This window comes from Amycolatopsis sp. NPDC104775 (assembly GCF_055583325.1).
In genome coordinates this window covers 205,385-261,620 of record NZ_JBVJOE010000008.1, presented here as the reverse complement: position 1 = coordinate 261,620, position 56,236 = coordinate 205,385, and the positions used below count along the sequence as shown (strand labels likewise).

The 56,236-nt window shown below is 68.5% G+C and carries 52 protein-coding genes, 1 pseudogene and 1 riboswitch (1 of these 54 only partly in view); of the genes and pseudogenes, 25 read left to right on the top strand and 28 right to left on the bottom strand.

All coding sequences use genetic code 11. The annotated features are described in order from the left end of the window. The 5 genes in view from ACZ63D_RS31770 to ACZ63D_RS31750 are tightly spaced (at most 53 nt apart) and all read right to left on the bottom strand, a layout consistent with a single transcriptional unit that may run on beyond the window. A protein-coding gene (locus ACZ63D_RS31770) for an FGGY family carbohydrate kinase (RefSeq protein WP_465358039.1) crosses the window boundary here: on the bottom strand, positions 1–1,001 show its 5' portion. 448 nt of this gene lie to the left of the window's left edge; the window shows 1,001 of its 1,449 coding nt (coding positions 1–1,001); it begins with the start codon at positions 999–1,001; its stop codon lies beyond the left edge, outside the window. Next, the gene (locus tag ACZ63D_RS31765) at positions 998–2,038 is read right to left on the bottom strand and encodes a 2-hydroxyacid dehydrogenase (protein ID WP_465358038.1); all 1,041 of its coding nucleotides are present in this window, start codon (positions 2,036–2,038) and stop codon (positions 998–1,000) included. Before ACZ63D_RS31765 ends, ACZ63D_RS31770 begins: the two co-directional genes overlap by 4 nt. Before the next feature lie 53 nt (positions 2,039–2,091). After that, positions 2,092–2,547: a ribose-5-phosphate isomerase gene (locus ACZ63D_RS31760; RefSeq protein ID WP_465358037.1), complete on the bottom strand. Its 456-nt coding sequence runs from the start codon at positions 2,545–2,547 to the stop codon at positions 2,092–2,094. After that, positions 2,547–4,232, bottom strand: a complete 1,686-nt coding sequence (locus ACZ63D_RS31755) for a dihydroxyacetone kinase family protein (RefSeq protein ID WP_465358036.1) — start codon at positions 4,230–4,232, stop codon at positions 2,547–2,549. Before ACZ63D_RS31755 ends, ACZ63D_RS31760 begins: the two co-directional genes overlap by 1 nt. Positions 4,233–4,235: 3 nt before the next feature. Then, on the bottom strand, positions 4,236–4,919 hold the full coding sequence (locus ACZ63D_RS31750) for an HAD family hydrolase (RefSeq protein WP_465358035.1): 684 nt from the start codon (positions 4,917–4,919) through the stop codon (positions 4,236–4,238). A 102-nt stretch (positions 4,920–5,021) separates the two neighbouring features. Between ACZ63D_RS31750 and ACZ63D_RS31745 the strand changes: the two genes are divergently transcribed. From ACZ63D_RS31745 to ACZ63D_RS31730, 4 genes are all read left to right on the top strand, one after another. Further along, positions 5,022–5,633, top strand: coding sequence for a histidine phosphatase family protein (locus ACZ63D_RS31745; RefSeq protein WP_465358034.1), 612 nt, complete (start codon positions 5,022–5,024; stop codon positions 5,631–5,633). A gap of 7 nt (positions 5,634–5,640) precedes the next feature. Continuing rightward, positions 5,641–6,435, top strand: coding sequence for a DeoR/GlpR family DNA-binding transcription regulator (locus tag ACZ63D_RS31740; protein WP_465358033.1), 795 nt, complete (start codon positions 5,641–5,643; stop codon positions 6,433–6,435). A gap of 76 nt (positions 6,436–6,511) precedes the next feature. After that, positions 6,512–7,843 carry an MFS transporter gene (locus tag ACZ63D_RS31735; protein ID WP_465358032.1) on the top strand — a complete coding sequence of 444 codons (1,332 nt, stop codon included), beginning with the start codon at positions 6,512–6,514 and terminating at the stop codon, positions 7,841–7,843. After that, positions 7,840–9,279, top strand: coding sequence for an FGGY-family carbohydrate kinase (locus ACZ63D_RS31730; protein WP_465358031.1), 1,440 nt, complete (start codon positions 7,840–7,842; stop codon positions 9,277–9,279). Before ACZ63D_RS31735 ends, ACZ63D_RS31730 begins: the two co-directional genes overlap by 4 nt. Before the next feature lie 82 nt (positions 9,280–9,361). On the opposite strand, the gene ACZ63D_RS31725 is transcribed toward ACZ63D_RS31730, so the two are convergent. Together ACZ63D_RS31725 and ACZ63D_RS31720 are read right to left on the bottom strand one after the other, a co-directional pair. Next, on the bottom strand, positions 9,362–9,577 hold the full coding sequence (locus ACZ63D_RS31725; RefSeq protein WP_465358030.1) for a hypothetical protein: 216 nt from the start codon (positions 9,575–9,577) through the stop codon (positions 9,362–9,364). Positions 9,578–9,783: 206 nt separating this feature from the next. Then, entirely contained in the window at positions 9,784–11,520 is a 1,737-nt protein-coding gene (locus tag ACZ63D_RS31720; protein WP_465358029.1) for a coiled-coil domain-containing protein, read from the bottom strand. Positions 11,521–11,650: 130 nt separating this feature from the next. Between ACZ63D_RS31720 and ACZ63D_RS31715 the strand changes: the two genes are divergently transcribed. The 4 genes from ACZ63D_RS31715 (at position 11,651) to ACZ63D_RS31700 (ending at position 16,828) form a co-directional block, all read left to right on the top strand. Next, positions 11,651–12,880 carry a DUF445 family protein gene (locus tag ACZ63D_RS31715; protein ID WP_465358028.1) on the top strand — a complete coding sequence of 410 codons (1,230 nt, stop codon included), beginning with the start codon at positions 11,651–11,653 and terminating at the stop codon, positions 12,878–12,880. A gap of 82 nt (positions 12,881–12,962) precedes the next feature. Next, positions 12,963–14,138, top strand: coding sequence for a DUF445 family protein (locus ACZ63D_RS31710; RefSeq protein ID WP_465358182.1), 1,176 nt, complete (start codon positions 12,963–12,965; stop codon positions 14,136–14,138). Between the two features lie 96 nt (positions 14,139–14,234). Beyond that, complete coding sequence (locus ACZ63D_RS31705; protein ID WP_465358027.1) at positions 14,235–15,458, top strand: DUF445 domain-containing protein; 1,224 nt, start codon at positions 14,235–14,237, stop codon at positions 15,456–15,458. A 53-nt stretch (positions 15,459–15,511) separates the two neighbouring features. Continuing rightward, entirely contained in the window at positions 15,512–16,828 is a 1,317-nt protein-coding gene (locus tag ACZ63D_RS31700; protein ID WP_465358026.1) for an alginate O-acetyltransferase AlgX-related protein, read from the top strand. Here the strand turns inward: ACZ63D_RS31700 and ACZ63D_RS31695 are convergent. Next, complete coding sequence (locus ACZ63D_RS31695; RefSeq protein ID WP_465358025.1) at positions 16,782–17,180, bottom strand: winged helix-turn-helix transcriptional regulator; 399 nt, start codon at positions 17,178–17,180, stop codon at positions 16,782–16,784. The two genes, ACZ63D_RS31700 and ACZ63D_RS31695, sit on opposite strands and share 47 nt — an antisense overlap. A 58-nt stretch (positions 17,181–17,238) precedes the next feature. Here ACZ63D_RS31695 and ACZ63D_RS31690 point away from each other — a divergent pair, with 58 nt between their 5' ends. Then, a complete protein-coding gene (locus ACZ63D_RS31690; protein WP_465358024.1) occupies positions 17,239–17,913 on the top strand; it encodes an NAD(P)-dependent oxidoreductase in 675 nt (224 codons plus the stop codon). Here ACZ63D_RS31690 and ACZ63D_RS31685 read toward each other — a convergent pair. The 3 genes from ACZ63D_RS31685 to ACZ63D_RS31675 are packed head-to-tail and all read right to left on the bottom strand — an operon-like array spanning position 17,910 to position 20,548. Beyond that, positions 17,910–18,794, bottom strand: a complete 885-nt coding sequence (locus ACZ63D_RS31685; RefSeq protein WP_465358023.1) for a metal ABC transporter permease — start codon at positions 18,792–18,794, stop codon at positions 17,910–17,912. The genes ACZ63D_RS31690 and ACZ63D_RS31685 overlap by 4 nt on opposite strands. Positions 18,795–18,797: 3 nt before the next feature. Beyond that, a complete protein-coding gene (locus ACZ63D_RS31680) occupies positions 18,798–19,634 on the bottom strand; it encodes a metal ABC transporter ATP-binding protein (protein ID WP_465358022.1) in 837 nt (278 codons plus the stop codon). Beyond that, the gene (locus tag ACZ63D_RS31675; protein ID WP_465358021.1) at positions 19,634–20,548 is read right to left on the bottom strand and encodes a metal ABC transporter solute-binding protein, Zn/Mn family; all 915 of its coding nucleotides are present in this window, start codon (positions 20,546–20,548) and stop codon (positions 19,634–19,636) included. Before ACZ63D_RS31675 ends, ACZ63D_RS31680 begins: the two co-directional genes overlap by 1 nt. Positions 20,549–20,726: 178 nt before the next feature. Between ACZ63D_RS31675 and ACZ63D_RS31670 the strand changes: the two genes are divergently transcribed. From ACZ63D_RS31670 to ACZ63D_RS31655, 4 genes are all read left to right on the top strand, one after another. Continuing rightward, on the top strand, positions 20,727–21,827 hold the full coding sequence (locus ACZ63D_RS31670) for a LacI family DNA-binding transcriptional regulator (RefSeq protein ID WP_037809317.1): 1,101 nt from the start codon (positions 20,727–20,729) through the stop codon (positions 21,825–21,827). 152 nt (positions 21,828–21,979) lie between these two features. Beyond that, positions 21,980–22,471 carry a beta-class carbonic anhydrase gene (locus tag ACZ63D_RS31665; protein ID WP_465358020.1) on the top strand — a complete coding sequence of 164 codons (492 nt, stop codon included), beginning with the start codon at positions 21,980–21,982 and terminating at the stop codon, positions 22,469–22,471. 23 nt (positions 22,472–22,494) lie between these two features. Continuing rightward, a complete protein-coding gene (locus ACZ63D_RS31660) occupies positions 22,495–23,370 on the top strand; it encodes an HhH-GPD family protein (protein ID WP_465358019.1) in 876 nt (291 codons plus the stop codon). A gap of 89 nt (positions 23,371–23,459) precedes the next feature. Further along, on the top strand, positions 23,460–24,413 hold the full coding sequence (locus ACZ63D_RS31655) for a peptidoglycan recognition protein family protein (RefSeq protein ID WP_465358018.1): 954 nt from the start codon (positions 23,460–23,462) through the stop codon (positions 24,411–24,413). A 46-nt stretch (positions 24,414–24,459) separates the two neighbouring features. Here the strand turns inward: ACZ63D_RS31655 and ACZ63D_RS31650 are convergent, their stop codons facing one another. Further along, positions 24,460–25,212 carry an alpha/beta fold hydrolase gene (locus ACZ63D_RS31650; RefSeq protein ID WP_465358017.1) on the bottom strand — a complete coding sequence of 251 codons (753 nt, stop codon included), beginning with the start codon at positions 25,210–25,212 and terminating at the stop codon, positions 24,460–24,462. A 57-nt stretch (positions 25,213–25,269) separates the two neighbouring features. Between ACZ63D_RS31650 and ACZ63D_RS31645 the strand changes: the two genes are divergently transcribed. After that, on the top strand, positions 25,270–26,694 hold the full coding sequence (locus ACZ63D_RS31645) for a M1 family metallopeptidase (protein ID WP_465358016.1): 1,425 nt from the start codon (positions 25,270–25,272) through the stop codon (positions 26,692–26,694). Here the strand turns inward: ACZ63D_RS31645 and ACZ63D_RS31640 are convergent. Then, positions 26,670–28,076 (bottom strand): AAA family ATPase, encoded by a 1,407-nt coding sequence (locus ACZ63D_RS31640; protein WP_465358015.1) that lies wholly within the window; start codon positions 28,074–28,076, stop codon positions 26,670–26,672. The two genes, ACZ63D_RS31645 and ACZ63D_RS31640, sit on opposite strands and share 25 nt — an antisense overlap. A 55-nt stretch (positions 28,077–28,131) precedes the next feature. On the opposite strand from ACZ63D_RS31640, the gene ACZ63D_RS31635 reads away from it, so the two are divergent. Continuing rightward, a complete protein-coding gene (locus ACZ63D_RS31635) occupies positions 28,132–28,440 on the top strand; it encodes an antibiotic biosynthesis monooxygenase family protein (RefSeq protein ID WP_465358014.1) in 309 nt (102 codons plus the stop codon). After that, positions 28,433–29,236, top strand: coding sequence for an SIR2 family NAD-dependent protein deacylase (locus ACZ63D_RS31630; protein WP_465358013.1), 804 nt, complete (start codon positions 28,433–28,435; stop codon positions 29,234–29,236). Before ACZ63D_RS31635 ends, ACZ63D_RS31630 begins: the two co-directional genes overlap by 8 nt. On the opposite strand, the gene ACZ63D_RS31625 is transcribed toward ACZ63D_RS31630, so the two are convergent. Both ACZ63D_RS31625 and ACZ63D_RS31620 read right to left on the bottom strand, forming a co-directional pair. Further along, on the bottom strand, positions 29,223–29,657 hold the full coding sequence (locus ACZ63D_RS31625; RefSeq protein WP_465358012.1) for an acetyltransferase: 435 nt from the start codon (positions 29,655–29,657) through the stop codon (positions 29,223–29,225). The genes ACZ63D_RS31630 and ACZ63D_RS31625 overlap by 14 nt on opposite strands. Continuing rightward, positions 29,654–30,607 (bottom strand): endonuclease/exonuclease/phosphatase family protein, encoded by a 954-nt coding sequence (locus ACZ63D_RS31620; RefSeq protein ID WP_465358011.1) that lies wholly within the window; start codon positions 30,605–30,607, stop codon positions 29,654–29,656. Before ACZ63D_RS31620 ends, ACZ63D_RS31625 begins: the two co-directional genes overlap by 4 nt. Before the next feature lie 110 nt (positions 30,608–30,717). Here ACZ63D_RS31620 and ACZ63D_RS31615 point away from each other — a divergent pair, with 110 nt between their 5' ends. Both ACZ63D_RS31615 and ACZ63D_RS31610 read left to right on the top strand, forming a co-directional pair. Continuing rightward, positions 30,718–31,695, top strand: coding sequence for an ATP-binding cassette domain-containing protein (locus tag ACZ63D_RS31615; RefSeq protein ID WP_465358010.1), 978 nt, complete (start codon positions 30,718–30,720; stop codon positions 31,693–31,695). Beyond that, entirely contained in the window at positions 31,692–32,492 is an 801-nt protein-coding gene (locus ACZ63D_RS31610; RefSeq protein WP_465358009.1) for an ABC transporter permease, read from the top strand. The genes ACZ63D_RS31615 and ACZ63D_RS31610 overlap by 4 nt, the downstream gene beginning before the upstream one ends. Positions 32,493–32,599: 107 nt before the next feature. Here the strand turns inward: ACZ63D_RS31610 and ACZ63D_RS31605 are convergent, their stop codons facing one another. Beyond that, positions 32,600–35,770 carry an AfsR/SARP family transcriptional regulator gene (locus tag ACZ63D_RS31605; protein ID WP_465358008.1) on the bottom strand — a complete coding sequence of 1,057 codons (3,171 nt, stop codon included), beginning with the start codon at positions 35,768–35,770 and terminating at the stop codon, positions 32,600–32,602. A gap of 145 nt (positions 35,771–35,915) precedes the next feature. Between ACZ63D_RS31605 and ACZ63D_RS31600 the strand changes: the two genes are divergently transcribed. Both ACZ63D_RS31600 and pcp read left to right on the top strand, forming a co-directional pair. After that, positions 35,916–37,361, top strand: coding sequence for a M1 family metallopeptidase (locus ACZ63D_RS31600; protein WP_465358007.1), 1,446 nt, complete (start codon positions 35,916–35,918; stop codon positions 37,359–37,361). Next, the gene (pcp, locus tag ACZ63D_RS31595; RefSeq protein WP_465358006.1) at positions 37,358–37,963 is read left to right on the top strand and encodes a pyroglutamyl-peptidase I; all 606 of its coding nucleotides are present in this window, start codon (positions 37,358–37,360) and stop codon (positions 37,961–37,963) included. The genes ACZ63D_RS31600 and pcp overlap by 4 nt, the downstream gene beginning before the upstream one ends. A gap of 3 nt (positions 37,964–37,966) precedes the next feature. On the opposite strand, the gene ACZ63D_RS31590 is transcribed toward pcp, so the two are convergent. From ACZ63D_RS31590 to ACZ63D_RS31580, 3 genes are all read right to left on the bottom strand, one after another. After that, positions 37,967–39,751 (bottom strand): Hsp70 family protein, encoded by a 1,785-nt coding sequence (locus ACZ63D_RS31590; protein ID WP_465358005.1) that lies wholly within the window; start codon positions 39,749–39,751, stop codon positions 37,967–37,969. Positions 39,752–39,924: 173 nt separating this feature from the next. Next, a complete protein-coding gene (locus tag ACZ63D_RS31585) occupies positions 39,925–40,914 on the bottom strand; it encodes a hypothetical protein (RefSeq protein ID WP_465358004.1) in 990 nt (329 codons plus the stop codon). A 64-nt stretch (positions 40,915–40,978) separates the two neighbouring features. Then, the gene (locus ACZ63D_RS31580; RefSeq protein WP_465358003.1) at positions 40,979–43,528 is read right to left on the bottom strand and encodes an ATP-dependent Clp protease ATP-binding subunit; all 2,550 of its coding nucleotides are present in this window, start codon (positions 43,526–43,528) and stop codon (positions 40,979–40,981) included. Between the two features lie 362 nt (positions 43,529–43,890). Between ACZ63D_RS31580 and ACZ63D_RS31575 the strand changes: the two genes are divergently transcribed. Next, on the top strand, positions 43,891–44,703 hold the full coding sequence (locus ACZ63D_RS31575; RefSeq protein WP_465358002.1) for a (2Fe-2S)-binding protein: 813 nt from the start codon (positions 43,891–43,893) through the stop codon (positions 44,701–44,703). Between the two features lie 18 nt (positions 44,704–44,721). On the opposite strand, the gene ACZ63D_RS31570 is transcribed toward ACZ63D_RS31575, so the two are convergent. Then, on the bottom strand, positions 44,722–45,291 hold the full coding sequence (locus ACZ63D_RS31570) for a TIGR03086 family metal-binding protein (RefSeq protein ID WP_465358001.1): 570 nt from the start codon (positions 45,289–45,291) through the stop codon (positions 44,722–44,724). 67 nt (positions 45,292–45,358) lie between these two features. Between ACZ63D_RS31570 and ACZ63D_RS31565 the strand changes: the two genes are divergently transcribed. Next, positions 45,359–46,186: an AraC family transcriptional regulator gene (locus ACZ63D_RS31565; protein ID WP_465358000.1), complete on the top strand. Its 828-nt coding sequence runs from the start codon at positions 45,359–45,361 to the stop codon at positions 46,184–46,186. Positions 46,187–46,306: 120 nt separating this feature from the next. On the opposite strand, the gene ACZ63D_RS31560 is transcribed toward ACZ63D_RS31565, so the two are convergent. Both ACZ63D_RS31560 and lysS read right to left on the bottom strand, forming a co-directional pair. Next, a complete protein-coding gene (locus tag ACZ63D_RS31560; RefSeq protein WP_009084272.1) occupies positions 46,307–46,660 on the bottom strand; it encodes a histone-like nucleoid-structuring protein Lsr2 in 354 nt (117 codons plus the stop codon). Between the two features lie 162 nt (positions 46,661–46,822). Next, entirely contained in the window at positions 46,823–48,331 is a 1,509-nt protein-coding gene (gene lysS, locus ACZ63D_RS31555) for a lysine--tRNA ligase (protein WP_465357999.1), read from the bottom strand. Between the two features lie 83 nt (positions 48,332–48,414). On the opposite strand from lysS, the gene ACZ63D_RS31550 reads away from it, so the two are divergent. Together ACZ63D_RS31550 and ACZ63D_RS31545 are read left to right on the top strand one after the other, a co-directional pair. Beyond that, a complete protein-coding gene (locus ACZ63D_RS31550) occupies positions 48,415–49,194 on the top strand; it encodes a class I SAM-dependent methyltransferase (RefSeq protein ID WP_465357998.1) in 780 nt (259 codons plus the stop codon). A 50-nt stretch (positions 49,195–49,244) separates the two neighbouring features. Beyond that, positions 49,245–49,307: riboswitch (guanidine-III (ykkC-III) riboswitch) on the top strand. 32 nt (positions 49,308–49,339) lie between these two features. Next, positions 49,340–49,654 (top strand): DMT family transporter, encoded by a 315-nt coding sequence (locus ACZ63D_RS31545; protein ID WP_037808251.1) that lies wholly within the window; start codon positions 49,340–49,342, stop codon positions 49,652–49,654. Positions 49,655–49,657: 3 nt separating this feature from the next. Here the strand turns inward: ACZ63D_RS31545 and ACZ63D_RS31540 are convergent, their stop codons facing one another. Beyond that, positions 49,658–50,512: a sigma-70 family RNA polymerase sigma factor gene (locus tag ACZ63D_RS31540; protein WP_465357997.1), complete on the bottom strand. Its 855-nt coding sequence runs from the start codon at positions 50,510–50,512 to the stop codon at positions 49,658–49,660. 88 nt (positions 50,513–50,600) lie between these two features. Here ACZ63D_RS31540 and ACZ63D_RS31535 point away from each other — a divergent pair, with 88 nt between their 5' ends. Beyond that, on the top strand, positions 50,601–51,335 hold the full coding sequence (locus ACZ63D_RS31535; protein ID WP_465357996.1) for an SDR family oxidoreductase: 735 nt from the start codon (positions 50,601–50,603) through the stop codon (positions 51,333–51,335). Here ACZ63D_RS31535 and ACZ63D_RS31530 read toward each other — a convergent pair. The 5 genes and pseudogenes from ACZ63D_RS31530 to ACZ63D_RS31510 form a co-directional block, all read right to left on the bottom strand. Continuing rightward, positions 51,332–52,105: a type III pantothenate kinase gene (locus ACZ63D_RS31530; RefSeq protein ID WP_465357995.1), complete on the bottom strand. Its 774-nt coding sequence runs from the start codon at positions 52,103–52,105 to the stop codon at positions 51,332–51,334. The two genes, ACZ63D_RS31535 and ACZ63D_RS31530, sit on opposite strands and share 4 nt — an antisense overlap. 43 nt (positions 52,106–52,148) lie before the next feature. Further along, complete coding sequence (panD, locus tag ACZ63D_RS31525) at positions 52,149–52,643, bottom strand: aspartate 1-decarboxylase (protein ID WP_465357994.1); 495 nt, start codon at positions 52,641–52,643, stop codon at positions 52,149–52,151. Between the two features lie 12 nt (positions 52,644–52,655). Next, the gene (panC, locus tag ACZ63D_RS31520) at positions 52,656–53,564 is read right to left on the bottom strand and encodes a pantoate--beta-alanine ligase (RefSeq protein ID WP_465357993.1); all 909 of its coding nucleotides are present in this window, start codon (positions 53,562–53,564) and stop codon (positions 52,656–52,658) included. Beyond that, positions 53,561–54,475, bottom strand: a pseudogene (locus ACZ63D_RS31515) (Rossmann-like and DUF2520 domain-containing protein); the annotation flags it as partial. The pseudogene ACZ63D_RS31515 and the gene panC, both read right to left, overlap by 4 nt. 247 nt (positions 54,476–54,722) lie before the next feature. After that, positions 54,723–55,829 (bottom strand): PrsW family intramembrane metalloprotease, encoded by a 1,107-nt coding sequence (locus ACZ63D_RS31510; RefSeq protein ID WP_465358181.1) that lies wholly within the window; start codon positions 55,827–55,829, stop codon positions 54,723–54,725. Positions 55,830–56,236: the final 407 nt, after the last annotated feature.

The following is a 56,236-nucleotide window of genomic DNA, read 5'->3' as shown; positions in this document are numbered from 1 at the left end:
GGCAGCGCGCGGACTCCGCGAGCGCCTGGTTTGCTGCTCGCCAGCAACGGGTCGATTTCCTCGACGCGGATGCCCAGCAACTGGCAGGCCCAATCGATGCCAGCCGTGCCAACCATCGCGGGCATGGCGTGCAGGTACTCGTGTTCGTCGGGCGTGCACAGGAACATGCCCGCCGGTTCCGCTTCGGGATCGAACGTCGGGTCGGAGGTGAGCACCTGACAGGCGAGCGTGGTTCCGGCGGTGAGAATGCCGTCGCCCGGTTTCCGTACGCCAGCACCGATCGCGCTGGCTGGCAGGTCGAAAGGTCCGGCGGTTACTGGCAAACCCTTTGGCAAGCCCAGCAGGTCGGCACCGCGCTGGTTCAGCTGGAAGACCGACTTCGGCGGCGCTGGTGTCGCGAATAAGGACCGGCGATGTCCCAGCCCGCAGGCCTCGATCGCGCCGTCATCGTAGCTGCGGGTGGCCGGGTTCAGGAACGGCAGCGACGCGTCCGAAACGTCGACGGTGATCTCGCCGGTGAGCCGTTGCAACACCGCGTCCACGCAGTATCCGGCCACCGCGGCACGATCGAGCACCTCGGGTTCATGACTGTCCAAATAGGACATTATGGCAGCGGTGCAGCCGGGGAACATGCCGGAACCAGTACGGCGGAAGACTTCCGCGGTCACCCCGTCGGCCTGCCACTTCGCGAGCACCGTGTTCGCCCGGCCGTCGAGCCACGAGATGGCCGGGTGCACCGCAGTGCCCGCCTCGTCCCTCAGCCAAAGCCCGTCGCCCTGCCCGGTCAGCGCCAACGCGGACACCGGCTCGGGCAGCGCGGCCGCGACCTCGCGCACCACCGTCGCGACCGTCCCGACGACCTGATCGAGGTCCTGCTCGACCCGGCCGCCCGGAAGGTGGTGCACCTCGGACGGCGTGCACGCGCTCGCGATGGAACTGCCGTTGTCGTCGAACACCACGGCCTTGGTGAGCGACGTCCCGATATCGACCCCGACAATCACGGCCGTCGCTCCAGCACCTCAGGATTCGCGAGGTTGGCGAGCTGCTCACCGCGGGCGTACCGGCCGACTTCCGCGGCGACGATCGCGGCCGCCCGTTCAGCCGTCTGCTTGCTGGCACCGGCGAGATGCGGGGTCGCGACCACGTTGGGAGCATCGCGCAGCGCCCAGTCCGCCGGGGGCGGCTCGACGTCGTAGACGTCGAGAGCGAGCGCGCCGAGCCGGCCGGAGCGCAGCGCGTCGGGCAGCGGCGCGTAGTCGAGCAGGCCGCCGCGAGCGGTGTTCACGAGGACCGCGCCCTCGGGCAGGAGGGCGAGTTTGCTCGCGTCGATGAGGTGCCGGGTTTCTTCGGTGAGCCGCGCGTGCAGGCTCACGACCCGGCTCTGCCGGAGCAGTTCGTCGAGCTCGACGAGCTGTGCGCCATCGGCCGCTACCGCGTCGCGGTCGGCATACGGGTCAGCCACCAGGACATTCGCCCCGAACGCGACAAGCACCTTGGTGACCCGGGACCCGATCGCGCCGTATCCGACGAGCCCGACCGTGGTGCCGCCCAGCTCCAAGCCGGCCTGGTCGTAGGCGTAGTAGTCGCCGCGCCAGGTGCCGGCGAGAAGCTCGGCCGAAGAGGTCGAGATCCGCCGCATCGCGGCGAGGATCATGCCGACCGCGAACTCGGCCGCCGCGCCCGCGTTGCGCCCCGGCGCGTAGGTGACGGCGACCCCGGCCTCGGTGGCGGCGGCGAGGTCGACGTTCACCGGCCCGCCCCGGCACACCGACACAAGCTTGAGCTCGGGCGCGGCGGCGAAGACCTTCTTGGTGAACGGAGCCATCTGCGTGACGACGGCTTCGGCACCGGCGAGTGCCTCGATCACCTGGTCCTCGGTACCGCTGGCCTCCAGCACGTTGCCGACCGGCCCGAACGGCTCGACCGGCCACGGCAGCGTCAGCTCGGCGACCTCGTGGTCGCCGCCGAGTTCCGCGCGGACGGCTCCGGCCAGCAGGCCGGGGCTGACGAAGTGGTCTCCCGCAGCGAGAATGTGCAACTCTGCTCCCTCACTCGCTCTGTGCCGATTGTGCGCCACGACGGACGCCTAGGTCAGTGGGCGTTCTCGTATTCGGTGATGTGCGCGACCTTGGTCGCGCTGGCCGACTCCGGGTCGAACCGGTATCCGACCCATTCGGCCACGATCTTCTTCGCCACCTCAGGGCCGATCGCGCGTGCGCCGAAGGTGATCACCTGGCAGTCGTTCGATTTGATCGACCGCTCGGCGGAGTACGAATCGTGCGCGACCGTCGCCCGCACGCCGGGCACCTTGTTCGCCGAGATCGCCATGCCGATGCCGGTGCCGCACACCAGGACGCCGCGGTCCGCTTCACCGCGGGCGATCGCTTCCGCCGCGGCCAGCCCCAGCAACGGGTACGCCCGGTCGTCCGCCGCGTCGGGCACGCCGAGGTCGGTCACCTCGGTGACTCGTTCGTCGGCCCGCAGCAGGTCGCGCAGCTGATTCTTCAGTTCCACCCCGGCGTTGTCCGCCGCCACCACGATGCGCATCAGTCCGCGCTCCTTTCCAGCTCCTCGCCGACAGCCGTGACCAGCAGCGAGAACGACACCGCACCGGGGTCCGAATGACCCTCGCTCCGTCGCGCGAGCCGCGCCGCGCGTCCCTTCGCCGGACGCAGCTGCGCGGTCTCCCGCGCGGCCACGACCGCGGCTCCAGCGGCTTTCCGCCAGGCCTGCACTACCGTCGAGCCGGTCTGCTCCCGCAGCGTGGCCCGAAACGGCTCGATCGCGTCGAGCATGGTCTTATCGCCCAGTTCGGCCTTGCCCAGCTCGCAGAACGCACGAACCGCACCGTCGACCGCGTCGGCGAGCATCGCCGTCGTGATGTCCTCAGCTGCGACACCGCGCAGACCCGCACCGGTTTCCGCCAGCAGCACGCCATACAGCGCGCCCGAGGCACCGCCTGCCGCATCGGCGAACGCGGTACCGGCAGCCAGCAGCGCGCCGGAAACCGTGTCCGGCGCGCGCCGCGCGGCGGCGACAGCGGCGCGCATCCCGCGGGTCATGCCGAGCCCGTGGTCGCCGTCCGCGGCCACCGCGTCGAGCCTGCCCAGTTCGGCCTCGTTCTCCTCGATGCTGCGCAAAGCCGCGGTGAGAACCCGATCGACCACACTGGTTCCCGGAGCCTCCGCGGTCAGCAATTCGTCCACTGTGGACTCAAGTTCGACCGCGGTCAGCACGGCACCGCTAGTGCGGTAGCCCGGGGTGTCGCACGGCGCGGCGTACAGTTCTGCCAATTCGTCGTCCAGCACCAGGATCGACAGCGAAACCCCGGCCATGTCGAGTGAAGTGACGAACTCTCCGACCTCGGAATGCACTGGGCTCAGCCCGGCCTGGGCCAGCCGTTCGTGCACGCGGGTGTAGGTGACGAACATTTCCTCGTACTTGGTGCGGCCAAGCCCGTTCACCAGCACGACCACCCGGCCGTCCCCGGCCGGCAGCTCCGGCAGGAGACCGTCGACCAGTTCGTCCGCCAGCTCCGCCGCGGACAGCCGGCCCACTGTGCGCACGCCCGGTTCGCCGTGAATTCCGAGGCCCAGCTCCATTTCCTGGTCCGCGACGGTGAACAGGGGCGCGTCCGCGCCGGGCAGTGTGCAGCCGCCGAACGCGACGCCGAACGTCCGCGTGCGAGCGTTCGCCTTCGCCGCGACCTCGTGCACAGCGTCGAGGCTGTATCCGCGTTCCGCCGCCGCGCCCGCGATCTTGAAGACCAGGAAGTCGCCCGCCACCCCACGGCGTCGCTCCGGCTCTGTCGCCGGGCCGCTCGCGATGTCGTCGGTGACCAGGATGGTGCGGCTCTCGATGCCTTCCGCGGCCAGCCTGCGCGCGGCGAGTCCGAAGTGGAGCACGTCGCCTTGGTAATTGCCGAAACCGAAGAGGACACCAGCGCCGTTGTCCGCCGCCCGCGCCGTGCGGTAGACCTGCTCGGCACTCGGGCTCGTGAACACGTCGCCGACGACCGCACCGTCCGCCAGGCCAGGCCCGACGAGCCCGGCGAACGCCGGGTAATGCCCGCAACCGCCGCCGATCACCACCGCGACCTTCGGGCTCGCCGGAGCCTCGCGGCGAACGACGCCGTAGGCGTCCGGCACCTTCTGCACCGTGCGGCCGTACGCGGTGACGAACCCGTCCAGCCATTGCCGTTTGAACGTGTCCGGGGAACCCAGGGTGGTCATGGTTCAGTCCTTCGCAGCCACCGGCTCGCCGGCCAGGTAGGCCAGGAGCTTCAGTCGGACGTCGTCATTGCTCTCGGCCACCGCGCTGGCCAGCTCCAGCGCGTCCGGCTTCGGCGGGTACGTCGGGTTCGGCAGCGCGATCACGGTGAGCCCGGCCGCGGCCGCCGCCCGGATGCCGTTGCTGGAGTCCTCGACTCCGAGGCATTCGCTGCCGGATTTGCCGAGCCGGGCAGCCGCCTCCAGGTACACGTCCGGGCTCGGCTTGCCCCGCGCGACCTCGGCGCTGGACACCGTCGCGGTGAATTCGCCGGTGAGCTGGTGCTTTTCGAGCACCGCATCGATCACCCGGCGAGCCGCGGACGACGCGAGCGCGACCGGCACCCGCTCGCTGACCTCCCGCACCATCGCACCCGCACCGGGAAGCAACGGCGCTTCGCCCGCGTCGATCGAGGCGATCATGCCGTCGACCACCGCGCGTTCCACCTCGGCCGCCTGATCCGGCACCCCGCACCGGCGGGCGAGATAGCCAGCCCATTCTGGGGCGCTCATGCCTTGCACCGAGGCCGTGTCCTCCGCCGTCCACTCGACCTGGTGACGAGCGGCGAAAGCGACCCAGTTCTCCTCCCAGAGGTGTTCACTTTCCACCAGGACACCGTCGAGGTCGAACACCACCGCGTCGAGCGTCATCCACCAGATCCCTTCAGAGAGCGAGCCCGTTTCACACGAGCAATGTTAAGTTAACAGTGAGATTGAGAAGTTTGCAAGGGTGTTCACACAAGGAGGGCACGAGTGGGCGCACGGCTGCTGCTGGCCAGGCACGGGCAGACCGAATGGCACGCGGAGAACCGGTACGCGGGCACCAGCGAGGTCGCCCTGACCGAGGAAGGGCTCCGGCAGGCGGACGCGCTGGCCGCGTACGCCCGCCGGGTGAAACCGGACGCATTGTTCTGTTCGCCGCAACGACGCGCCCAGCGCACGATCGAACCCGCGGCCGAGACCCTCGGCCTGGTCCCGGAAATCGTCACTGACCTGCGGGAAACCTATTTCGGGATCGCCGAGGGCCGTACCCGCGACGAGGTGCACCAGACCGACCCCGCCGCGGTCGAACGCTTCCTCGCCGATCCGATCGCCGGCGCGTTCCCCGGCGCCGACGATCCGGCCGAAGCGGCCGAGCGCGGAGCTCGCGCGATCCGGGCGATCGCCGCCGCGACCAGCGGAACCGCCCTGGTCGTCGCGCACAACACGCTGCTGCGGCTCACGCTCTGCCAGCTGCTCGGCATCCCGCTTTCCCGCTACCGCAGCGTGTTTCCCCGCCTGGACAACGCGGCCGTCACCGAACTGGAGGTGAGCGGTGACCGAACTGCCCTGGTGCGATTCAACCTCCCAGTGGAACCGCGATAATCACGGCATGTCGAGCGAAAAGCCTGCCGCCCACCCCCGCGAGAACCGTCAGCAGAGGCTGACCGAGCACGTGTTCCGGCAGGGTTCGGCGACCATCGGCGAGCTCGTCGACCTGCTCGGCGTCAGCATGATGACGGTGCACCGGGACATCGACGAACTGTCCCGGCGCGGACTGGTCCGGAAGTACCGCGGCGGGGTGTCGGCGATGCCCTCGACAGTGTTCGAGAGCAACGCTGAATACCGGATGAACGCGCATGTCGACGCCAAACGGGTGATCGCGATGCACGCCGTGGAGCAGGTCGAACCCGGCATGTCGGTGCTGCTCGACGATTCCACGAGCGCTCTCGCGCTGGCCAAGCTCCTGGTGGAGGTGACGCCGCTGACCGTCGCCACGAACTACCTCGCCGCGATCGACGCGCTCAAGAACGTGCACGAACTACGGCTGATCTGCATCGGCGGCGACTACTCGCCCACTCATGATTCGTTCCTCGGCATGCAGAGCATCGAGTCGATCGAGCGGCTCTCGGTGGACATCGCGTTCGTGTCCACCTCGGCGATGAGCACGTCGATGACGTTCCACCAGGAGCCCGAGATCGTGATGATCAAGCGGGCGATGCTGGCCAGCGCGCGGCACAAGGTGCTGCTGATGGACCACAGCAAGATGAAGCGCACGGCATTGCACCGGCTCGCGCCGCTGGACGACTACGACCTGCTGATCGTGGACGAGGACACCGATCCGCACTACGTCGACGAGCTGCGCAGCCGGGTCGAGGTGCAGGTCGCCGAAGATCCCGACCACTGATCGACTTAATAACACTCTTGCGTGCGAAGTTCACACGGTCCATGATACGTTCGATCTCGACGTCATGGAGGCGTGTATGAACGAGTCGGCAACAGCGGAGTTGCCCAAGTCGGGCTTCGGGCGCTTGCTCACGAAATGGGGGCTGCCCGCGCCCCTGTTCCTCGGGTATGTCGGACTGCTCCTGTTCATGATCGGCGACGGAGTGGAGTCCGGCTTCATCGCGCCGTACATGGCGGACAACGGCGCGGGCACGGAAATCAAAGCGTCGTACGTGATCACCGTGTACGGCGTGGCCGTGATGCTGGCGTCGTGGCTCTCCGGCGCGCTGTCCGAACTGTGGGGACCGCGCCGGGTGATGATCATCGGCCTGGTCATCTGGCTGGTGTTCGACGCGTTGTTCCTGACGCTCGGCCTCGCCGGCGGGAACTACGCGGCGATGCTGGTCTGCTACGGCATTCGCGGGTTCGGCTATCCGATGTTCGCGTTCGGATTCCTGGTGTGGATCACCGCGGTCGCCCCAGTCGCCCGGCTCGGCGCGGCGGTCGGCTGGTTCTACTTCGCCTTCACCGGCGGCCTTCCCACGCTGGGCGCGCTCGTCGCAAGCTTCACCAACCCGCTCTTCGGCCACTACGGCACGTTGTGGGTGGCGGTCGTGCTGCTCGGCGTCGGCGGCCTCGTGGCGGTGCTCGGCGTCCGGCAGCGCACGGGATATCGCCGGCTCGCACCGCCGGACGTGAAACCGGTGCAGAGCTTGGTTTCCAGCGTCTCGATCGCGTGGAAGAAACCTCGGGTCGGCGTCGGCATGATCGTGCGGATCATCAACACCGCGCCCGAATTCGGCATGCTGGTGTTCTTCCCGACGATCTTCATCTCCCAGATCGGGTTCGGGGAAAGCCGCTGGCTGCTGCTGGTGTCGGTGATTTACGGGACGAACATCTTCTTCAACCTCATCTTCGGCGTGCTGAGCGACCGGATCGGCTGGCGCACCACGATTTTCTGGTTCGGCGCGATCGGCTGCGCGATCTCGATCCTGCTGCTGTACTTCGTGCCGGTGGCGATGGGCTCGCAGTATTACTGGCTCGCGCTGATCGTCGGCGCGCTCTACGGCGCGACGCTCGCCGGGTTCGTGCCGATCTCCGCGCTGCTGCCGTCGCTGGCCCCAGAGCACAAGGGCGGCGCGATGGCGTTGCTGAACCTCGGCGCGGGTGCCGCGGCATTCGTCGGACCGGCGATCGTGTCGCTGTTCCTCGGGCCGGCCGGTGCCGCCGGGGTGGTCATCATCTTCGCCGCGCTGTACCTGGTAGCCGCGGTTCTGGTGCGGTTCTTGAAGCTGCCGGCGGAAACCGAGAAAGCACTCGCGAACGACGGCAGTTTGCAAGATGTCGAAGAGAGGGTCAGCACGGCGTGAACGAGCAGGTCTCGGTCGGCATCGACGTCGCCACCGCGGGGGTTCGCGCCTTCGCGGTGCGCGGCGGCTCGGTCCTCGCCACCGCGTCGGCGTCGCTGCCGTCGCCGGTGCGCGCGGACGGTGGCCGCAGCGAACAGGATCCGTCGACGTGGTGGCCCGCGGTCGGTTCGGTGCTGAGCGAGGTCACTGCCGCGCTGCCCGGACGCGGTGCGGAAGTCGCGGCGGTGGCGATCGCGGCGACGTCCGGAACGATCGTCGGAGTCGATGCCACCGGCGAACCGGTGACCCCCGCGCTGATGTACGACGACCGGCGCGGCGCGGATTACAACGCGAAAGCCGCGGAACTCGGCGCTGGACGGTGGCGGAGACTGGGTTCGGGCGTCTCCCCGACCGCCGCGCTCGGCCGGATCGCCTGGCTGGCCGAGCACACCGAGGCGGTCGCCATCCGGCACACGCCGGAAGTGATCGCGGCGAAACTGACCGGACATCCAGTCGCGGCGGACTGGTCGCACGCACTGAAAAGCGGCTACGACCCGTTGACTGAGGAATGGCCGTCCGAGGTATTCGCCGGATTGGGCGTGCCAGACGGGATGCTGCCGCATGTGGTCGCCCCGACGAGCGTGCTCGGCGAGATTTCGGTGCCTACGGTCGGATTGCCCGCTGGATGTCTCGTGGTGGCGGGCATGACGGACGGATGCGCCGGACAGCTGGCCGCCGGTGCGATCACACCGGGGCGTTTTGTAGGGATTCTCGGGACCACGTATGTCCTGAAAGGCGTCACGGAATCCTTGGTGCCGGATCCCACCGGAGTCATGTACAGCCACCGCCATCCAGATGGCTGGTGGTTGCCCGGCGGCGCTTCGAATACCGGTGGCGAGTCCGTTTCGGACAGTCCAAGGCTGGCCGAGCTGGATGCCGCCGCCGCTGCCCGCGGACCGGCCGACGTAGTGGCATTCCCGTTGCGGCGCAAGGGAGAACGATTCCCCTTTGCACACGGCGACGCGGAAGGTTTCGTCCTCGGCACTCCGGCCGACGAGGCCGAGTTGCATCGGGCTCGACTGGAGGGAGTCGCCTTCCTAGAGCGGCTCGCGCTCGACCACCTGCGACGCCTGGGCGTCCCGGTCCGCGACCCGCTCCTCGCCGCGGGCGGCGGAAGCAAGAGTCCTTTATGGACACAGATCCGGGCCACGGTGAGCGGGCTCGGACTGCAGGTGGCACCGCAGGCAGAAACAGGATACGGCGCAGCACTCCTCGCGGCGGCGGGGTGCACGCCAGGCGGACTGAGTGCGGTGTGCGAGAGGATGCCGACGGGGTCGCTAGTCGAGCCGGACCCCGGGGAAGCGGCGGCGATGTTGGCTTCGTATCAACGGTTCTGTCGCGAGTTGCGGGACCGCGGCTGGATTGACGACGAGCTTTTCGCGGTGGCGGCGGGGTGATGCGGTTGAGGACGTAAGCGGACCGGAAATCACTGTGGGTCTTGAGCGACTGACAGGGCCTTGCGGGACGACGGAGATTCCGTCAGTCATGCGCGATCTCGACAGACAGCCAGACCACCGGCGAGACCGCGAAATGGCGGCTTTGCCGGACGAAGCCGAGCCAGCGAGGTACGTAGCGAACTGGGGCGAGTCGAGGCTTCTCCGCCGAAGCCCGGGCCAGCCAGATCCGGCCGAACTGCGGCAAATCGAGATTCCCCGCCAAAGCCGGACCGGCTGGGCGCGTAGCGAGCTGCGGCAAGCTGAGACTTCCTCCGAGGGTCGAGTCAACTCGGCCCGCGTGAACTGCGGCAAGTTGAGACTCCCCGCGAAAGCCGGGCCAGCCCGATCCTTAGCTGGCCGCGGCTAGCCGAGATGTCCCTGCGGAAGTCGGGCCAGCCAAGTCCGTAGCAGGCTGCGGCACGCTGAGGCTTGCGACAACAAGGCTGGTCCGGTGGGGCCAAACGACTACGAACGACCTGCGCGGGGACGACCGGGGCGGCGGCCGTTTCCGTTGCCGTTGCGAGAGGACTGCGGTCCCGACTGCTTGGCGCTTTGCGATGAGCCTGCGGGTGGCTGGGCGTCCGGAGTCGCAGTGGGGCGTGGGGTCGGCTGGGGCAGGGCTGGTGCGGATGTGCCAGTTGACGAAGGGGCGTCGGTCGGCGAGGCAGTTGAGGACTGCGCAGACGCGTCAGTCGACGAAATCGGTGAAGGAGCAGCAGTCGGCGCAGGGGCGAGAGTCTGGGAGCGGGTGTCGTTCGGTGCAGGAGCGGGACCGGGGGCGGCAGTTGCGCCAGCGGTTTCCTCTTCCTGCGAGCCGAGGAAGCGCAGTGCCTCCTGGACGGCCTCGTTGGTGGCGGCGATCCGGTCGGCGACCTTGGTGCGCAGGTCCAAGGCCAGGGCGCGCGATTCGGTGGCTTCGGTTTGCTTGTGGAGAGCGTCCGCGAGGGCGGTTTCTGCCTGCGCCTTCTTGATGGCGATCTCTTCCGACGCTCGACGGTCGGCCTCGGCCCGGGCTTGGACAGCGGCTGCTTCCGCGGCGGCGTCAGTCTCGGCGCGGAGTCGGGCGGATTCCTCATCGGCGGCTCGGCGGGCGGCTTCGGCCGCGGCGTCTGCTTCTGCGCGGGCCTGGGCGGCGGCTTCGTCGGCTTCGGTGCGGACGCGGAGGGCTTCGGCGTCCTTCTCGTCGCGGATGCGGCGGGCTTCGGCGTCGGCGGCTAGGCGGGCGTGCTGTGCTTCGGCATCTGCCTTGGCTCGGGCTTCGGCTGCGGCTTCGTCGGCCTGGGTGCGAGCGGCGAGGGCGGCCTGATCGGCCTCGGCGCGGACTGCTGCGGAAGCCTGATCCGCCTCCGCACGAGCGCGGTCGGCGGCTTCGGTGCGGGACGCGATTTCGGCGTCGGCTGCGGCGGTACGGGAGGTGATGTCCTCATTAGCCGCGGCGGTGCGAGCGGCGATGTCCGCGTCGGCGGCGGCCGTGCGCGTCGCGATGTCCGCGTCGGCCGCAGCGGTACGGGTGGCAATGTCCTCGTTAGCAGCGGCCGTGCGGGTAGCGATTTCCTCATCAGCCGCAGCGGTACGCGTGGCAATGTCCTCGTTAGCAGCGGCCGTGCGGGTAGCGATGTCCTCATCAGCCGCAGCGGTACGGGTAGCGATGTCCGCTTCCGCCGCAGCCATCCGCACTTCCAGATCCGCCTGTCGCTCGGCCAGATCCTTCTCCGCGGCCGCGACTCGGGCGTCCAGGGCCTCCGAGCGTGCGGCCAAGTCGGCGTGGGTTTCCGCGAGCAGGCGCTGTCGTTCCGCTTCTGATTCTTTGGCCGCTTTGTCCGCTGCCCGTTGGGTTTCGTGGGCGTAGCGGTCGGCTTCGGCGCGGGTTGAGGTCGCGTCCGCTTCCGCGGAGCGGCGCAGGTCGGCGATTTCCTCCTCGGCCAGTTGCACCATCATCCGCACGCGTTCGGAGATCGCGCCGGCGCCGGCGGGGCTTGAGGTGACGCGGACCAGCGCCGCCTTTGCTTCCGACAGTTCTGCCTGGGCCGTGGTCAGTGCTTTCGTGAGTTCGCCTGCCGTGGCCACCGCCTCGTCACGGCCGTGGGAGGTCGTGGTGAGTTCGCTGGTCAGCTGGGCGATGCGGGCGTCGACCTGATGAGGGTCGTATCCCTTCCGGGTAACAGCGAAGGCGGGGTGCTGCGGCTTCTCGAGCGCGACCATCGGGCCACCTTAGTGAGCGGAGCACGTGCGGCACGTACCGCCAAACGGCTGTATTACGAAGCGCGAAACCCGACGTCACGCATGGCATCCTGTCCCCTCGACCTATCGCGCGGGCGAACGGGGCAGACGCATGGACCTTTCAGCCATCGCCGCCGATCTTGCCGCGCACTGGCACGTCTACGCGACCATGCCGTTCATCGCGGCGCTCATCGGTTACCTGACCAAACGCGTCGCGATCGAGATGATGTTCCGGCCGCTCGAATTCCGCGGCATCCGGCCCATCTTCGGCTGGCAGGGCGTCATTCCGGCCAACTCCCGGCGGATGGCCACCACCGCGGTCGATCTGCTCACCAAGAATCTGCTCGACCCGCGCGAGGTCTTCGCCCGGCTCGATCCGGAGGAAATGGTCGCACAGCTGGAAGAACCGCTGTTGAAGGCAGTCGACGAGGTCACCCGCGAGGTGTTCGAGACGTATCAGCCGCGATTGTGGGAATTGCTGCCCGCGCGCGCTCAACAACTGCTGGTGGACCGCGTTCGCGCGCAGGCACCCGAGGTCGTGAAGCGGCTGATGCGGGAAGTGGCGTCGAATGTGGACGAAGTGCTCGACGTCAACGACATGCTGATCAACGCCATGGTCCGGGACAAATCGCTCACCTGCCGGCTGATCCGCGAGGTCGCCGCGCCCGAGTTCCGGTTCATCGCGCGCAGCGGGATCGGCTTCGGGTTCGTCATCGGGCTCGTCCAGCTCATCGCGTGGGCGTTGACGAAACAGCCGGTGATCATGCCGGTCTTCGGTTTCGTCACGGGCTTCGTCACAGACTGGCTCGCGCTCAAAATGATCTTCTACCCGCGCCAGCCGCGCCGGTTCTTGTTCTTCACCTGGCAGGGCATGTTCCAGAAACGCCGCGCGCAGGTCGCTGCGGACTACGGGGCGTTGATCGCGGAGGAAGTCCTCACCGCGGGGAACGTGCTGGAAGCCGTGCTCACCGGACCGCGGGCGGACAAGCTGTTCGCACTGGTCACGCGGGAGGTTCAGCGGACCGTCGACGCGCAGGCCGGGTTGGCGAAACCGCTGGTCGCGCTGGCTGTCGGTGGACGCGAGTACCAGCAGATGAAGCAGGCCGCCGCGGAGAAGGCCATCGCGTATCTGCCGGAAACCGTGAAGCACGTCGAGAGTTACGCGACCGACGCGCTCGACGTCCGCAACACCATCGTCGACAAGATGCGGCAGCTGACGCCGCTGGAGTTCGAGGGCATTCTGCGGCCGGCGTTCAAGCAGGACGAGTGGAAGCTGATCGCCGTGGGCGCGGTCATCGGCGGGCTTGTCGGCGAACTGCAGGTCCTGCTCTTGCTCCACTGAGGCGCGGGTTACCGTTCCGGTGAGCGACACGGAAGGGACGCGCGTGCACACTTTCGCCGAGCACTGGCCGGTGTACGTCTCCATGCCGTTCATCGCGGCGCTGATCGGCTACGTCACCAAACGCGTCGCCATCGAGATGATGTTCCGCCCGCTCGAATTCCGCGGCATCCGGCCGTTCCTCGGCTGGCAGGGCGTGCTGCCCGCGAACGCCGAGCGGATGGCCACCACCGCGACCGAAATGCTCACCACCAACCTCGTCGATCCGCAGGAGATCTTCGCCCGGCTCGACCCGGAGCAGGTCGCGAAGGAGATCGAAGAGCCGCTGCTGCGCGTGGTCGAGGACGTCACCCGCGAGGTGATGGAGACCTATCAGCCGCGGCTGTGGGAAATGCTGCCGTCCGGCGCGCAGCAACTACTGCTGAAACGAGTGCAGGCCGAGGCGCCGCGGGCGATCACGAAGATCATGCGCGAGATTTCCCGGAACATCGAGGACGTGCTCGACCTCAAGCACATGGTCGTCACGAACCTGGTGCGCGACAAGGCTTTGCTGAACCGGCTGATCCGCGACATCTCGCGGCCGGAAATGCGGTTCATCGCGCGGTCGGGCATCTGGTTCGGGTTCATTCTCGGCTGCGTGCAACTGCTGGTCTGGTCGCTGACGAAGTCGCCGATCGTGCTGCCGCTGTTCGGGCTCGGGATCGGCTGGCTGACCGACTGGCTCGCGCTCAAAATGATCTTCCTGCCGCGCGAGCCGAAACGGTTCTTCGGCTTCTACGCCTGGCAGGGCGTGTTCCAGAAGCGCCGCGACGAGGTGGCCGCCGACTACGGCGACATGATCGCGCGCGAGATCATCACGGTGCCGAATCTGCTGGAAGCCGTGCTGCGCGGGCCGAAAGCCGACCGGCTGTTCTCGCTGATCAGCCGCGAGGTGCAGAAGACGATCGACGCGCAGGCGAGCGTCGTGAAGCCATTCGTCGCGATCGCGGTGGGCACGAAACGGTTCCAGGAAATGAAGCAGGTCGCCGCCGCGAAAGCCGCCGAGCGGGTGCCGGACACCATCCGGCACGCGGAGACGTACGCGATCAACGCGCTCGACGTCCGCAACACGATCGTGGAGCGGATGCGCCGGCTCAGCCCGCTCGAATTCGAGCAACTCCTGCGGCCCGCGTTCCGGCAGGACGAATGGAAGCTGATCGCGGTCGGCGCGGTGATCGGCGGGCTCGTCGGCGAACTGCAGGCGTTGCTGCTTCTCGGATGATCACACGGTCTCGCCCCTCAGCCGGGGGTGTGGCGGGGCGGACGCGGAGTGCTCGCGCGATACGGTTTCCTTCCGGAACGGGGGGAGGGAGACCCGGTGGACGCGGTGCTGGACGATCTCGCGCGGCACTGGCCGGTGTACGTCTCCATGCCGTTCGTCGCGGCGCTGATCGGCTACGTCACCAAACGCGTCGCCATCGAGATGATGTTCCGCCCGCTCGAGTTCATCGGGATCCGGCCGTTCCTCGGCTGGCAGGGCGTGGTGCCGAAGCACGGCGGCCGGATGGCGGCGATCGCGACCGAACTGCTCACCGCGAACCTGCTCGACATCAAAGAGGTCTTCGCGCGCGTCGACCCGGTGATCATCACCCGCGAGCTCGAGCAACCGCTGCTGCGCACGGTCGACGGGATCGCCCGCGACGTGCTCGAACAGCATCATCCCCGGCTGTGGGAGGTCATGCCCACGCTCGCCCAGGAACTGCTGATCAAACAGGTGCAGGCCAGTGCGCCGCAGCTGGTGCGGGAGTTCCTGGACGAGGTTCGCGACAACCTGGACGAGGTCCTCGACGTCCGGCACATGACGGTCGAACGGCTCACCCGCGACCGCGCGCTGCTGGTGCGGCTGATCCGCGAAACGTCCCGGCCGGAGATGACGTTCATCGCGCGCGCCGGGATCGTCTTCGGCTTCGTGCTCGGCCTGATCCAGGCCCTGGTGTGGGCGTTCACCCGGCAACCGCTGGTGCTGCCGATCTTCGGCGGCGCGATCGGGCTGTTCACCGACTGGCTGGCGATCAAGATGATCTTCCTGCCACGCGAGCCGGTACGGCTGGGCCGGGTCATCCTGCAGGGCAAGTTCCAGCGTCGGCGGGCCGAGGTGGCGCGGCAGTACGGCGAACTGATCGCCAATGAGGTGCTGACCGTCCCGAACCTGCTCGACGCCCTGCTGCGCGGTCCGAAGTCGGACCGGCTCGTGGCGATGGTCGAACGCGCCGTCGGGCACGCGGTGGACGCGCAGGTCAGCGCCGCGAAACCGGTGGTCGCGCTCGCCGTCGGGTCCCAGCGGTTGCAGGAGATGAAGCACGCCGCGGCACAGCGGGCGCTGGCCGAGCTGCCATTGACCGCGCGCTACGCCGAGGGCTACCTGACCGAGGCGATGGACGTGGCGAAGATCGTGGAGCAGCGGATGCTCGCGCTGACGCCGCTGGAGTTCGAAGGGTTGCTGCGGCCGGCGTTCCGGCAGGACGAATGGAAGCTGATCGCGGTCGGCGGTGTGATCGGATTCCTCGTCGGCGAACTGCAAGTCCTGCTCATGCTCGGCTGATTTTTCGGTGGTTGTTCGCGCCGGGCTCACTCGAACTGACTAATCTCAGTGGCGTGTCCGAGCCACCGCAGCTGCCCGCCGTCCACGAGGCCTACCTGCCCCGCGAGCACGCGCTGCATCGCCCGCGGCACGGCAAGCGGCAGCTGACCGCGCTGGTCAGCGCGTTGCTGTTCTTCGTGACGCCCACCCTGCTGTGGGTCGTCGGGGTGCGGCCGAGCGAGATCGAAAACCACAAGCTCGCGGGGTTCCCCAGCCTCGGCGAGGGGTTCGGGTTCTTCACCAATCTCCCCAAATGGGCGACGGACCAGCTGTCGTTCCGAGCGGGCGCCATCAACGCGGCGAACGGGATCAGCGAGGGCGTCTTCGGCGAGGCCGCGCCGCTCGACCAGGGTTCGGCGTCGAACAACGGCCCGATCCCCGCCCCGCCGCTGCAGCAGCCGGGCGCGCCGAACACGGGTCCGTCGCTGCCGAGCGGACCGGGTTCGAGCCAGGCCGGATACCGCAAGGTGGTCCAGGGCACCGACGGCTGGCTGTACTACGGCTACGACTCCGAAGCGAAGTGCACGCCGGCCCAGGACATCGACACCACGATGAAGCGGATCGACGAACTGCGCGCGGCGGTCGAGTCGTCCGGCCGGAAGTTCGTCTTCGTGGTGACGCCGGACAAAACGACGATGGTGCCGCAATTCCTGCCCGCGAGTTACCCGGGCAAGGAGTGTTCGCAGGCCGCCTCGCCGAACGACTGGTACAAGATCACCACCGAAGGCCACTCGCTCGACCTGCGCCCGCAGCTCGCCGCCGAAGCGGCCCGAGTCGGGCACCCGATCTACGCCCCGAACGACACGCACTGGCGCGACGAAGGCGGCCTCGTCCTGACCCGCGCCCTCGCCGAAAAGATCAAGCCAGGCACCACGAACAGCTGGCTGAGCGCCCCGGACGGCCAGTACGACGCGGTCGCGGACCTGCCGCTGCTGCTCGGCCAGACCGGCGTCAAGTCGAACACCCGGTACAACCTGCGCCCGGACGGCGTCACCGACCGCGCGGGGGAATTCGTCGCGAGCATCGACCAGCCGGTGCACCGCTCGGCCCCGCCGATCGTCGGCACGATCGACCAGCCGACCCTGGTCTACGGCGACTCGTTCAGCCTCGCGTCGTCGCGATATCTGGAGGCGGCGTTCACGAACCTCACGTACCTGGCGTATTCGACGGACAAGACGCCGCAGTCGCAGGCGGTGGACCAGTTCGTGAACTCGCACGTGGTGGTGTTGCAGGCGGTGGAGCGGAACGTCTCGGGCGGGCTGGTGCCGTTCACCGACGAGGGCTTCATCGCGGCGGTGAAGGCGGCGTTGGCGCAGCATCCGATCCGCTAAGGGGCGCGTGGGCTCGGCGGTGCGCCAGGAGGTCTGCCAGGTGTTGGTCGCTCCACTCACGCATGGCGTCGATGACCGGCAGGAGGCTGCGGCCGAGGCCGGTCAGCTCATAGGTGACGTGGGGCGGGTTGGCCTGGTGGTCGGTGCGGGTGACGAGACCGTCGCGGATCATGTCGCGCAGGGTTTCGGTCAGGACCTTGGCGCTGCTGGCTCCTACGGTTTGCCGGAGTTCGCCGAAGCGCCGCGGTCCGTCGAGCAACGCGACGACGACCATTCCGGTCCACTTCCCGCCGACGTGGAAGGGGAAAGCGGCCATCGGGCACGCCGGGTCCATCCGGGCTTCGGCAGTCATCCCCGCTGGCCTCCGGTTTCGTTGAAGTAACCAGTTTTCCGTCGATACCGTCCAGCTCATGGTGCCCGAACAGCGAAACAGTCCGCTCGTCGTTTTCGGTGCTGGCGGCCGCGCCGGGCGCGCCGTAGTCGCCGAGGCACTGCGTCGCCGACGTCCGGTGCTCGGAGTGGTTCGCGACCCGGCGCGGCATCCCGAACTCGGTGACGACGTCCCAGTCGTCGCGGGCGATCTGACTGATTCGGACAGCCTCGCGACCGTGCTGCCCGGCGAGGTCGCGGCGCTGGTGAACGCGGTGACACCGTTTACGGCCCCGCCGGAATCGTTCGAAGACTTCGATCCCGACTACTTCGTGCGGCTGGTCAAGAACCTCGCTCGGTCCGCACGAGGATCCAGAGTGATCGAAATCGGTCTCGCCGCGACACTGCGCACCGCCAATGGCCGACTGTTCGAAGACCCCGCGACCTTCCCGGCTTTCCTGCGCCCCTTCGCCGAAGCGCGGATGAAGGGCCTGAGCGCTTGGCGAGAACAAGCCACAGTGGACTGGCTGGTCATCACACCGCCACCCGGGTTATCGCTCGAAGCACCGGTGACCGGCGAATACCGGCTCGCGGACGACGTGCTCGACGCCCAGGCAGCGAACATCCCGTTGTCCTACGCGGATTTGGCGAAAGCCGTCCTCGACCAAATCGACCGGCCGACCTTGTCTCGTCGGCAGGTGGCCGTCTACCGCTAGCCGACCGGAACCGGGGCCGCTTCCACCGGGCTGGTCCGCACGCCGCGCCGCCGGTCGCGGACCCACGCGATCACCCGGCAGACCAGGTAGATCAAGAACGAAATCGAAGTCACGAACGCGCTCACCGGCAGTCCCGGGGCCAGCGACAGCACGATCCCGCCCAGCGCGGCCACCTCCGCGAACACCACCGACAGCACCGTGGCGCGCAGCGGGCTGGCCGTCACCCGGGCAGCGGCCGCGGCGGGGGTCACCATCAACGCGACCACCAGCAGCGAGCCGACCACCTGCACGCTCAACGCCGTCGCGACCCCGACCAGCAGGGAAAACAGCACCGTCAGCGTCTTGACCGGGACGCCGCGCGCCTCGGCGACCGCGCGGTCGACGCTGGCGAACAGCAGCGGGCGGTAGATCAGCGCGAGCACTGCCAGCACCGCGGCGGCGGAGATCGCCAAGGCGGTCAGGTTCGTGCTGTCCACCGTGATGATCTGACCGGTCAGGATGCCGAACTTGTTCGCGGACCGTCCTTTGTAGAACGACAGCAGCAGTACGCCCATGCCCAAGCCGAAGGACAGGATCACGCCGATCACCGAATCGCGGTCGGCGTCGCGGATGCCCAGGATTCCCAGCAGCAGGGCGGCGGCAACGGCACCGGCCAGCGCGCCGTACTCCACGCCGACGCCCAGCAACAGCGCGCCGGCCGCACCGGTGAAGGCCAGTTCCGACGTGCCGTGCACCGCGAAGGACATGCGGCGCATCACGATCAGCGGGCCGAGCACCCCGGCCAGCAAGCCGAGCACCGCGGCCGCGATCAGCGCGATCCGGACGCTGTCCAGTTCCGCGATCAGCTCCCACGTCTTGGCGAAGTCGAACATGCCGTCCAAGGCTCAGCCCACTGCTTCCTGCTCGTGGTGATGCGGTTGGTCCTCGCACAGCGCGCTTTGCGCACCGGCGATGTGGATCTGACCGCCGACGCGCAGCACCTCGATCTTCGTCCCGTACAGATCCGACAGCGTCTCCGAGGTCATCACCTCGTCCGGCTTGCCGATCCGGAACTGGCCGTTCACCAGGTACAGCACGCGGTCGACGAACTGCAGCACCGGGTTGATCTCGTGCGTCACGAACAGCACCGCGGACCCGGCCTCGCGCCGGCGGGCGTCGATCAATTCGCTCACCGCGCGTTGGTGTGCCAGGTCCAGCGACAGCAGCGGTTCGTCGCACAGCAGCACCGTCGGATCGCCGACCAAGGCCTGCGCCACCCGCAGCCGTTGCTGCTCGCCGCCGGAAAGCCGGCCGACCGGCTGCTTCGCATACCGCGTGCCGCCAACCGATTCGATCACCGACGCCACGCGGCGTTTCCGCGCGCGCATTCCGGCCAGCCCCGGGCCCCAGCGGTGGCCGTCGAGTCCGAGGCCGACCAGGTCGACCCCGCGCAGCGTGAGCGAATCGTCGATCGCGCGCTGCTGCGGGATGTAGCCGACCTTGCGGTTCGCCCCTCCCGGACGGCCGCCGGCGATTTCCACCGTGCCCGCCGAAAGCGACTGCATGCCCAGCAACGCCTTGAGGAAGCTGCTCTTGCCGGAACCGTTCGGGCCGAGGACAGCCAGGAATTCGCCCGGCTCGACGTCCAGGTCCAAACCGGACCAGAGGGTGCGGTCGCCGAAGGCGAGCCCGGCCCCGCGCACGCGGACCGCGGGGCCGGCATCGGGAAGCTGGACGGACATCAGCTGTTCAGAGCCCCCGACAGCGCGTCCACATCCTTGGTCATCCAGTCAATGTAGCCCGTGACGTTCGCCGGGAGCGTCTCGGATACGTCGACCACCGCGACTCCGGAGGCCTTCGCGTCGGCGACCGCCTGCTTGGTCAGCGGGGTGACCGTCTGCACGTTGTTGACCAGCGCCTTCACCTGCTTCTCCTTGATCAGCTTGGTGAACTCGGAAACCGCCGCGGCGGGCACGTCGGTCTCGTTCTCGATCGCGTCGGAGAACGCCTTCGGGGTGGCGTCGCCGATGTTCGCGGTCTTCAGCAGGTAGTGCGCGACCGGTTCGGTGACGACCACCTTCGTGTTCGGGTGCGCGGTGCCCAGCGCGGACGCCTTCTTGATCAGGCCGTCGAGCTGGCCCTTGAAGGCCTTGGCGTTTTCGTCGAACTTCTGCTTCGACGCGGGCTGGATCTCGCCGAGCGCGGCCGCGACCTGGTCGGCGACCTTCTCGACGCCCGGCAGGTCGTACCAGACGTGCTCGTTCTCCTCACCCGGCTTGGCGATGTCATAGGCGACCAGCTTCTTCGCCGAAGCCGCCTCGCCGGACAGCTTGGTGAAGAACTGGTCGTATCCACCGCCGTTGGCCAAGGTCAGCTGCGCCTTCTTCGCGGCGAGCGCGTCGTCGGCGGTGGACTCGTACGAGTGCGGGTCGGCCGACGGATCGTGGATGATCGACGTGACCTGCACTTTGTCGCCTCCGACGGCGGACACGACGCTGCCCCAGACATCGGTGGAGGCGACGACCTTCACCTGATCGCCCGTTCCCCCTCCCGCCCCGGAACCGGTCGAGGACGACGTGCTGGAGCACGCGCCGAGCGCGAACACAGCCAAAGCCGACGCGGCGGCGAGAACGCTCGTGGTGCGGCGGGAAGTCATCGGGCACTCCTGGGTCGTACTGCTAATGGAAACCGTTGTCAGATTCACTTTACCCCATCCGAACGGCGAGTCTCACTCCACCGGGTGGCCGTACCCCTTCTTGATCACCCAACGGATCGAGACACTCACCACAGGGGTGTCGCTTCTGGAAAACGATCTGAACCGTTACGGTTTGCGGATGGGCCGTCCTATTCGCACCCGGAGGCAGGCGACATTGGCGTCGCTCGCGGCGGAACTCGGGGTGTCCAGGACCACCGTGTCCAACGCCTACAACCGCCCGGATCAGCTGTCCCCCGAACTGCGCCGCAGGGTGCTCGAGACCGCGCGGCGGCTCGGCTACCCCGGACCCGACCCGGTCGCGCGCTCGCTGCGCACCCGGAAAGCGGGCGCGGTCGGACTGCTGCTCACCGAGAACCTGTCCTACGCCTTCCGCGACCCGGCCGCCGTCGGCGTGCTCGAAGGGCTCGCGCTGGCCTGCGAGGACGCGGGTGTAGGCCTGCATCTCGTGCCGGCCAGCCCTGGTCGCGAGGACCTCGCCGCGGTACACCGCGCGGGCGTCGACGGGTTCGTCGTGTACTCCGTGCCGGACGACGATCCGCATCTCGCGGCCGTCCTGGAGCGGCCGGTGCCGACGGTGATCATCGACCAGCCCCGGATCGAGGGCGTGGACCGCGTCGGCCCGGATGACGCGGCCGCTGTGACGCAGCTCGCCGACCATCTGGTGGCGCTCGGCCACCGTCAGATCGGCGTCCTGTGCATGCGGCTCGGCCGCGAGCGCAACGACGACTTCGTGACCTCCGAACGCCAGAGCGGCGCGCATTTCCACGTGCAGCGCACCCGGCTGGAAGCGCTGGCGACGGCGTTTTCCTCGGCGGGCGTCGACTGGGCGACCGTGCCGGTGGTCGAACGCTTCGACCACACGGTGGACGACGGCGCCTCCGCCGCGCGTCAGCTGCTCGACGCGTATCCGCAGGTCACCGCATTGGTGTGCACGTCGGACATCCTCGCGCTCGGTGCGCTGGCCGAGGCCGCGCGCCGCGGGCTGCGGGTGCCGCTCGACCTGACGGTGACCGGGTTTGACGGTATCGCCGAGGCGGAGCGCTCCGGGCTCACGACGGTGCATCAGCCGGTACTGGAGAAGGGCAAGGTGGCCGGGCGGCTGCTGCTCAGTTCCGCCGAGCGGGTCGGGCCGAAGGTGATCACCTTGCCGACTGAGCTGCGGGTCGGAAGGACGTCGGCACCGCCGCGGACGGTCGAGGAGCCTTGGTTCGGCGGCTGAGGTCGTGAGTGGCGATCGCGGTGAGAACCGTGATCAGCACCCCAGCCTTTGCCGTGATTTCCCGCCCACCGCATTGTGCGGGTGGCCGCTGCCCGGTTCCATGAGCGGAACCGCCCGTGTCCCGCGGGGAAGCGCAGGCCGAAAGGTGCCCCATGACCTCCATCGACGTGCTGCTCAAGCGTAATCAGGAAATCGGGAACATCGTTCCCGGCGACCGGTCCTCTCCGAAGCCGTCGCTGCAGATTTCGATCCTGACCTGCATGGACGCCCGGATCCGGGTGTTCGAGATCTTCGGCCTGCTGCAGGGCGAGGCGCACGTGCTGCGCAACGCGGGCGGAGTGGTCACCGACGACATGATCCGGTCGCTCGCGCTCAGCCAGCGCAAGCTCGGCACCCGCGAGGTGCTGATCGTCCAGCACACCGACTGCGGCCTGTCCACGGTCACCGAGGACGAGTTCAAGGACGAGCTGGAGTCCGCCACCGGACTGCGGCCGACCTGGGCGGTCGAGGCGTTCCGCAAGGTCGAGGACAGCGTGCGCACCTCGATGGAGCGCGCCCGGCGCAGCGACTTCCTCCTGCACAACGACAACGTGCGCGGATTCGTCTACGACGTGAAGGCCGGGAGCCTGACCGAGGTCAAGTAAGCGCCCTCGTATTCAATGGTGGGGTGGCGCTAGACACCGATGTTCTGATCGATTGGTTCGCCGAGGTCGGCCGGGACCTGCCGTGGCGGGAGCCGGACTGCTCGGCCTGGGGCGTGCTGGTCAGCGAAATCATGCTGCAGCAGACGCCGGTTTCGCGCGTTCAGCCGATCTGGCTGGAGTGGATGGCTCGCTGGCCGGTGCCCTCGGCGCTGGCGGCGGAGACCACCGGCGAGGTCGTGCGAGCGTGGGGCAAGCTCGGCTACCCGCGTCGGGCGCTTCGGCTGCACGCCGCGGCCACCGTCATCGCTCAGGAGCACGGCGACGTCGTGCCGTCCGATGTGGACACGCTGCTCGCGTTGCCCGGCATTGGCGCGTACACGGCGCGCGCGGTAGCGGCGTTCGCGTACGGCAAGCGCGCGCCGGTGGTGGACACGAACGTCCGACGGGTGGTCGCGCGCGCTGTTCATGGTGCGGGAGACGCTGGTCCGGCGTCGAACACCCGCGACATGGCGGACGTCGAAGCGTTGTTGCCCGCAGAGGACGCTCCGGCGGCGAAGCTGTCCGCGGCGTTGATGGAGCTGGGTGCGCTGGTCTGCACCGCCCGGTCGCCGAAGTGCGCGGACTGCCCGATCTACGCCGAATGCAAGTGGCAGCACAACGGCCGTCCCGAATACGCCGGTCCGGCGAAGCCGGTGCAGAAGTTCGCCGGCACCGACCGGCAGGTGCGCGGGCTGCTGCTGGACGTCCTGCGCGGTGCCGAGGGACCGGTCGAGAAGGCCCGGCTGGACCTGGTGTGGCACGAATCCGGCCAGCGCGACCGGTGCCTGGATTCGCTGCTCGTGGACGGTCTGCTGGAGCAAACCCGCGACGGGCTCTTCGCACTTCCCGGGGAACACTGACGCACTACGACGAAAGTCGGCAAAAAGTTGTCACCCCCTGGTCGGCGGGTTAGATTTTCCCGTCGCACTTCCGGGCTGAGGAGTTCCGCATGGGGGAAGCAACGCGTCGTGCCGTCTTGAAGGGCGGCCTCACCGCCACCGCCGTGGGTGCGTTGGGCTTCGCCACGGCGAAATCCGCGGCGGCTGTCACCACCCCGGTCATCCATTCGACGGCCGAGTGGAACGCCCGGCCGCCGTCGGGCGCGATCGTGGTGGAGAACCACAAGCCGACGTACATCGTGGTGCACCACACCGTCGACCCCGGCAACAACACCGACTACTCGCTGGCGCACGCACTGCAGATCTCGCGGGACATCCAGAACTTCCACATGGACACCCGCGGCTGGATCGACACCGGCCAGCAGTTCACGAACAGCCGCGGCGGCTTCGTCACCGAGGGGCGGCACCGCAGCCTGGAGATTCTGCGCGGCGGGACGCAGCACGTGCAGGGCGCGAACGTCGCCAACCACAACAGCGAATGCCTCGGCATCGAGAACGAGGGCCTCTACAGCACGGTCGACGTACCGGTCGCGCTCTGGAACTCGCTCGTGCAGCTGATCGCCTACATCGCGCACCAATACGGCATCACGCCGGAGTTCATCAAGGGCCACCGCGATTTCAACTCGACCGAGTGCTGCGGCCAGGTGCTTTACAACCGGCTCCCCGAACTGCGCCAGGCAGTCGGCCAGCAACTCGGCGTGTCCGTCGCCCGTCTTGAGGCACCGGAGTGGCCGCTGCTCAAACCCGGTGACACCGGGCCTCAGGTGAGGACCGCGCAGCGGTTCCTGCGTGCGGCCGGCTTCGGCGTGCCCACCGACGGCGTGTTCGGCAAGGCGACCGCGGCCGCCGTGTCCGCGCTGGCCGCAGAGCACGGGCTTTCCCGCGACAGCTGCACCGCGGCTCGAGCCAGCGACGAATCCGCGTACCTAGGCTCGGACGTCTGGCCCTTGATCGTGCCGACGGACCGCTCGACCGCCGCGTGGCGCACCGAGCTGGCCCGTTGACCGGGGACGCCTCACGCGTGCCAGCGAGGGCGGCACACGTGAGGCGTCACAGGCCGGACAGGAAAGCCTCCACCGCGCCGCGATAGGTCTCCGGAGCCTCGGCGTGCGGCAGATGCGCCGAACCAGGCACTACCAGGTGCTTCGCACCGGATACTCGTGCCGCGACCTCGGCTTGCTGACCAGGCGGCATCGCGGTGTGCTCGCCTTCGACCAGCAGCAGCGGACAGCGGATACTGTCCACAATGGACCAATAGTCCTGGCGGCCCCATTCGGCGGCGATCTCGTACAGGTTCTCCAGGTCGGCGATCAGGTGGTAGCCGTCCTCGCGTTCCTCGACGCATTCGGTGAAGTAGTCGCCCGCGGTGCCGAAGAACTCGCGCACGTGGGCCAGCGACTCGAACGGCACCGGCCAGCTCTCGAAGTAGCCACGCCAGGTCTCGACGGTGCGTCCGCGCTGGTCGGGGGCGAAATCCTCGCTGACCACCGCGCGCACCAGCTCCGGGTATTTCGCCGCAGTGGCCCACGCGTGCAGCCCGCCCATCGAATGCCCGATCAGCACCGACGGGCCGAGGTCGGCCAGCACTTCCGCGACGTCCTCGGCGAACTGCTCGGTGGTCCACGGCCCGTGATGCGGCGCGCGGCCGTGGCCACGGGCGTCGAGGGCGCGCACCCGGCCGTAGCGGGCGAGCCATTGCGCGACCGGCCACCACGTCCGGGCCCGGCCCATCAACCCGTGCAGCAGCAAGATCGACACGCCAGGGCGTTCGTCGCCGCCAAAGTCGATCAGGCCTGGTCGCATTAATCCTCCCGGGTTTTCCCGGCTACCTCATCACAAATCTGCCCCTAGGGTGAAGGAATGCGCAGCCGTCAGCCCGCCGTCCTCGCCCTCATCGGCGTGCTTGCGCTGTCCGCGTGCAGCCCCGCCGAGCCCGCCGCTCCGCCACCGCCGCCGATGCATCCGGCACCGGGCGCGAGCAGCGCGGGCGATCCGTACTTCCCGGAGGACGGCAACGGCGGGTACGACGCCCTCGACTACCACGTCGACGTCAACTACGACCCGCCGAGCGGCCGCCTCGACGGCGACACCACGGTCTCCGCGAAAGCCACCCAAGACCTCAGCCGCTTCGACTTCGACCTGCGCGGGCTGAACGTCACCGCGGTGGAGATCGACGGGAAACCGGCGAAGTACAGCCGGGAGAAGAACAAGCTGGCGGTGACTCCGGCCGAGCCGCTGCGGTCCGGCTCGACGTTCCGGACTCGCGTGCGCTATTCGGGCGTTCCAGCGCAAACCCCGCACGACGGCGGCTCGGAAAACGGCTGGGCCCGTTCCGAGGACGGCGGCGCGTACCTGGTCGGCGAACCACATTCGGCGTCGTTCTGGTATCCGGTCAACGAAACCCCGCGCGACAAAGCGACTTTCACGCTGACCGCGCACGTCCCCACCGGCTGGACCGTGCTGTCCAACGGACGGGAGCAGGGCACCAGCGCCAAGGACGGCAAGACCACCACGACGTGGGCGGATCCGAATCCGGTGGCGAGCTACCTGACCACGATCGCGATCGACAAGTTCACCGTGCAGCGGTCCACGCTCCCGGACGGCACGCCGATCGTTTCCGGTTACGCGCCGGGCGCCGAAGCCCGCGAGGCCACCGGCGACCGGCTGCCGGAAGTGATCTCGTTCCTCGAAAGCAAGTTCGGCCGATACCCGCAGAGCGCGGCCGGCGGGATCTACCTCGACGAGAACATCCACTTCTCGCTGGAAACGCAAACCCGCCCCACTTATGCGAAATGGGCGGAAATCCTGACGTTGGTGCACGAAAACGCGCATCAGTGGTTCGGCGATTCGGTGTCGCTCAACTCGTGGGCGGACATCTGCCTGAACGAATGCTTCGCCTCCTACGCGCAGTGGATGTGGGGCGAACGCGAAGGCCAGAACTTGGACGACCGCTACCGCGCGGCCGTCGAAATCACCAGGGGCAGCACGGATTTCTGGGGCCAGAAGCTCGTCGACATGGGTCCGGAGCACCTGTTCGAGGGCGCGTACGACAAGGGCATCCTCGCCGTGCACGCACTGCGCCGCGAACTGGGTGAGCCGGGTTTCGAGAAGGTGCTGCACGATTGGGTGACCCAGCACCGGAACAACAACGCGACGTGGGCGGACTTCGAGAAGCTCGTGTCGCAGGTCGCCGGACGCGATCTGAGCGGGTTCTTGAACGACTGGTTCCACGGGACGAAACTGCCGTCGGACGCCGATCTTTATCCAGGCGGATTGCGGCCGTGACTGCCGAGCAACGACCTGGTCAGGCTGCTGCGAGAGTCGTTCATCTCGGCTAGGGCCGCGCCCAGTTCGGGGTCGCCGACCCGCACTGGTTCGTCGGGCCTCAGTGCCAGCGCGCGCAACGACGCCCGGCGAAGCAGTTCCTTCATGAACGACGCCGTGACGCCGTCCGTCGCCTCGACCACCGGGGCGAGATCCGCGGTCAGCTCCAGGCCCCGCGAGTACAGCCTTAACAGTGCTTCCCGCCCCGCGGCGTCCGGCAGCGGCACCTCCACCGCCAAGTCGACCCGGCCTGGTCGGTCGGCCAGCGCTTTCTCCAGGCTGCTCGCCCGATTGGTGGTGAGCAGGAAGGTGACATCCGCGTCTCCGCCGACGCCGTCCATCGCGTCGAGCAGGCTGAACAGCAGCGGCGTCGGGCCGTGCACGAGGTCGCGGTCCTCGGCGATCAGGTCGACGTCCTCCAGCACCACGATGCTCGGCTGCAACCGGCGCGCCAGCGAAGCGGCTTCCGAGATGAACCGCATCGCGGCACCGGTCAAGATCACGACCGTGCAGTCCGGGAGCTGGCCCATCAGGTACCGCACGGTGTGCGTTTTCCCGGCACCGGGCGGTCCGTGCAGCAGCAGGCCGCGCTTGAGATGCTGCCCCGCCTCGGTCAGCCGCGTGCCGTGTTCCGCGATGCCGAACGTGTGCCGTTCGACCGCTTCGAGCACACCGCTGGGCAGCACCACGTCTTCTTTGCGCAGCTCGGGCCGAGGCAGGAAGGTGACCAGCTCGTTGTTGCGGTGCTCGCTCAGGCCGAACGCGATCACCTGACCGCGCAGCACGTCGTGCTCGGCCATCTGCGCTTCGATGCGGTCCCGGGTTTCGGTGGCCGCTCGCCGGTCCGCGGCGATCACTTCGAGCCGACAGTTCGACTGGCCGTACTGCGGGTTGGTGCCGCGCACGCCGACGAGCACCGGGGTGCCGTCCGGCGCGCTCGTGCCGACCAGCCCGAGCTGGACGACGTCCGCCGCCTCGTCCGGGCCGACCGCGACCGTCGCGTAGTCCACCGCGCCCAGCTCGTAATGGCCGTTCTGTTTGGCTGTGACCAGCATGCCCATCAGGTCTTCGTGCCCGCGCATGCCGCCCGCGATGCCGAACCAGTCGGTGCCGATCCCGTGCTCGGCGAGGTACGCGTCGACCCCTGCCTGGATGGTCGCGTGCTCCCAGCCCTCGAAGCTGCGGGTGACCACCAGCGCTTGCGCGAGCGGCACGCCGAGGTGCCCGGTGACGCGGTCGATCAGCTCGTTCGAACCGCCCGAACCGGCCGACTCAGCTGCGGCTTTTACGAGCCGTTGCAGATTGCGGGCCAATTCGGTGCCAAAGACTTCGTCGTCCCCCATGTGAGCAGGGTGGCACGAACTCCGAAACCAGGCCAGCGATAAGTACTCTGGGGGCATGGCAGTGGTCAAGATCAACGCAATCGAGGTCCCCGAAGGCGCCGGACCGGAGCTGGAGAAGCGGTTCGCCGCGCGGCTGCACTCCGTTGACGACCAGGAGGGGTTCCTCGGCTTCGAGCTGCTCCGCCCGGTCGCGGGCGAGACGCGCTACTTCGTGTACACGAAGTGGGAAACCGAGGAGCACTACCAGGCCTGGGCGAAGGGCCCGGCGCGCGAGGCGCACGCGGGCGAGCGCAAGAATCCCGTGTCGACCGGCGCGAACCTGTTGGAATTCGAGGTCGTGCAGGCATCGAAGCCGGGTGAATGACGAGCTCGCCCGCGCCGCCGAGCTGATCCACGGTGCCGGCGCGCTGCTCGTGTGCGCCGGTGCCGGGATGGGCGTCGACTCTGGCCTGCCCGATTTCCGGGGCGGGGAAGGGTTTTGGCGGGCGTATCCGCCGTATGCCGGGCTCGGGCTGCGGTTCGAGGAGCTGGCCGATCCGAGGCATTTCGCTTCGGATCCCGAGCTGGCGTGGGGTTTCTACGGGCACCGGCTCGAGTTGTACCGGAAAACGGTGCCACACCGAGGGTTCAGCTTGCTGCTCGAATGGGGGCTGGCGAAACCTGGCGGCGTACGGGTTTTCACGTCCAATGTGGACGGACAATTTCAGGCGGCGGGGTTTCCGCACGTCGCCGAGGCGCACGGGTCGATCCATCATCTGCAGTGCCTGGCTGGATGTTCTCCGGAGATCTGGTCGGCCGAGGACTGCACCGTCGAGATCGACGAGGCGACAATGCGCGCCCGGCCGCCGTTGCCGTCCTGTCCGCGGTGCGGCGGGCTGGCCCGGCCCAACATCCTGATGTTCGGGGATTTCGACTGGGTGCCCGACCGCAGTCAGGAACAGCTCGACGAACTGGCCGCCTGGCGGCGCGAGCACCGTGACGTGGTGGTGGTCGAAATCGGTGCCGGGCAAGCGGTTCCGACGGTGCGGCGGTACTCCGAACTCGCCAGCGCGGCTACAGGTGCGCTGATCCGGATCAATCCGCGGGAGCCGCGGATCCGGCACGGACGCGGGATTTCCCTCGCCGCTGGTGCACTGGAGACGCTGGTCAAGCTCGCTTGAGCTCCAGCAAGGGGAACGGGCGGCCGTCCGGATCGGTTTCCTGCCTGCCCACCACCTCGAAGCCGTGGTGCAGATAGAAACCGACCGCTTGCGGGTTCTGCTCGTTCACGTCCAGGGTGAGAGCCGGGTAGCGGTCCAGCGCCGCGCGCAGCAATGCCGTTCCGACGCCGCGTCCGCGGAAATCGTCGTGCACGAACAGCATTTCCAGCTTTCCCTCGGCGATTCCCGAAAAACCCGCGGCGATTCCGTCGACCTCCGCTACCGTCAGCTCCACCTCGGCGAAGTAGAGCGGGACGCGGGTGGCGTAGTACTCGACGTCCGCCGGGGCCAGAAAATCGTGCGTCGCCTCGACCGCGCTGCGCCAGATCTCCAGCAGCCGCGGGTATTCGGCTTCCCCGTTGCTAGGCCGCAAGGTCGTCACGGCAGTTGCACCTCCGCATAAACCGCCCGGTGGTCGCTGCCGGGCACATCGAACGCTTGGTAATCCCGGATCGCTACCCGGCGGTCCACCAGCACGTGGTCCAGCGACACTAGCGGGACCGACGACGTCGACCAGGTCGGGATCAAACCGTCGCCACGCGCCTCCGCCGCGTCGACATATCCGCGCGACAGCACCGTGCGCAGCGCGGCGTGGTCGAGGGTCGCGTTGAAATCGCCCGCCACCACGCGCAGGCCGTGCTCGCCGATCGCGCGCGACAGGTCTCGCGTCTCCTGCTCCCACTGGTAATACCCGGAGTCCGGCGAGAGCGGATGCGCCGCCACGATCTCCAACGTCGTCCCGCCGCCGAGATCGGCAGCCGCGCCGGGCTGTTTCTGGGCCGAATCGCCGGTGTAGTCCTCTTCGGTGAGCGGATAACGCGACACGATGCCGGAACCGTCCACCCCGGCCGCCGGATGCAGGACCCGGTACGGCAACGCCTGGAACAACCCAGCCTTCTCCAGCCCGGATACCGCGGCAGGCGTCATCTCCAGCAGGTTCAGCACGTCGATCCGGTGCTCCCGGACCAGCCGCACGAGCGCCGCCGGGTCGGCCTGGCCCAGGTACAGGTTGGCCGCCAGCACGCGCACCGTCTTCCCGTTCGCCGCGGGCTGGTCGTCGGAGGTCACCCTCGGCGCGACGTACACCGCCAGCAGCGCGGACAACGCGAGCGCGACGCCGCCGACCCACCACCGCCGCAGCACCAGCGCGAGCGCGGCGAGCAGCACGCCGTAGATGACGACGTACGGCGTCAGCGCCAGCAGCGCGGTCAGGTACCAGTTGCTCCCGTCCCAGCCGATCGTGTGCAGCACGGCCACCGTCAGCAACGGCAGTCCGACCAGCACGAGCAGGCCCGTGACCAGCCGGGTTCGCGTCCGCGCCTCCATCACCATGATCGAAGAGTATGCCGGGCAGGCGCTGACAGGTCGGTGTCAGCGCCGTGTGCGCGGCTTGCCAGCGCCTCCGTCCACTGTGTTCTGGAGCGACACAGGAGGAGGCGACAATGTCGCACGCGATCCAGGCTGAGGGCCTGGTCAAGCATTTCGGGGAGACGAAGGCGCTGGACGGCGTGGATCTGGAGGTCCCGTTCGGAAAGGTGGTCGGGGTGCTCGGGCCGAACGGCGCGGGCAAGACGACCGCGGTCCGCATCCTGGCCACCCTGCTGAGACCGGACGCGGGCCGGGCCACGGTCGGGGGCTACGACGTGGTCCGCGACCCGGTGCGGGTGCGCAGCCTGATCGGGCTCACCGGGCAGTACGCGTCGGTGGACGAGGACCTGAGCGGCACCGAGAACCTGGTGCTGATCGGCAAGCTGCTGAACCTGTCCCGGGCAGGCGCGCGGGCGCGGGCGGCCGAACTGCTGGAGCGGTTCGAGCTGACCGACGCGGCGAAGCGGCCGATCCGCACGTACTCCGGCGGCATGCGGCGCAGGCTGGACCTGGCGGCGAGCCTCATCGGCCGTCCCGCCGTGCTGTACCTGGACGAGCCGACCACCGGTCTCGACCCGCACGCGCGCAACGAGGTGTGGGCGGTCGTCCGCAGTCTCGTCGCCGATGGCGCGACGGTGCTGCTCACCACGCAATACCTGGAGGAAGCCGACCAGCTGGCCGACCGGATCACCGTGTTCGACCACGGCCACGTGGTCGCCGACGGCCGCGCCGACGAGCTGAAGCGGCGGGTCGGCGGGCAGACGCTGCAGGTGCGGCCGACGTCGCTGAGCGACCTCGACGAGGTCGACCGCATCCTGGCCGAACTCACCGGCGTCCGCCCGGTCCGCGACGACGCGACCGGACTGCTGACCGCGCCGGTGTCCGACCCGGTGCTGCTGTCCACGCTGGTGCGCCGCCTCGACTCGGCAGGCATCACCTCCGACGAACTGGCGCTGCGGCTGCCCAGTCTCGACGAGGTGTTCCTGGCGCTGACCGGGCACACCGCCGAAGAACCGAAGCCGGAACGCGAACTGGAAGGGAGCCGGTCGTGACCACCGCCACCGCCGTGGCCCCGCCTCGGCACATCAGTCCCGTCCAGGGCGCGAAACACGCGTTTTCGCTTGCTTGGCGGGGAATCCTGAAGATCCGCAAGAACCCGGAACAGCTGGCCGACGTCACGCTGATGCCGATCATCTTCCTGCTGATGTTCACCTACCTGTTCGGCAACGCGCTGGGCGGTTCGATCGAGAACTACCTGCAGTCGTTCGTGCCGGGTCTCATCGTGATGAACGTGCTGCAGGCGTCGCTTTCGGTCGGCACCCAGCTCAACACCGACATCACGAAGGGCGTCTTCGACCGCTTCCGCGCCATGCCGATCGCCCGCTCGGCTCCGCTGGTCGGCGCGGTGCTGGCGGACCTCGTGCGGTACGTGGTGTGCCTCACGGTGCTGCTGGTCGTGGCGACCGTGATGGGCTTCCGCGTGCAGACCGGTCCCGGGGAATTCGTCCTCGCGATCCTGCTCGCGGTCGCGTTCGGGCTGTGCTTTTGCTGGGGTTCGGTGTTCGTCGGAATGCTGATGAAATCCCCGGGCGCGGCGCAAGGCCTGATGTTCGTCTTCATCATGCCGCTGACCTTCGGCAGCAACGTGTTCCTCCCGACCGCCACGATGCCGGGCTGGCTCAAGGCCTGGGCCGACATCAGCCCGGTGAGCCTGATGTCCGACGTGATGCGCGGCCTGCTCAACGGCGGCGCGTACGGCGGCTCCCTGGCCGGCGCGCTGGCGTGGATGGCCGGTGCGGTCGTGGTGTTCTTCCCGCTCGCGACGTGGGCCTATCGCAAGCGGGTGTGAGAGCGTCCTTCACGGGGGTGTGGACGCTGTGGTGAGTGTCTGTGTCCGGGTTCCACAGCCGGGCACAGACACTCACCCTTTTTCAGCGGTTGGCCACGAGCGCGCGGCTACTCGCGCGACCGTTCCGCCCGGATCGCTTCGATAGCTTCGGCCCGGTCGAGCCGCGCGGCCTCGGCCACGATCGTCTCGTACCGTTCCGCGCCCAGGTCCCTGGTCAGGTCCGCGATCAGCTCCCGGACCTCCGGATTCCCCAGGTCGAACCGGCCGCGCACCACCGCGCTCAGCCCGAGCAGCCGCGCGGACGCCTCCAGCCGCCCCTGCCGGTACCGGATCCGCGCGAACAGTTCGACCATGCCAGCCAGGTCCGGCATGTCGAATCGTCCGGCCGCCTGCTCGATCACCGCGAACAACGGAGCCTCCGCCTCGTCCGGACGGCCTTCGGCGAGCAGCAGCCCGGCTTCGACCGACCCGAGCCATTCCGCCTCGAAGCCATCCGGCGTCCGCCAAGCCGCCCGCGTCGTCTGCATCTCCCGGAACACCTCGCGCACCTCAGCGACGTTGTTTTCGCGGAGCAGCAATTCAGCGCGGCCGAGCAGCACGATCAGGCGCAACCCGCTGTTGCCGCCGGAAGCCGCGTAGCGTTCCGCCGCTTCCATGTCCCGCCACGCGCCCTCCTGGTCGCCGGCGCGCGAACGTTCCACCGCCAGCCGCCACCACTGCTGCACGATGTCGTCCCGCGAGCGCAACTCCATCACCAGCCGCAGGCCCTCGGTGTACCCGGCGATCGCCGCCTCGTGGTCGCCCGACTGCGACAGCGCCGCGGCGCGGAAACCGTGCGTCATGCCGAGCCCCCAGCGGTCGCCGACCTCGGCGAATCCTTGGTGGGCAAGCTCTCGCGCCCGGTGTGCGCCCTCGAGATCGCCCATGTCGCCGAGGACGAAGCTTTCCGCCCAGTGCCCGGCGGCGCGGCTCCAGAGGTCGTCCCGTTCGACGGCCCGGCGGATCTCGCGCTTCGCCAGGTCGCGTTCGCCGTTGAGGTAAGCCACTATCGGCAGCCCCACCCACAGCCACGGATTCCGTTCCGCCGCACCGGTCTTCACGCATTCGTCGATCAGCGCGAGAACGTCCACCTTCTCCCGGGGACCGGTCATGGCCAGCATCAGCACCTGGCTCAGCCGCAGGCTGGCCGACAGGTCCGGCGGCAACTTGTCGCCCAGTTCGAGCACCTCGTCCACGAACAGCGCGGCCCGCTCGTTCTGGCCGACGACGTTGAGGTACCAGAACAATCCGAACAGCAGCCGGGCCGCCGATTCCGCGGCGCCCGATTCGATCGCCACGCGCAACGCGGAGGTGAAATTGTCGTTGTCGCGCTCGTAAACGTCGATTGCCTGGAGCTGATCCCGCCCGCGCAGCAACGGTTCGTTGCGGGAGGCCAGGTCCGCGTAATATTCGACCATCGCCGCGCGCATCCGTTCTTGTTCACCGGATTCGGCGAGCCGCTCAGACGCGTAAGCGCGCAAGGTTTCCAGCAGGCGGTAGCGAAGGCCCACTACATCTACAATGGACTTCTCGACCAGCGAGCCCAGCACGTACACGATGTCTTCCGCGGGAAGCTCGTCGTCCGCGCAGACGTTTTCCACCGCCTCTTCGGAAAAACTCGCCGCGAACACCGCGAGCCTGCGCGCGAGCCGGACTTCCGCGTCGCTCAGCAGATCCCAGCTCCACTCCACCACCGCGCGCAGGGTGCGCTGTCGCGGCAAGGCCGTCCGGCTGCCAGAGGTGAGCAGCCGGAACCGGTCGTCGAGGCGTTCGGCGATCTGGTCGGCGGTCATCGACCGCAGCCGCGCGGCGGCCAGTTCGAGCGCGAGCGGCATTCCGTCGAGCCGGCAGCAGATCTGCCGCACGGAGTCCACTGTGGACTCATCGAGCCGGAACCCGGGACGCACCGCCATCGCCCGGTCGAGAAACAGCCGGACGGAATCGAGCGTGCCGACGTCCGCGGGCGGCGCGGCCTCGTCCGGCACCGGCAGCGGACCGAGCGGGCACAGCGCTTCCCCGGTGATCGCCAGCGGCTCGCGGCTCGTGGCGAGCACGCGCAACGCGGGCAGCCTGCGCAGCAGATTCTCCGCCAGCTCCGCTGCGGTGTCCACGACGTGTTCGCAGTTGTCCAGCACCAGCAAGGCTTCCGCGCCGCTGAGCGACTCCACCGCGTGCTCGAACGGATCGATCTGCCGACGCCGCGCCTCGGTCTCCGTGGTCCGGAGATCGCGCACTTCCAACGCGTTGAGCAGCGCGGTCAGCACGTCCTCGGCGTCTCGCACGCCAGCCAGCGGCACGAACCACACCAGGCCGCGCGAATGCGCCGGATGCCGCGAAGCCGCTTCCGTCGCGAGCCGGGTCTTGCCCGCGCCACCGGGACCGACGAGCGTGACCAGCCGGGCTCCTTCGAGCAATTCGGCCAGCAGTTTCAGCTCGTCGGTGCGGCCGATGAAGCTGGTCAACCGCTGCGGCAACCGGTCAACCACCGCGGCGACCGGCGTGTACTCGCCGCGCAGCGCGCGCAAATGCACTTCCTGCAACTCCGCCGACGGGTCGACACCGAGTTCATCGGCCAGGGTCGTGCGGATCGCGGAGTACGCGGCGAGTGCGTCGGCCTGCCGTCCGGCGGCGGAAAGCGCGCGGATTCGCAAGCCAGCCAACCGTTCCCGCAGCGGATGAGCCTGCGCCGCGGCGGTGAGGTCCGCGAGCACGTCCGCGTGCCTGCCCAACCGCAACTCGGCTTCGAACCAGTCCTCAGCGGTCTCCGTGCGCCGCTCCTCCAGCAGCGTCGCGGGCGCGGCGGCGAACGGCGCGTCCAGTACGTCCGCGAGCGCCGGTCCACGCCACAACGCGAGCGCGGCGGCGAGAGATTCGGCGGCGGGACCGTCCCGGCCAGCGGCAAGCTCCCGGCGTCCCTCGGCGGACAACTGCTCGAACCGGTGGAGATCCACCGCTTCCGGGGGCACCGCGAGGCGGTAACCGCCGTTGGCCGACTCCAGTTCGGCCCCCGCTGGCCGCAGCGCGCGACGCAGCCGCGAGACGAGCGACTGGAGCGCATTCGCGGCGTCAGCCGGGGGTTCCGCGCCCCACAACCCGTCGATCAGCGCCTCGGCGGACACCACGCGACCGGCATCGAGCGCGAGCCGGGAAAGAAGCATGCGAAGGCGGGCCCCGCCGATGTCGATCGGCGTGCCGTCCTCCCCCTCCGCACGCAGCGGGCCCAGCAACGCGACGCGCATGAGGTCCAGCTTTCCAGACAACACCCGGCTCGTGTCGGAGCCCGACGTAAGTGTGGACTTTCGGGACAATCCGCCGCCAAGCGGTTACTGCCCGGCTTCCCGGCGCTACGTTGCGGAGGATTCACCCGCAGACACAGGAGCGCCCATGAGAGCACTGCACCGCTGGCGTCGCCCGGCAGTGACCGTCGCAGCCACCCTCACCGCAATGACGCTCGGCACTGGGATCGCCTCGGCCGGAACGGGCGGCTGGGATCAGCCAACGCCCGGTTCGGACGGCGCCGGAGACAGCTACTACCCGCAGGACGGCAACGGCGGGTACGAGGTTTCCGACTACGACCTCAAGGTCAACTACGCTCCGGACACCCATCAGCTCGCCGGCGTCCAGACGGTCCACGCGAAGGCGACCCAGTCGCTCAGCTCGTTCGACCTCGACCTCCGCGGCCTCACCGTCGACGCGGTCCGGGTCAACGGCGTGCCCGCGAAATTCACCCGCACCGGCGACCACGAACTCGTGATCACGCCGAAGTCGCCGCTGTGGAAGGGCCTGCCGTTCACCACGGAGGTCGCCTACCACGGCGTTCCGGTGGCGATCGAGGACCCGAACCTCGGCAAGAACGGCTGGCAGTTCACCCGGTCCGGCGGCGCGTTCGCGGCGGGTGAGCCAAGGTCGGCCACCACCTGGTACCCGGTCAACGACACTCCGCGCAACAAGGCGAAGTTCCGGCTGTCGATCACCGTGCCGAGCGAATGGGGCGTGATCGCCAACGGCCGCGAGGTCGGCAAGTACCGGACGCGGGCGGGCACGACGCACGTCTGGGCCGAGGACACCCCGACCGCGTCGTACATGACCACGGTCGCGATCGACAAGTGGACCTTCAACAAGCGCCAGCGTTCGGACGGCACCCCGATCGTCAGCGCGTACGCACCGGGCACCACCGACGCCACGAAGCAGGCCGACGCGCAGCTGCCGGAGGTCATCGACTTCCTCGAATCGAAGTTCGGCAAGTACCCGGTGGACGCCGCGGGCGGCATCTACCTGACCGAGCCGATCGGCTTCTCGCTCGAGACGATGAGCCGGCCGATCTACTCCGGCCGCGCGGGCAACATCGGCACGATCGTGCACGAGAACGCGCACCAGTGGTGGGGCGACACGGTCGCCGTCGACCACTGGAAGGACGTGTGCCTCAACGAATGCTTCGCGTCCTACGCGACCTGGCTGTGGGCGCAGAAGGACGGCGAGGACCTCGACGGCCGGTACCTCAACGAGGTCGCGTCGGCCAGCGACGCTTTCTGGGACGGCAAGCTGTACGACATGGGTCCCGGCCACGAGTTCACCTACGTGTACTCCAAGGGCCCGGTCATGCTGCACGCGCTCAGCAAGTACATGGGACAGGACGCGTTCGACCAGATGCTCAAGACGTGGAACACCGTGCACCACGACGGAAACGCCAGCATGCAGGACTTCCAGAAGTACTGTGAGAAGGTGTCCGGCATGGACCTGCAGGGCTTCTTCGACGCGTGGATCTACGGCAACGGCAAGCCGTCCGACCAGTATCTCTACCCGGGCGACTTGAAGCCGGCCGCCAAGTGACAGTTCTGCTGACGGGGTTCGCGCCGTTCGACGGAGCGGCGACGAACCCCTCCTGGCAGGCAGCTTCGCTGGCAGCGGCGCGGCGGACGGACACGGTGGCGGTAGAGCTGCCGTGCGAGTTCGACGCGTCGCTGCCAGCGCTGCGTGCCGCGATCATCGCGCATCGGCCGGAACTGGTCGTGTGCGCTGGATTGGCTGGCGGACGCGAACACGTCACGCCGGAACGGGTGGCGATCAACCTGATCGACGCCCGGATCCCGGACAACGCGGGCGCACAACCGGTCGACGTGCCGGTGGTCGCGGGTGGGCCGTCCGCGTACTTCACCACTCTGCCGGTGAAAGCGGCGGTCGCGGCGATCGAGTCGGCGGGCCTGCCCGCCGCGGTCTCGTACACCGCCGGGACTTACGTGTGCAACCAGGTCTTCTACGGCCTGATGCACCTGATCGCGACCGAGTTTCCCAGCCTGCGCGGCGGTTTCGTGCACGTTCCGGACGAGGCCCAGCTGCCGCTGGACTCGACCGCACGGGCACTGGAGATCGTGGTGGACACCGCGCTGACCGTCCATCAGGACGTCACGACCTCGGCGGGCACCCTGCACTGAGCCTTACTCGCCAGGCTGCACGGTCTGCTCGAAGAACTGCACCAAATCCCGCGGGCGGCGGCTCGTGTGCGAGGGGCTGGTGTCCATCACCGTGCCGACCACGGGAATGCCGTCGGCCTGGTAGATCAGCAGACCCAGCTTCGGCCCGACCCCAGCGACGTACCGGCCGCTCAGCCCGGTGCGGGTACGCCAGGTGTCGGTCTCGACGCGCCCGGTCATGTCCTTTCGCGCACTCGGCTCGACCTGGGCGAGAGTGAGCCCCTCGTGGAACGCGACGGTGGTCTTGTCCGGGAACCGGCACAACGCGGTGCGCAGCGCGCCAAGGGCTTTCGCCAGTTCCGGGTCGTCTGAGCAGGTGGCGCGGGTCTGGATGGTCGGACCGGTCAAGCGGCGCATGCACTTCGTGAGGCCGTTTTCGCCGGGCAACGCGGGTTGTGAATTGGCGCAGGCCGTGGTGGCGGGCGGGGCGACTGGTTGATTCGCCGCGGGCTTGTCGTCGCCGCGCGTGGCGACGACGGCGGTCACGACCCCGGCGACGACGAGCACGGCCAGGGCGATCGCGCCGATCACGACGGGTTTGCGAGACTTCTTCCTGGGCGGCTGCTGCCATCCCGGCGGCGGGGGTGCTGGCGGCCGCTGAGCCAGGCCGGGCTGCTGAACCGGGCCGAACTGCTGCTGGACGGGCGGCCAAGACGCTGGTGCTGGTGCTGGCATCGGCTGCGGCACCACCGGACGCTCGTCCACCGGAACGTGATGCAACCCGAACGCGACCGCCGTCTCCGGCTGGTCCTCGGTCGTCGGCACCACCCCGAGCTTCGACCCGACCAGTGCGGCCAGCAATGGCATCCGGCTGGGCCCGCCAACCAGATACACCCCGCCGAGCCGATCCGGCGAAAGCCCGGCCCGCGCGATCGTCTCCGCGAGCATTTCGGTGCTGCGCAACAGATTCGGCCGCACCAGCGCTTCCAGCTCGGCCCGGGTGACGAGGACGTCGCCGAACGGATCAGGCATCGGCACCTCGGTGTGCGCGTGCCGGGAAAGACTTTCCTTGGCGTCGCGGACGTCTTGGAGCAAAACTCGCCGCAGCCGCCGGTCACTGGTCGTCTGCGGGCGGAGAAGCCGTTGCCACTGCGCCGGATCCGCATGGGACACCGACCGTCCAATGTGGACCAGCAAGGCCTGGTCGATGTCCAGACTGCCGAGATCCGGCAACCCGTCCTCCGCCAGAACCGTGGTACCCGCGCCGACAACCGCGCAGTCGAACGTGCCCGCACCGAGGTCGTACACCGCGATCGGCCCGCTCGGAGCCCCTTGCTCGCGCAGAGTCGCGTAATGCGCCGCCGCCGCGACCGGCTCCGGCACCAGCCGCACCTGGACGAACCCAGCCTTCCCCGCCGCCGCCCGAAGCGTCTGCTGCCGCTGCGCACCCCACCCAGCCGGATGCGACAACCGCACCTCGTCCGGAACCCCGGAAAGCTGCCGCTCGGCCTCCTCGCCCATCCGCCGCAGCACCGCGGCGAAGGCGTCGACCACCGGCACCACCCGATCGCCGAGCAGCAACTCCCCATCGTCGATCCGCCGCTTGGGATACGGCTCGAACCGGCTGGGATCCAGCCGAGCCCGCCGCTCCGCGTCCTGCCCGACGACGAGCCGCCCGTCCTCCTCCGCGTAAACCGCGGAAGACATGGTGACCGACCCGTCCACCTCGATAGCCCGCGGCCCGCGCCCGAAGGCCGCCAAGACGCCGACCGTGCTGGAAGTACCGAAGTCGATCGACAGGACGTCCACGCAGTTCCCCTCCCCAAACCCCACGGCATCGTCTCACGTGCAGAGAGGCGGAGAGACCATGACGCCGACCACGAGACCCACACCGCCGCGGAACTGATCACCTAGCGGACGGCCAGGGCACCCTCGACGGGGTAGAGCCAGGTGGCGAGATACACGACGGGCCTAGCCACGCCCTACTCCGCGAAAACCGCCGCCGGAAACGGTGTCTCCCGGTCCTCCAACAGCCGCCCGTAAAACGCGTTCATCTCCACCGCCACCGCGGCATGCTCAGCCACCACCTCGGCGATCGGCGAGGGCAGCTCAAGCTCCCCAGCAGCAGCGCGGCGGACCGCGGTCAAGCGGCTCTCCCGGTCCCAAGTTCCGCACACCTCGGTCACCAGCCAGTTCACCAGGTACATCGACCCGTAAGCCTGGTCATGCCCCGCATTCAGCTCGGCGAACTCCGCCTCTTCCGCAGTCAGATCGAACCGGCGCGCGAACGCCAAACCGAAGTCAGTCAGCACAAACCGGTCGCCATCGGTCAGGAAGTTCTCGAAGTGGTTGTCGAAGTGCAAGACCCCCTGCGCACGAAGGAACGAGAGCGTCCCGGCGATCTCCGAGGCAACCCGCCCAGCCTCCGGCAACTGTCCCGGCAGCCAACGATGCACATTGGTCGGAAAATACTCACAAAACAACACCACGCTGGACGCCGCATCCCGCAGTTCCGTAAGCCGTCGGCGAACCGCGGCCGAACCTCCCCAGTACTCAACGTCCTCGTCCAGCGGGCGGTCCGGCACCCGCCCCGAGCGGACCGGTAGCACCCGCCAATGGTGCAGCAGAGGGAAGTTCTCGCACTCGCCGCTGAGGACCCAGCCGTTCGCCATGACGTGCAGCGCCAGCTCCCGCCACGCCGAGCCCTCCGGTGAGCCCAGGCCGTAATGGCAAAAGGCGGGCAGGCCATAGAGATTGGCCGTGGAATGCGGATGCTGCCGCTCCAGCGCGGTGAGCGGCACCCGCTTCGCGAACACTGGAATCCCGTCGACGTCCAGGCGCGCGCCGGTGCCGCCGATTCCCTCGGACAGCACCTCGGCGGACTCCAGCCGCTCAGTGAGCTGGCGGTCGCTCAACAGCGAAAGGGCGGTGCTCGCCGCGGCGTGCCGCGAGATTCTCGAAGAAGTCCCCATAACCTCGACAATAGAGAAAAAGGGCGGCTCCCCAACCTGGGAAGCCGCCCTTTTCTTACCTAATTCACTCGTTCTCGGACTCGCCGTTCTCCGCGGCGCCGATGCTCACCGGCGGAGCGTCGGGAACCGAGGACGGACGCTTCTCCCCGCGGAAGGTGAAGTGCGCCTCGTCGTCGCGGTCCTCCGGGTTGCCGCTCCAGCCTTCGACGTCGACCACGATGATCTGACCCGGCTCGACCTCGCCGAACAGGATCTTCTCCGACAGCTGGTCCTCGATCTCGCGCTGGATCGTGCGACGCAGCGGCCGGGCGCCGAGCACCGGGTCGAAGCCGCGCTTGGCCAGCAGCGCCTTCGCCTTCTCGGTGAGCTCGATCTCCATGTCCTTGGCCTTGAGCTGCGTCTCGACCCGGCCGATCATCAGATCCACCATCTGGATGATCTGTTCCTGGTTGAGCTGGTGGAAGACGATGATGTCGTCGATCCGGTTCAGGAACTCCGGGCGGAAATGTTTCTTCATTTCCTCGTTGACCTTCTGCTTCATCTTCTCGTAGCGGTCGGTCGCGCCCGACCCGGAAGAGAAGCCGAGGCTCACGGACTTCGAGATGTCCGAGGTGCCCAGGTTCGAGGTGAAGATCAGCACGGTGTTCTTGAAGTCGACCGTGCGGCCCTGGCCGTCGGTGAGGCGGCCGTCTTCGAGCACCTGCAGGAGGGTGTTGTAGATCTCCTGGTGCGCCTTTTCGATCTCGTCGAAAAGCACCACCGAGAACGGCTTGCGCCGCACCTTCTCGGTCAGCTGCCCGCCCTCTTCGTAGCCGACGTAGCCCGGAGGGGCGCCGAAGAGCCGCGAAGCGGTGTAGCGGTCGTGGAACTCGCCCATGTCGATCTGGATGAGCGCGTCGTCCTCGCCGAACAGGAAGGACGCCAGCGCCTTCGACAGCTCCGTCTTACCCACGCCGGACGGGCCGGCGAAGATGAACGAACCGGACGGGCGCTTCGGGTCTTTCAGACCCGCACGCGTACGGCGGATCGCCTGGGAGACGGCCTTGACCGCGTCCTCCTGGCCGATGATGCGCTTGTGGAGCTCGTCCTCCATGCGCAGCAGCCGGGTGGTCTCCTCCTCGGTGAGCTTGAACACCGGGATGCCGGTCCAGTTGGCCAGCACCTCCGCGATCTGCTCGTCGTCCACCTCGGCGACGACGTCCAGGTCGCCGTCCTTCCACTGCTTCTCCCGCTCGCCCTTCTGGCCGAGGAGTTGCTTCTCCTCGTCGCGAAGGCGCGCGGCCCGCTCGAAGTCCTGCGCGTCGATCGCGGACTCCTTGTCCCGGCGGACGTCGGCGATCTTCTCGTCGAACTCGCGCAGGTCCGGCGGAGCGGTCATCCGGCGGATGCGCATCCGGGCCCCGGCCTCGTCGATCAGGTCGATCGCCTTGTCCGGCAGGAACCGGTCGTTGATGTAGCGGTCGGCCAGCGTGGCGGCCGCGACCAGCGCCGAATCGGTGATCGAGACGCGGTGGTGCGCCTCGTACCGGTCGCGCAGGCCCTTGAGGATCTCGATCGTGTGCTCGAGCGACGGCTCGCCCACCTGGATCGGCTGGAAACGACGCTCCAGCGCGGCGTCCTTCTCGATGTACTTGCGGTACTCCTCGAGCGTGGTCGCGCCGATCGTCTGCAGCTCGCCCCGGGCCAGCATCGGCTTCAAGATCGAGGCCGCGTCGATCGCGCCCTCGGCCGCGCCCGCCCCGACCAGCGTGTGCAGCTCGTCGATGAACAGGATGATGTCGCCGCGGGTCTTGATCTCCTTGAGCACCTTCTTCAAGCGCTCTTCGAAATCACCGCGGTAGCGCGAGCCGGCGACCAGCGAACCCAGGTCAAGGGTGTAGAGCTGCTTGTCCTTGAGGGTCTCGGGCACCTCGCCCTTGACGATGCTCTGTGCCAGCCCCTCGACGACGGCGGTCTTGCCGACGCCCGGCTCGCCGATCAGCACCGGGTTGTTCTTGGTGCGGCGGGACAGCACCTGCATGACCCGCTCGATCTCCTTGCCGCGCCCGATGACCGGGTCCAGCTTGCCCTCGCGGGCCAGCACGGTCATGTTGCGGCCGAACTGGTCGAGCACCAGCGACGACGACGGCGTGCCTTCGCCGCGGCCCGAACCGCTCTCGGTGGACTTCTCGCCGGTCTGGTAGCCCGACAGGAGCTGCAGCACCTGCTGGCGGACCCGGTTCAGGTCCGCGCCCAGCTTCACGAGGACCTGCGCGGCGACGCCCTCGCCCTCGCGGATCAACCCGAGCAGGATGTGCTCGGTGCCGATGTAGTTGTGGCCGAGCTGCAGCGCCTCGCGCAGCGACAGCTCCAGCACCTTCTTCGCCCGCGGCGTGAACGGGATGTGCCCGCTCGGAGCCTGCTGGCCCTGGCCGATGATCTCCTCGACCTGCTGGCGCACGCCCTCGAGGGCGATGCCCAGCGACTCCAGCGCCTTGGCGGCGACACCCTCACCCTCGTGGATCAGACCCAAAAGGATGTGCTCGGTGCCGATGTAGTTGTGGTTGAGCATCCGGGCCTCTTCTTGGGCCAGGACGACCACCCGCCTCGCGCGGTCGGTGAACCTCTCAAACATGCGCACTCCCTCGACTGCTGCGTCGGCGGCCCGTAACCTCCGCGGATCGCGTCCGCGGCGGACAGCACCGTGAGACCACTCTAGTAGCCAAGCGGTCGCGCTTGCGTACCACTACGGCAACCGGGCAGCCCGTTCGCACCCGGGCGGCGACCCGGTCGGTCACCGCTGTCCATCCGGCTGCGCTGCACCTTTACACCTCCTCGAACGTACGGGACCGGATCAGGATTCCGCCCGGGTACCCCTGTCCGCTCAGCGCGAACACCCCTGCGCGACCGGGTGGTCTCACCCCTTGGCCACCCGATTGGCGCAATCTCCTCTCGCCTGTAAGGTTAGGCACACCTAATGATACGGGGAGGTGACCAGTGAACCCGCAGCGCTCGCGCGACGCCCGTAAGGTCGGAGACGGCCTCGAGTCCTCCCTGCTGCGCGTCAGCGCCCGGCACGAGCTGCGCCGCGACGTCCCTTGGGATTGGTTTCGCTGCGCTGACCTCCTGGAGCGTCCCGAGCTGTTCGCCGAGTGGCGGTCCCGGCTGTCCAACTGGCTCATCGACCAGCACGGCACGGCACCCGCGCGGACCGCGGCCAGCTACGTGCTGTCGTGGTACCTGTACGTCCCCGCGTACGTGGGCGCGCTGCTGCTGCATCACGAGCGCCGAGTTCCGTCGCTCAAACCGGAGCAGCTCGCGTTCGGTCTCGGCCCCGATCGGCCGCATCCGGAGGGCATGGCCGTGCTCAGCGACACCTTCTACTGCCTGCCCACTGACCCGGGCGGCGTCCGCCCGGAGGCCACCGTCGTGCGCGACGAACGCGCCCTGGCCGCGGTGCTGCGCGCGCAGTTCATCGGCCACGCTGCCCGCTTCGTCCGCGCCTACGCCCCCGGCACCCGGCTCGGCCGCCGCACGCTCTGGGCGGCCGCCACAGACGCGCTGGACGGCGCGCTGTGGCGGGTTGGCCGGCAAGGCGGGACAGCCGAGGCCGAAGGCGCTGGCGTGGCGGACGCCGCACTGGTGCTCGACACCCAGTACCGCCCGCTGACCTCGGCGTCCACCTTGCGAATGGCAGTCAACGACGACGGCCACCGGGTTTGGGAGCGACGCCGGGAGAGCTGCTGCTTCTCCTATCTCCTGCCCGGGGAGGCGGAATGCGAGAGCTGTCCGCGCGTCTGCCCCCGTTGATCCCCATCGAGTGAAATTTCAGGCGTACGGGTTCCGCCCCGTCGCGCCGAGCGCCCGGTGCAGCACCGGCGCGGTTTCCGGCACCGCGACCTCCGGGCCGAAGACACCGCCCTTGCGCGCCTCTTCGCCCATCCCCACCGCGAACGCGAGCACCACTTCGGCGGCTTCGTCCGAGCAGTTCAGCTCGTTGCCGCTCGCCCGCGTGAGATCCCAAGCGTGCACCACGAGTTCGCCGAGCACCATGTCGCCGACGACCGCGGCGGGCAGTTCCGAACCACCGAAGGTGACGGTGCCGGTCCACGCCTCCGGCGGAGCGAGCGCGGCGAGTACGTCGTCGAGCATCACGCCCAGGGACTTCGGCCAGTCTTCCCCGACGAGAGCCGCTTCGGCTTCGCTCGGCGCGGGCGGTTCGTAGGGCTCGTGCCGGATCGCGGCGGTGAGCCAGGGGCCCCAGTAGAGAAGGTGGTTGAGAAGGCCGCGAACGTCGTAGCCAGCGCATGCCGTGGGCGCGGTCAGCGACGGGGCGGCCGCCGCGACGCGCCGCAGTTCGGCGGCGGCCGGGGCGAGCAGTCCGGAATGATTCGACATGCGCCCGAGCCAAGCACGCGACGCCGCGGCCGTCTTGAAATAACGCGACGCACTACTGTTTTCAGCCATGCGGCGGATCCCGAGCGGCATCCTGAACGAGCGAACGGCTCACACCAAGTTCACCCTGACCCGGCATCCGCCCGCGCCGGAACTGCGCGATTTCGTGGAACACCACTGGATACTGCGCTGGAACCTGGCCGAACCTTACGAACAGCGCGTGCTGCCGAACCTGTCGGTGCACGTGACGTTCTTCCCCGGAGCGCGCGGGGTTTACGGTCCCGCGCACGACCTTTTCACTCACCGGCTCACCGGACGCGTACACGGGATCGGGGCCCGGATCCGCCCCGGATGTTTCCGCCCGTTCCTCGACGCCCCGGTCCGCACCCTCACCGACCGTTCGGTTGACGTGACCGCGATCTTCGGGCCCGCAGCCGAGACCGCGGAAAAATTCATCCGGAATGCGCGGTCCGACGAGGAAATGATCACTGCAATCGACAACTTGCTGATCGCACGTTCTCGTCCCATTCCCCGCGCCGCCCGGGCCGCCGCGGAGGCGGTGGAAACAATCGCCGCGGATCCGGAGATCACCAAGGTCTCGGAACTGGCGGCGGCACTCGGGCTGTCGATCCGGGCGGTGCAGCGGTTGTTCGCCGAGCACGTCGGAACAACGCCGAAGTGGGCGATCCGGATTTACCGGCTCAACGAAGCCGCCCGGTTGCTCGCCGCACCGGCCGCACCGGATTACGCGGATCTGGCGACTCGGCTGGGCTATAGCGACCAACCTCACTTCATCCGCGATTTCCGCGCGGTGACCGGAGCCCCTCCCGCGGAGTACGCCCGCTGCGCTCGCCGGCTGATGTCGGGCACGCCGGACGGCGCAAAGCCGGGAAACTAATCCGGAACGTCAAACGGCCGCCGGGAATGTTCCCGACGGCCGTTTGACGAGCGCTGCGCGAAGTGGCGGCTCTGGTTCGCTAACCGGAGGACCGCATCCGCGAGTTCCGGAAATGCCCGGTCAGTTCTTCTTGTGGTAAGCCTCGACGACCTCCGACGGGATGCGCCCGCGGTCGGAAACCTGGAAACCGTTCTTGCGGGCCCACGCGCGAATCGCCTGGTTCTGCTCGCGGTCGACCGCGGCCGGGCGGGCCGGGGACTTGCCGCCGGCGACCGGACGCAGCGGCGCGCGCTTGCGGCCGCCCGCGCGACGGGCGTGCTCGACATACTGGGCGAGCGCGTCGCGCAGTTCCTCGGCGTTTTCGCCCGACAGGTCGATCTGGTAGCTCACACCGTCCAAACCGAACTCAACGGTCTCTTCCGCCTCACTGCCGTCGAGGTCGTCGACCAGAGAGACCAGCACCTTCTGTGCCATCTGATTCCTCCTGCGGGGCTTACCCGAATGATCTGGCTACATGATCTGGTTTCGGGGCAAGCCCCGAGCTACAGAAGTCTTTGACACCCATATTAATACCCGCTTGCCCCGCCGTAGGCAAATCCGCATTGAGAAAATCCGACCGCGCGGCGGGGCGGCGAGCTATTCAGGCCGTACGAGCGGGAAGAGGATCGTCTCGCGGATACCGAGCCCGGTCAGTGCCATGAGCAGCCGGTCGATCCCCATTCCGACCCCGCCGCTCGGCGGCATTCCGTACTCAAGCGCACGGAGGAAATCCTCGTCGAGACGCATCGCCTCGCTATCGCCCGCCGCGCCGAGCCGCGCCTGTTCGGTGAGCCGCTGCCGTTCCACGACCGGATCCACCAGCTCGGAGTACCCGGTCGCGAGTTCGAAACCGCGCACATACAGGTCCCACTTCTCGGCCACCCCTTCGCGGCTGCGGTGCTGCCGGGTGAGCGGAGAGGTCTCGAGCGGGAAATCCCGGACAAATGTGGGCGCGTACAGTCCGTCGCCGACGAGATGTTCCCACAGTTCCTCGACGAGTTTGCCGTGCGCGAGCTTGGGATCCACCTCGATCTCGCGCGCCGCGGCGATCTTGTGCAACGCTTCGGCGGGAGTATCCGGCGTCACTTCTTCGCCGAGCGCTTCCGAGAGCGACTCGTACATGCCGAGTGTCGTCCATTCGCCGGAAAGGTCGTACTCGGTTCCGTCGGCAAGAGTGACGACCTGGGTGCCGAGCACGCTCTCCGCGGCCTCCTGGATGAGTTCGCGGGTCATCACGGCATTCGTGTCGTAAGTCGCGTACGCCTCGTAGTACTCGAGCATCGCGAACTCCGGCGAGTGCGAGGAGTCGCTGCCTTCGTTGCGGAAGTTCCGGTTGATCTCGAAGACCTTCTCGATCCCGCCGACCACGCAGCGCTTGAGATACAGCTCCGGCGCGATGCGCAGGAACAGATCGAGGTCGAAGGCGTTGGAATGCGTGACGAACGGCCGGGCGGCGGCGCCGCCGTGCAGCGTCTGCAGCATCGGCGTCTCGACCTCGGTGAATCCCCGGCGGTGGAACGAGTCCCGCAGCGAACGCATCACCCCGGCGCGCGTGCGCACCACGTCGCGCGCCTTCGGCCGCATAATCAGATCGACATAACGCTGCCGGATTCGCGTTTCCTCGGCCAGCTCCTTGAACGCCACCGGCAACGGACGCAACGCCTTCGCCGCGATCTGCCAGCTGTCGGCCAGCACGGAAAGCTCGCCGCGCTTGGAGGTGATCACCTCGCCGTGCACGAATACGTGGTCGCCGAGATCGACGTCGGACTTCCACGCGGCGAGAGACTCGGCCCCGACCTGCGCGAGACTCAGCATCGCCTGCAGTTCTGTGCCGTCTCCCTCACGAAGAGTGGCGAAACACAGTTTGCCCGTATTGCGGAGAAACATGACGCGACCGGTGACGCCGACCGACTGACCGGTGCTGGTGTCGGCTTCGAGACCGGAATGTTCGGCACGGATCTGCGCGAGAGTGTGCGTACGCGGAACCTCTACCGGGTAAGGATCGGCGCCCTCCGCGATTATCCGGTCGCGCTTGTCCCGGCGCACCCGCATCTGTTCGGGCAGGTCGTCATCGGGCAGTGCGTCGGACGCGGGGAATTCGGTCATGGCCCATAGCGTACGAAGCCGCTGGTGAACCGCGTCAACCGGATTACCCTTCCGGGGCACTCACGGTATTAGGGTGGTTACTCGTGAGCGATCCCGGCACCGATGATCCCGGCACCGAAGCGGAACTGCGCGCCCAGCGGGCTTCTTCGTTCGGCGACCAGGCGAGCGCCTACGCCCGGCACCGGCCGGACTATCCCCGAGCCGCACTCGAATGGGGAATGGCGGGAGCACACCGACCGGTACGCGACGTGCTGGACCTGGCGGCGGGCACCGGAAAACTCACCGAGGGGCTGACCGATCTCGGCCGCTCGGTGACCGCGGTGGAACCCGATCCGGGCATGCTCGCCGAACTGTCCCGGCTGCTGCCGGGCGTTCCCGCGCTGCTCGGCAAGGCCGAGGACATCCCGCTGCCGGACGAATCGGCGGACGCGGTGTTCGTCGGCCAGGCTCTGCACTGGTTCGATTTAGCGCCGGCGTTCGCGCAGATCCGCCGGGTGCTGCGGCCGGGAGGGGTCGTGGTGGCGCTGTGGAATCACGACGACGAATCCGTGCCGTGGGTGCGTGAATTCGCCCGGCTCGTCCGCACGGGCATCAGCCGGGGGTTCGCCGACGGGGAGCAAACGCTGCGTGCGGACGGCTTCGGCCCGTTCGAACAGGACAGGTTCGCCCACGTTCACCGGCGCTCGATCGATTCGCTGCTGGCGACCGTGGCGACGCATTCGCATCTGCTGATCGCCTCCGCGCCCGACCGCGACCAGCTGCTCGCGCGAGCCAGGGCGCACCTGGAATCCGTTCCGGAGACGGCAACGGGCGAATTCGACTATCCACTGGTCACGACGGTTCTGCGGGCTCGCCGGAGCTGAGCGGGCGAGGCATATCACCATCTCGGCGCGGCAGTCGCGTGCTAATTTCGGAAGCGGCGGTGCTCCCGCCCCGGACGAGCGCGTCGTACCCGGTGACGACAAGACGGCGCAGTGGACTATCCGTCACTGCGAAAGGTTCTCGATCATGGCCTGGCTCGTTCTTGTCGTTTCCGGATTTCTCGAAACCGTGTGGGCCGCGGCGCTCGGTGCCTCGAAAGGCTTCAGCAGGCTCTGGCCGAGCGTGTTGTTCGGCGGCGCGCTGCTGCTCAGCATGTCCGGCCTCGCCTATTCCTTGCGCGAAATTCCGCTCGGCACCGGTTACGCGGTATGGGTCGGCATCGGCGCGGTGGGGACCGCGGTGTACGGCATCGTCGCGATGAACGATCCGCTCACCGTCGGCCGGATCACCTGTCTCGTGCTGATTGTCGCCGGGGTCGTCGGGCTGAAACTGTTCCACTGATTTTCACCCGAGCGCGATCTCCAGCCCGCGCAGCCGCTCCGGCGCGGAAATCACGTCGATTCCGCTGATCAGATCGCCGTCGAAAACGAACTTGAGGACCACGGCGAGCCGGCCGCGCGGGGCGAGCACCAGGCCGGGAACGCCGTCGACCAAGGCGACCTGCGTGCTGCGCGCGAGTTCCGAAGCGAGCAGTGCGCCCTTGCTGACCGCTCGGACCCCGCGCAGCACCACCGGTGCCGCTCCGGTATCCGCGTGCAGCACGACGTCGGGGTCGAGCACTTTCAACAGTCCCGCGAAGTCTCCCTCGCGAGCCGCGGCCAGATACGCCTCGACAGCGCCGCGCCGCTTGCTCGCGTCCGCTGGACCGGCTTCTCCGCCACGCACCCGGCGACGAGCCCGGCTGGCCAACTGGCGCACAGCCGCCGGGCTGCGGTCCAGGATTTCCGCGATGTCCTCGAACGGCACGGCGAACATGTCGTGCAGCACGAACGCGATTCGCTCGGCCGGACCGAGGACGTCGAGCACTACCAGCATCGCCAGCCCGACGGAATCGGCCAACTGGGCTTCTTCGGCGAGATCCAGGCCGTCGTCGCCGCGATCGAGCGGAAACGCGTCCAGCGAGTCCTCCCGGCGGCGTTCGCGGGTGCGCAGCAGATTGAGACACACCCGCGCCACCACTGTGGTGAGCCAAGCAGGCAAATTCTGCACTTCGGAAATGTCCGCGCTGTCAACGCGCAGCCAGGCTTCCTGCACCGCGTCGTCGGCTTCGCTCAGCGACCCGAGCATGCGATAGGCGACCCCGCGAAGCCGTGGACGCTGCTCCTCGAATTGGGCCGCGAGCAGGTTCCTCTCATCCACCTGTCACATCTCCTTCACGGGCGGGTTCATCCCAGTAGGACACCCCCAGTGCCCAAGCCCAGCAGCACCTTACCCGGAAGGAATTGTCATGACGACGATCTTGGTCACCGGCGGCACCGGAACCCTCGGCAAGCTGGTCGTGCCCGCGCTCGGCGACGCGAAGGTCCGCATCCTCAGCCGCAATGCGAACGGCCCCGACCGGTTCGCCTGCGACCTGATGACCGGCGAGGGCCTGGCTCCCGCGATCGACGGAGCCGGCGTGGTCGTGCACCTGGCCGGAGGCCCGAAGGGCGACGACGTGGCGACGGCGAATCTGGTCCGCGCCGCCGAACGCGCCGGAGTCGGTCACCTGGTTTTCATTTCGGTGATCGCCGCGGACGCGGTGCCGCTGGGTTACTTCCGCCGCAAGCACGAAGCCGAAAAAATCGTCGCGGAGGCAGCCGTGCCCTCGACCATCCTTCGGGCGGCCCAGTTCCACGGCTTCTGCCTCAACGCCGTGCGGGCAGTGGCGAAATTGCCGATCGTTCCGGTTCCCGGGGTCAATTTCCAGCCGGTCGACGCCCGGGATGTGGCCGAACGGATCGCGCGGCTGGCACTTGGCGACCCGGCCGGGCGGGTGCGGGATCTGGCCGGGCCCAAGGTGTACGGCATGGGCGAGCTGGTCGAGAAGTATTTGCGGGCCAGCGGGCGGCGGCGGGCGAAAATGCCGCTGCGGATTCCCGGTGCGGCCGGAAAGGTCTACCGCGCGAACGGCAACCTCAACCTCGACGCGGACACCGGCACCCGCACTTTCGAGGATTACCTCGCTGAGCAGTTCGGCTAACGCGCGTTCCGTTCGAACACCAGCCGCAGGCCGAGCAGCGTCAGGTCCGGCACGTGCTCCTTGATCGTCTCGGATTCGCCGAGCACCAGCGGGGCGAGTCCGCCGGTGGCGATCACCGTGACCGGTTCTGAACTGTCGTGCTGCAATTCGCGCACGATCCGCCGGACGAGCCCGTCGACCTGGCCCGCGAAGCCGTACAGAATGCCGGACTGCAGGCATTCCACGGTGTTCTTGCCGATCACCGAACGCGGCGGGACGAGTTCCACCTTTCGCAGCGCGGCCGCGCGGGCGGCGAGCGCGTCGACCGAGATCTCGATGCCCGGGGCGAACGCCCCGCCGAGGAATTCACCCCCGGCCGAGATCGCGTCGACGTTCGTGGAGGTGCCGAAATCGACCACCACGCACGCGGTGGCGTGCAAATGGTGCGCGGCAAGGGTGTTCACGAGCCGGTCCGCGCCGACTTCCTTCGGATTGTCCACCAGCAGCGCGACACCGGTGCGCACGCCGGGCTCGACCACGATCTTCGGCACCCGGGCGTAATAGCGGGCGAGCATCACCCGCAATTCCCGCAGCACCGCGGGAACCGTGGACAGCGCGCTGATTCCGGTGACCGCGTCGGCGTGCGGACCGAGCAGTCCGCGCACGGTGAGCGCGAGTTCGTCCGCGGTCATCCGCGCGTCGGTGCGCATCCGCCAGTCACCGATCAGTTCGGCCCCGTCGTAGAGGCCGAGCACGATGTTGGTGTTGCCGACGTCGACAGTGAGCAGCAACGAGGTCTTCCTTACTGCGGCTCGCGACCGCCGCCGGTACGGGTCAGTTTTCGGCGTGCAGCAACGCGTCGAGACGGCGCGCGTCCGCGGTTTCGGCCACCGGGAAGGTCATCGTGTCCTCTTCGGGCAGTGTGACCGTGCCGCTCAGCAGGCCCGATCCCTCCGGTGCGTGCGCCGGGTCGTGCCCGCGTTCGACGATCCGGTTGTAATCGTCCACAAAGATCACTCGCGGCCGGTAGGCGCGCGCCTCGGCGTCGTCCATCTGGCCGTAGGCGATCAGGATCACCAGGTCGCCCGGGTGCACCAGATGCGCCGCGGCACCGTTGATGCCGAGCACGCCGCTGCCGCGTTCGCCGGTGATGACATAGGTTTCCAGCCGCGCGCCGTTCGTGACATCCACAATGGACACCTGCTCGCCCTCGAGCAGATCGGCGGCCTCCATCAGGTCCTCGTCGACCGTGACCGAACCCACGTAGTGCAGGTCGGCCTGGGTCACCGTGGCCCGGTGGATTTTCGATTTCAGCATCGTGCGATACATCGTGGACTCTCCCTATTCCCCTGCGTCCGGATCCCCGCTCGGATGTTCCACGGCTTTTCCGAGCAGCACTCCCGCGTTGTCGATCAGCCGGGTACTCCCCACCCGGGCGGCGACCAGCAACCGCGCCTCTCCGTCGACGGGCGCCGGCCCCAAATCGGTTCCCCTCAATTCCAGGTAATCCACTTCCACCTGGGGACGGGCCGCGAGCGTCTTCCGCGCCATGTCCAGCACGGCCTCCGCTCCGTCCCGCCCGACGTGCGCCCCGGCCGACAACGCGGACGAAAGCACCACGGCGTCTTCCCGTTGTTCCGGCGTCAGGTAGACGTTGCGCGAGGACAGCGCGAGGCCGTCCCGCTCCCGGACCGTCGGCACCCCGATGACGCGGGTGTCGATGTTCAGGTCCGCCACCATCCGCTTGATCAGCACCAGCTGCTGATAGTCCTTCTCCCCGAAGAACGCGTAATCCGGGCGCAGCAGGTTGAACAGCTTCGCGACGACCGTCAGCACCCCGGCGAAATGCCCGGGCCGCACGGCCCCCTCGAGCTCGTCGCCGAGCGGGCCGGGATGCACGGTGACCGTCGCGTTTTCCGTGTACAGGTCCGAGGCCTTCGGCGTGAAAGCCAGTTCGACGCCTGCTTCGGACAAGGTCGCCAAGTCGGCTTCGAGCTGACGCGGGTACGCCTCGAAGTCTTCGCCCTCGCCGAACTGCAACGGGTTCACGAAGATCGACGCGGCGACGACGGTGTTCGGCAGCCGCTTCGCGCGGCGCAGCAGTTCGCGGTGGCCGTCGTGCAGCGCGCCCATGGTGGGCACGAGCGCGACCTTCCGGCCGACGCTGCGCAGCGCCTGGCTCACCTTGCTGATGTGCTCCGGCGGCTGGAACGTGTTGAGCGTTCCGCGCTGGAATTTCGGTGTCGTCACGGGGTCTGTCCTTCGGCGGGGTCGGCGAGAAGATCGGTCAGTTCGCCCGCGGCCGCGGGATCGAGCAGGCCGGCGGCGCGGGACCGTTCGGCCGTGCGCCGGGCCAGCGCCCGGTAGGCCGGGGCGATCTGCGGCGCCCGGTCCGTCAGCACGGCGAGGTGCTTGCGGACGGTGCCGAGATCACCACGCGGGACCGGCCCGGTGAGGGCGCGGTCCCCGTGGCGAAGGACATTGTCCAATGCCGCCGAAAGCAGCGGTGCGACGAGTCGTTCCGGTTGTCCGATTCCGGCCCCGCGCAGGATTTCGGTGCAGTCGGCGACCAGCGTCATCAGGTGATTCGCGCCGTGCGCCAGCGCCGCGTGATACAGCGCCCGCGCGGATTCGGGGACCCGCACCGGCTCGGCGCCCATCTCGACCGCGAGCGCCTCGCCGACGTTCCACGCCGCGTCGTCGTCCGGTGCCGCGGTGACGCCGATGCTCGCCGCGACAAGACGTTCCAGGTCTTCCTCGCGGCCGGTGAAGGTGAGCACCGGGTGCAGCGCGAGCGGCAGCGCACCGGCTTCCGCGACCGGGGCCAGCACGTCGATGCCGTGCGCTCCCGAGGTGTGCACCACGATCTGGCCCGCCCGTACCGAATTCGTAGCGACCAGGCCACGGACGGTGCCGGCGAGCGCGTCGTCCGGCAAGGCGAGAAGGACGAGATCAGCTCTGCGCACGACTTCGTCGGGCGGCAGCAAGGGAACCCCGGGCAGCAGCCGTTCCGCGCGGTTCAGCGAAGCCGCGGACAGCCCCGACGCGGCGACGACGGTGTGGCCCGCCCTGGCCAATGCCGCACCGAGGACACTGCCCACGCGGCCGGCGGAAACGACGCCCACGGCAAGCCGGGCCGGCCGGTTCATGGCGTGCGCCTGTGGACGCTCATGGCTCGAAACTCCTCATGTTCGTTCCAGTCCCGCTCTTTCGTCGCGGGTACCAGACGACGGCGCGAGAGTAGCCCCGACCCGGCCGGATCGCGGTGTCTGGGTGACCAGCTTCACCCGGGGCGTCCCATCGCGCCCGTACCTTATTGGCGTTCGGCTTCTGCCGTTCGCCGGGAGCGCGAATCCCCCGGTGGAACGCCACTTTTGGCACGGTAGAGCTACCCCGGACGGGGAATGTTCACCGACTGTCGCGATTGTTGGCCAATCGCACCGCATCCGCGCGCGCGTCCCGCAGTGCCTGCAGCAACTCTTCCTGCCGCTTCCGGTCCTGCTCGGTGCGCAGCCGGGTGCGGCGCAGGAATGCGAGCTCAGTCACGCTCGCCTGATATCGCCCCACCGCACGGGCCGCCGCCCGCCCGGATTGCCTGCGCGCCTGCTTCCGCCATTCCCGCCGCCCGGAGAGACTGGCGAGCAGATCGACCTCCGACGGCGCGATCCACCGCGCGGCCGCCATCTTCGGCAAAGCGGCGGCGACGATCCGCTGTTCCCGCCGCCGCTGCAGCACGATCACGTAGATCGCGGCGATCAGCAGCGGCAAAATCACCAGGAAATACAGCGTGAGGAAGGACTTCCCGCCGTTGAGCGTGGCCGCCGCGTTCCAGAGCGCGTGCAGCACGACCGCGGCGAGATACCCGGCCAGCGGCGCGAGAATCCGCACCCACCGCTGCGCGTAGCGAGCGGCGATGCCGAACCCGATGCCGGTCATCGCGGTGAACAACGGATGCGTGAACGGCGAAAGCACGCCACGCACGAGGAACGCGGCCAGCACCCCGGAGCTGGTGCCGTTGCCGAAGCCGTGGTCAGCGAAGGCGCGGCCGAAGTAATAGATGTTCTCGGTGAAGGCGAACCCAGCGGCGGCGAACCCCGCGTAGACGACGCCGTCGACGATCCCGTCGAATTCCTCGTTGCGCCGCCAGAAGATCAACAGGACGAAAACGCCCTTCGCGGCCTCCTCCACCAGCGGCGCGGAGACGAGCGTGCTGATCTTGCTGCCATTGCCGCCACCGAGAAGCAGGTCACCGAACGCCTCTGCGCCAGTGTTGATCAACAGCGCGGTAACGGTCGCAATGCAGGCACCCCAAGCGAAAGCGATCAGAAGCAGCTTCGCCGGCTCTGGTTCCCAGCGATCAACCCAGAGCAACCCGGCGACCACCACCCCCACCGGAACGAGCGCGGCGATCACCCCAATCGCGACCGCCAGCCACCCCACCCGCGCAGTCGCGAGCCCGAAGAGGAAAAGCCCGCACAACGCCACGACGATCAACCCGAGCACCGGAAGGAGCACGGTGACATGCCGCGAACGAGAGGCCGTGGACGCAGAACCCGGCGACGTGGCGGAAAGGGTGCCGTTCACAGCCGGTCACCCTACGCAGGGCCCATCGGCGATGCCGGTTGGACGCCCCGTGTTCAGCCCTCTGCGGGATACCGCTGTGACACTCATCCCTAGCACCGCACCCTTTGTTCCGGGAGGACCACCCTCACACCCCAGAGCCAGGATGCGCCCCACTGCCACATTGGGGCGCTAGCCCCACCCCCAAACCGCAGCCCACGCACCCAACTCACCAAGGCACCCACACTCCCCCGCTCCCCGATACGAAGCCAAAAACGCGGGGGGGGGGGGGGGGGGGGGGGGGGGGGGGGTGGGTGGTCCCGTAGGAGCACCGCGCGCCTCGCCCACCGACCCCATGTGGG

Coding starts and splice junctions, on each gene's coding strand:
- ACZ63D_RS31760 (WP_465358037.1), bottom strand. CDS start 2,547: ATGCGCATCGTGGTGGCGGCGGACAACGCCGGGGTGGAACTGAAGAAT.
- ACZ63D_RS31755 (WP_465358036.1), bottom strand. CDS start 4,232: ATGACCACCCTGGGTTCCCCGGACACGTTCAAACGGCAATGGCTGGAC.
- ACZ63D_RS31750 (WP_465358035.1), bottom strand. CDS start 4,919: ATGACGCTCGACGCGGTGGTGTTCGACCTCGACGGTGTCCTGGTGGAA.
- ACZ63D_RS31740 (WP_465358033.1), top strand. CDS start 5,641: ATGTCGAGCGAAAAGCCTGCCGCCCACCCCCGCGAGAACCGTCAGCAG.
- ACZ63D_RS31735 (WP_465358032.1), top strand. CDS start 6,512: ATGAACGAGTCGGCAACAGCGGAGTTGCCCAAGTCGGGCTTCGGGCGC.
- ACZ63D_RS31720 (WP_465358029.1), bottom strand. CDS start 11,520: ATGGTCGCGCTCGAGAAGCCGCAGCACCCCGCCTTCGCTGTTACCCGG.
- ACZ63D_RS31715 (WP_465358028.1), top strand. CDS start 11,651: ATGGACCTTTCAGCCATCGCCGCCGATCTTGCCGCGCACTGGCACGTC.
- ACZ63D_RS31710 (WP_465358182.1), top strand. CDS start 12,963: ATGCCGTTCATCGCGGCGCTGATCGGCTACGTCACCAAACGCGTCGCC.
- ACZ63D_RS31695 (WP_465358025.1), bottom strand. CDS start 17,180: ATGACTGCCGAAGCCCGGATGGACCCGGCGTGCCCGATGGCCGCTTTC.
- ACZ63D_RS31690 (WP_465358024.1), top strand. CDS start 17,239: ATGGTGCCCGAACAGCGAAACAGTCCGCTCGTCGTTTTCGGTGCTGGC.
- ACZ63D_RS31680 (WP_465358022.1), bottom strand. CDS start 19,634: ATGTCCGTCCAGCTTCCCGATGCCGGCCCCGCGGTCCGCGTGCGCGGG.
- ACZ63D_RS31675 (WP_465358021.1), bottom strand. CDS start 20,548: ATGACTTCCCGCCGCACCACGAGCGTTCTCGCCGCCGCGTCGGCTTTG.
- ACZ63D_RS31670 (WP_037809317.1), top strand. CDS start 20,727: ATGGGCCGTCCTATTCGCACCCGGAGGCAGGCGACATTGGCGTCGCTC.
- ACZ63D_RS31665 (WP_465358020.1), top strand. CDS start 21,980: ATGACCTCCATCGACGTGCTGCTCAAGCGTAATCAGGAAATCGGGAAC.
- ACZ63D_RS31655 (WP_465358018.1), top strand. CDS start 23,460: ATGGGGGAAGCAACGCGTCGTGCCGTCTTGAAGGGCGGCCTCACCGCC.
- ACZ63D_RS31650 (WP_465358017.1), bottom strand. CDS start 25,212: ATGCGACCAGGCCTGATCGACTTTGGCGGCGACGAACGCCCTGGCGTG.
- ACZ63D_RS31645 (WP_465358016.1), top strand. CDS start 25,270: ATGCGCAGCCGTCAGCCCGCCGTCCTCGCCCTCATCGGCGTGCTTGCG.
- ACZ63D_RS31640 (WP_465358015.1), bottom strand. CDS start 28,076: ATGGGGGACGACGAAGTCTTTGGCACCGAATTGGCCCGCAATCTGCAA.
- ACZ63D_RS31635 (WP_465358014.1), top strand. CDS start 28,132: ATGGCAGTGGTCAAGATCAACGCAATCGAGGTCCCCGAAGGCGCCGGA.
- ACZ63D_RS31620 (WP_465358011.1), bottom strand. CDS start 30,607: ATGGTGATGGAGGCGCGGACGCGAACCCGGCTGGTCACGGGCCTGCTC.
- ACZ63D_RS31615 (WP_465358010.1), top strand. CDS start 30,718: ATGTCGCACGCGATCCAGGCTGAGGGCCTGGTCAAGCATTTCGGGGAG.
- ACZ63D_RS31605 (WP_465358008.1), bottom strand. CDS start 35,770: ATGCGCGTCGCGTTGCTGGGCCCGCTGCGTGCGGAGGGGGAGGACGGC.
- ACZ63D_RS31600 (WP_465358007.1), top strand. CDS start 35,916: ATGAGAGCACTGCACCGCTGGCGTCGCCCGGCAGTGACCGTCGCAGCC.
- ACZ63D_RS31585 (WP_465358004.1), bottom strand. CDS start 40,914: ATGGGGACTTCTTCGAGAATCTCGCGGCACGCCGCGGCGAGCACCGCC.
- ACZ63D_RS31580 (WP_465358003.1), bottom strand. CDS start 43,528: ATGTTTGAGAGGTTCACCGACCGCGCGAGGCGGGTGGTCGTCCTGGCC.
- ACZ63D_RS31570 (WP_465358001.1), bottom strand. CDS start 45,291: ATGTCGAATCATTCCGGACTGCTCGCCCCGGCCGCCGCCGAACTGCGG.
- ACZ63D_RS31565 (WP_465358000.1), top strand. CDS start 45,359: ATGCGGCGGATCCCGAGCGGCATCCTGAACGAGCGAACGGCTCACACC.
- ACZ63D_RS31560 (WP_009084272.1), bottom strand. CDS start 46,660: ATGGCACAGAAGGTGCTGGTCTCTCTGGTCGACGACCTCGACGGCAGT.
- lysS (WP_465357999.1), bottom strand. CDS start 48,331: ATGACCGAATTCCCCGCGTCCGACGCACTGCCCGATGACGACCTGCCC.
- ACZ63D_RS31545 (WP_037808251.1), top strand. CDS start 49,340: ATGGCCTGGCTCGTTCTTGTCGTTTCCGGATTTCTCGAAACCGTGTGG.
- ACZ63D_RS31535 (WP_465357996.1), top strand. CDS start 50,601: ATGACGACGATCTTGGTCACCGGCGGCACCGGAACCCTCGGCAAGCTG.
- panD (WP_465357994.1), bottom strand. CDS start 52,643: ATGTATCGCACGATGCTGAAATCGAAAATCCACCGGGCCACGGTGACC.